Raw genomic sequence first — 53,893 nt, 5'->3', positions numbered from 1 at the left:
GCACAGGCAGCGGAGCCGGTGCTCCAGGTCCTGCAGGGTTTGCCGGCTGAGGCCCTGGGCGAGCCAGGGCTTGGGATCGACGGTCGCCTCGCGCCCGCAAGCGCAGCGGGCCCAGAGGCTGGAGCGCGCCGCGGTGGCCCAGCCCAGCCGGGCTTCGCCGAAGCTCCATTCGCGCGCGAATTGTCTGCTGCCGTCCGCCATGTCGAGACTCCCTGTAGCGAACAAAAGCAGAACTTTTCGGACGCGACTACATCATTCTGGATGTTTTTGAGTCGCCTCAACCCGCCTCGGTTGCGCCGGCGGGCTTATCCCCAGCCCATCGCTCCGCGAAGTCGTACAGGGGCATGAACGCGTCCAGGAGTTCCTCGCCTCGGACGGTCAAGCCATAGCCCTGGCCGGCCTCGTGGCCGACCAGCCCGGCCTCCCGCAATTCGGCAAGGCGCGCCTGCAGCACCGTGGGCGAGGCCTCGTCGCACGCCGTCCGCAGCGCGCGCGAGGTCAGCGGCCCGTTCCGCAGCTCCCAGCAGATGCGCAGGGTCCAGCGCCGCCCGAGCAGGTCGAGCAGCGCCATGATCGGCCGGCCCGATCGCGAGCCGCGGACGCGCCGCCCCGTCCCCTCAGCCATGGGACTTGACCGGCGCTACGGAAAATGTAGCGTCCATGCTATCGAAATCGTAGCAAGAGGTTGGAGCCATGCCAAGGATCGCGCCGCTGGAGCCGCCGTATGCCAGTGACATCCAGCAGGCCTTCGACGCCATCATGCGGGGCGCGTCGCCGCTGATGCTGTTCCGGACCCTGGCGAAGTCCGAGCGGGCGTGGCGCAAGTTCCGCGCGGGTTCGCTGCTTGACCCCGGGCCGTTGCCCCTGCGGGCGCGGGAGCTGGTCATCGACCGCACCTGCGCGCTGGCCGACAACGAGTACGAATGGGGCGTCCATGTCACCATTTTCGCCGCCGCGGCGGGTCTCACGCCAGATGAGGTCGCCGCGACCGCCGGCGAAGGATCCGCCGCACCGCTCTGGAGCGAGGCCGAGCGGGCGCTGCTGGCGGCGGCTGAGGCATTGCACGCCCGGTCGCGGCTGAGCGACCCCGAGTTCGCCGCGCTGCGGGCGCACTATGACGAAGCGCAGGTGTTGGAGGTGATCCTGCTCTGCGGCTTCTATCGCATGGTGTCCTATGTCGTCGGCGCCCTCGACCTGCCGCTGGAGCCCGGCGCGGCGCGGTTCGCCGCCTAGAGCTTCTCGCTGATCTTGATGGCGGCGCGGCAACCCGCGCCGATGACGGCGGAGAGCAGGCCGTAACCCGGCGCCTCGCGAGCGCCTTCCTCGACCGCGGCGTCGCGGTGGGCCAGTTCCTCGTCGCGGAACTTCGAGAGCTCGGCGGCAAGGTCGGGGTCGCGTTCGGCCAGCTCCGCGATCTGCTCGGCGTAGTGGCCTTCGATCACCGTCTCGACCGCCTCGGTGCAGGCGTGCGCCGCCTTCTCGCCCAGCAGGGCCGTGCCGGCGCCGAGCGCGAACCCGGCCAGCCGCCAGACGGGCGTCAGCGCCGTGGGGCGCACCCGCCGCTCGGTCAGCAGCCGGTCGAAGCGGGCCAGGTGCTCGGCCTCCTGGGCCTCCAGCTCGGCGAAGTGACCGGCCAGCTTGGCCTTGCCGGACGCGGCGCTCATCACGGCGCGCTGGCCGCGATAGATCTGCACGGCGGCGAGTTCGCCCGCATGGTCGACGCGCAGGATCTCGGCGAGGCGGGCGGCCTGGGCCCCGTGGCCCGGGCGCGGCGGGACGGGTTTCACGGTCATCGCTTGCTCCGTTCCCGCAGCGCCGCCAGCGCGCTCAGCGCAGCCAGGCCCAGCGAGACCAGCGCGTTCCAGCCCGCCATGGACAGGCCGAGGAATACCCACGCGGCCTCGTCGCAGGCCGGCGGCTTGACCTTGGCGCCTTCGAGGAAGGCCGAGAGGTCGGCGGCGTTGACGCTGCCGCCGCCCGAGGCGCAGGCCTGCGGGCCCGGCCAGAACTTCCATTCCGCGCCCGCGTGGTAGACGGCGACCCCGCAGCCGACGAGGAACATCAGGCCGAGAATCCAGCAGGTGGCCTCGCGCCACCGGGGGCCGCCGGGCATCCTGATCAGGACCATGAAGGCGGCGCCGACGCCCAGGATCGCCCAATAGACCTCGCGCTGGCGAAGGCAGAGCGTGCAGGGCGCATAGCCGCCGAAGGTTTCGAAGGCGTGGGCGGTGGCCAGCATGGCGGCGGCGACCAGCACCGCGCAGAGCCGCCAGCGGTCGAGGAAGGGTTTCAGCATCGGCGGGGATATGAGCCCAAAGCGGCGCCTATAAAAAGACCTTCAGCGCCACGAAGCCGCCGACGAGAAGGATCAGCAGCAGCACGGAGTAGAGGTTCAAGCGCCGTTCGAACTCGTGGAGCATGGCCGGGCCGGCGTACTTCAGGATCGCCGCCACCGCGAAGAACCGGAAGCCGCGAGTCAGGACCGAGGCCCAGACGAAGGTGACGAGGTCGAAGCGCGCGAGGCCCGCGGTGATGGTCACCAGCTTGTAGGGGATGGGCGTGGCGCCCTTGATCAGGATCACCCAAAGACCCCACTGGTCGAACCACTTCTGGAACTCGGCTTGGCCCTCGGGGTGGCCGAAGATTCGCAGGATGGTCTGGCCCAGCGGCTCGAGCCACACGCCGATCGCATAGCCGAGCAGCCCACCGAACACCGAAGCGATCGTGCAGATGCCGGCATAGACGAAGGCCTTCTCCCGCCGCGCCAGCACCATGGGCGCCAGCATCACGTCGGGCGGGATCGGGAAGAACGAGCTCTCTGCGAACGAGATCGCGGCCAGGGACGCAGGCGCGTGACGCGAACCCGCGAGCCGCATCACCCACTCGTACATTTTTCGGAACATGCAGGCCCTTGGCGCGGTGTCTGGGAGCCTGCCTAGCAGGCGTCGCGGAGAATGTCGCGGCCGGCGCGGGGCCGATTTCCGTCCCGCCGCGTTTCCAGTCCCGAAGCGCGTTGCAGCAATTTAGTTTCATGTGATACCAACTGCCGCCGACAGGAGGCCCTTCATGAACATCCAGACCCCAGAGAAGACCCGCGACCTCTTCGAGAACCCGCTGGGCACTGATGGCTTCGAGTTCGTCGAGTTCACCTCGCCGGAGCCCGAGCGTCTGAAGGACCTGTTCGAGAAGATGGGCTTCACGGCGGTCAGCAAGCACCGTTCCAAGAACGTGCTGCGGTTCCGCCAGGGCGACATCAATCTGATCCTCAACATGGAACCCCAGGGCCAGGCCGCCGACTTCCGGGAGGCGCACGGTCCCTCGGCCAACGCCATGGCCTTCCGCGTGCGCGACGCCGCCAAGGCCTTCAAGCTGGCGGTCGAGCGGGGCGCCAAGCCCGTCCAGGGCCCGGTCGGTCCGATGGAATTGAACATCCCGGCGATCGAGGGGATCGGCGGCTCGAACCTCTACCTCGTCGACCGCTACGGCGCGCAGGAGATCTACGACGTCGACTTCCTGCCGATCGAAGGCGCGGCCGAGCAGGTCGAGAAGAACAGCGTGGGCCTGACCTATCTCGATCACCTGACGCACAACGTCCACCGCGGCCAGATGGGCAAGTGGGCCGAATTCTACGAGCGCATCTTCAACTTCCGCGAGATCCGCTACTTCGACATCGAGGGCAAGCAGACGGCCCTGGTGTCCAAGGCCATGACCAGCCCGGACGGCAAGATCCGCATCCCCCTCAACGAAAGCCAGGACGAGCACTCGCAGATCGAGGAATTCCTCAAGGACTACAAGGGCGAGGGCATCCAGCACATCGCGCTGGGGACCGGCGACATCTACCACTCGGTCGAGACGATGCGGGACCGAGGCGTGAAGTTCCAGGACACCATCGACAGCTACTTCGACGGCATCGACGCGCGGTTGCCGGGCCACGGCGAGAACGTGAACCGCCTGCGCGCCGACCGCATCCTGATCGACGGCGCCCCCAGCGAGGGCCAGGGCCTGCTGCTGCAGATCTTCACCGAGAACATGATCGGCCCGATCTTCTTCGAGATGATCCAGCGCAAGGGCAACGAGGGCTTCGGCGAGGGCAACTTCAAGGCCTTGTTCGAGTCCATCGAGCTTGATCAGATCCGTCGGGGCGTGCTGCCCGCGAAGGACTGATCCATGCCCGATCAAACGCGACCGCGCTGGGCCCTGGTGGCGCACGGCGGCGCGGGCGCGATCTCGCGCGAGCAACTGACGCCCGAACAGGAAACCGCCTATCGCGATGCGATGGGCGGGGCCGCCGAGGCGGGCGCGGCGGTGCTGCGCGCGGGCGGCTCAGCGATGGATGCGGTGGAGGCCGCCATCCACATCCTAGAGGACGACCCGCTCTTCAACGCGGGACGCGGGGCCGCCTTCACCGCCGAGGGCCGCAACGAACTGGACGCCTCAATCATGGACGGCCGCACCCTCGGCGCCGGCGCGGTGGCCGGCGTGACCACCACGCGCCACCCGATCTCGGCGGCTCGGGCGGTGATCGACGGCTCGGCGCATGTGATGCTGGCCGGGGAGGGCGCCGACGCCTTCGCCCGCAGCCAGGGCCTGGAGCAGGTCGACCCGATCTACTTCTTCACCGAACGGCGGTGGCGTGCGCTCGAGAAGGGCCTGTCGAAGCTGGGCCTGCCGGTCCCGCCGCGACCCGTCGGCGCGCCGGAGGACACCTCGGGCAAGGCGGCCCTCGTCCATGAGGAAGGCAAGCACGGCACGGTCGGCGTCGTGGCGCTCGACGCGCAAGGCGATGTGGCGGCCGGCACCTCGACGGGCGGCAGTTCGGCCAAACGCTGGGGCCGCATCGGCGACAGCCCCATCATCGGCGCGGGGACCTACGCCTCGAACCGCGGGTGCGCCGTCTCCTGCACCGGCGCCGGCGAGTACTTCATCCGCCTGGGCGTGGCGCACGAGATCAACGCCCTGGTCCAGCACAAGGGCCTTTCGCTCCAGGCCGCCGCCGACCAGGTGATCCAGGGCGAGCTTTCCACGCTGGGCGGCGATGGCGGGATCATCGCCGTCGCCCCCGACGGCCAGATGGCCTGGAGCTTCAACACCTCGGGCATGTACCGGGCCCGCATCGCCGACGGCCAGCCGCTGGTCGTCGGCGTCTATAAGGACGATGCATGATGGCGAAGGGTGACTGGCTTCCGATCCGCGCGGCGCAAGGCGCGCATTCGCGTCAGGCGCATGCCGACCTGCCCGAGGGCGCCTTCGAGCGCGAGATGTCGAAGGAGGGCTTCTTCGGTCCCGCGGCCTTTCTCTATCACCCGCGGCCACCGACGGGCTGGACGTCGTTCGAGGGGCCGCTGCGGCCCCGCGCCTTCGACCTCACGCGCCTGAACGCGGCCGAGCCGTCGCCCTGGGCGGCCGGCGTGGTCCTGCACAACGCCGCCACCGAGCTGCGGTTCTGGAAACTGGCGCAGGCCATGCCCGCCCTGGCGCGCAACGCCGACGGCGATCAGCTCCTCTTCATCCACCAGGGCGAAGGCGACCTGTTCAGCGATTTCGGGCGCATCGCCTACCGCGCCGGCGACTACCTGTACCTGCCCCGCGGGACGATGTGGCGGCTGGCGCCGGCGCAACCCACCGCGGTCCTGATGATCCAGGCCACCAACACGCACTACAAGCTGCCGGACCGCGGTCTGATGGGCCCGCACGCGCAGTTCGATCCCGCGATGCTGGACACCCCCGTGATGGACGAAGTGTTCCGCGCGCATCAGGACCAGCCCGGCGACTACCGTGTCGAGGTCAAGAAGCGAGGTCAGGTCTCGACCGTGACCTATCCCTACAACCCGCTGGACGCGGTGGGCTGGCAGGGCGACCTGGCGCCGGTGCGGCTGAACGTGGCCGACATCCGCCCGGTGGTCAGCCACCGCTACCACCTGCCGCCCAGCGTGCACTCGACATTCGTCTCGGACCGGTTCGTGGTCTGCACGTTCGCCCCGCGTCCGTTCGAGACCGATCCGGGGGCGCTGAAGATTCCGTTCTTCCACAACAACGACGACTACGACGAGGTGCTGTTCTACCACGCGGGCGATTTCTTCAGCCGCGACCACATCGAGGCGGGCATGCTAACCTTCCACCCGAGCGGGTTCACCCACGGGCCGCACCCGAAGGCGCTGAAGAACATGCTGACCCAGCCCAAGCCGGCGACCGACGAATACGCCGTGATGATCGACACTCGCGATCCGCTCGACGTGGGCGAGGCGGCGGCTGCGGTCGAGAACCCCGCCTACGTCGACAGCTGGAAGGGCGCGTGAGCGACGCCGTCGACATCGCCGCGAAATTCGCGGGCTTCACCGAGCACTGGCGGCCGAAGGTGGCCGCGCGGCTCAACGGCCAGGACGTCCGACTGGTGAAGACCCAGGGGCTGTTTCCGTGGCACACCCACGTCGACGCGGAGGAGATGTTCCTGGTCTTCAAGGGGCGCTTCCGGGTCGAGTTCCGCGACCGGGTGGTCGAGCTGGAGCCGGGCCAGATGATCGTCGTCCCCCGCGGGGTCGAGCATCGCACGGGCTCGGACGAGGAGGCCGAGGTGATGATCTTCGAGCCGTCGGAAGTCGTGAACACCGGCGATGCGCCGGTCTCGGAGTTCACCGCCCCCGTCGGCGTCGGCGTCTGAACATGGGCTTCCAGGACGACCTGACCGCCGCGGCGAACGACGAACTGGACCGCGCCATGACCCTGGGCTGGCGCCAGCTCGCGAAGCACACCCCCTGGGGCGACACCTTCGAAGGCTTCACGCCGGAGGGCCGCGAGGTCTGTTTCGAACGGGCCTACATGTGGGAGCATGACGCCGGCGGCGACATCCGGGTGGAGGTCAGCGTCTACGAGCCGCGATCCTTCGAGGACGGCGTGCGGCTGACGCGAACGATTGCAAAGGATGGGAGTGACGGATGAAGCTGGCGTCGTTGAAGGGGGGGCGGGATGGCCGCCTGGTGGTCGTTTCCAACGACCTCGCCTGGTACTCGCCGGCCGACCGCATCGCCCTGACCCTGCAGGCGGCGCTGGACGACTGGGACCGTTGCGAGCCCGAGCTGCGCGGCCTGGCCGAGAGCCTTGAGCACGGATCGGTGCCCAAGGCGCGCTTCCACGAGCATGACGCCATGAGCCCGTTGCCGCGCGCCTACCAGTGGGCCGACGGCTCGGCCTATGTGAACCACGTAGCCCTGGTGCGCCAGGCCCGCGCCGCCGACATGCCGGAGAGCTTCTGGACCGACCCGCTGATGTACCAGGGGGGCTCGGACGGCTTCCTGGGCCCGCGCGACGACATCCCGCTGAAGGACGAAGCCTGGGGCTGCGACCTGGAAGGCGAGATCGCCGTCGTCACCGGCGACGTGCCGCTGGGCGCCACGCGCGAACAGGGCCTGGCCGCGATCCGGCTGGTGATGCTGTGCAACGACGTGAGCCTGCGGAACCTGATCCCGGCCGAGCTCGCCAAGAACTTCGGGTTCTTCCAATCCAAGCCGGCGTCGGCTTTCTCGCCCGTCGCCGTCACGCCCGATGCGCTGACGAACTTCAAGGACGGCAAGCTGCACGGGAAGCTGGAGGTCGAGCTGAACGGCCAGCCGCTGGGTGAGGCCGACGCCGGCGTCGACATGACCTTCGATTTCGGGACCCTGATCGCGCATGCGGCCAAGACCCGCGCGCTATCGGCCGGCACGATCATCGGCTCGGGCACCGTGTCGAACCGCGACGCCGACGGCGGGCCGGGCAAGCCGATCAGCCAGGGCGGTCTGGGCTACTCCTGCCTGGCCGAGGTGCGGACCGTGGAGACCATCCTGAACGGCAAGCCCTCGACGCCCTTCCTGAAGGCCGGCGACACGGTGCGGATCCAGATGATGGATGAGCGGCGCCATTCGATCTTCGGCGCCATCGAGCAGGCGGTCGCCGGGGGATGACCCTCCTCCGCCAAGGCTCAGGAGGGCGGGACGCCCAGGCCGATACCAGCCTGAGGCTCGACAGCTACCTGCCCTATCGGCTGTCGGTGGCGTCGAACGCCGTGTCCGGCCTGATCGCCCGCGCCTACGAGGATCGCTTCGGCCTGACGGTGCCTCAGTGGCGGGTTCTGTGCGCGCTCGCCGAGGACGGCAGGCTCAGCCAGGTGCAGATCGTCGCCCGTACGGTCATGGACAAGGTGACGGTCAGCCGCGCCGCCCAAGGCCTCGTCAAGCGCCGGCTCGTGGGCCGGGCGCAGAACAAGGCCGATGGGCGAAGCCACATGCTGGCGCTGACGGCCGAGGGCCGAAGCCTGTTCGCCGAGATCGCCCCGCTGGCGTTGGCCTACGAGGCCGCGCTCATCGCGGGGCTGGCGCCCGAGGAGGTGACGCTGTTGAAGCGCCTGCTCACGCGCCTGCAATCCGCGGCCGGGCAACTGGCCGGCGAGGGCCCTTCGGCGCCTCGGCTGGACTGACCTCTAGGCCGCGACCGCGTGCTCGGGAAGGACGCCCCAGCGGTGCGAACCCTCGCCGAACGGCAGGTGGAAGCCGTAGGCCGCTCGCTTGCGCTCGTCGCGCCAGGTCTGCTCGAATGAGACGATGACCTGGAGCTGAAGCTCCTCGGGGATCTGTCGGACGTCGTGACCCAGGTTGCGGGCCACGTGCTCAATCACCATCGATCGGTGCGCTTCGCCGCCGAGCGATAGGAGGGCCTTTCGGACGTGCTTGCACAGGGTCTGCTTGACCCGGATGGGCTTTTTCCCGGCGGGAACGTCCAAGGCGATTTCCTGCGTGTTCTGCATGGCAGGCATAGATTTGCGCCAGCTCGTTTATCGAGCGGTTAAGGCGCACGGAAAAAGCGCAATTAACGCAACTGGCGGCTGAAAGCCCTCCGCGTGGCCTCAGCCGGCGCCGAGCGCGACGGCCGTATGGTAGACTACGAACGAGGCCACGTAGGCCAGGGTGACCATGTAGCCGAACATCACGCCGGTCCACGCCCACGAGTTCGTCTCGCGCCGCACGACGCCTAGGGTGGCGACGCACTGCGGGGCGAAGATGTACCAGGTCAGGAACGACAGGCCCGTCGCCAGGCTCCAGGCTTCCGCGAGGCGCGTGCCGAGCGCCGCCGCGTTGTTCTCGGCATCGCCGACCGCATAGACCGTGCCCAGGGCAGCCACCGCCACTTCCCGCGCCGCGAAGCCGGGGATCAGGGCCACCACCATCTGCCAGTTGAAGCCTATCGGGGCGAACAGGGGCTGGATCGCGTGCCCGATCATGCCGGCGAAGCTGTAGTCGATGGCCGGCTGGGTCGCGCCGGGCGGCGGCCCCGGGAAGGTGGACAGCACCCACACCACCACCATCAGCGGCAGGATGATCCGCCCCGCGCGGCTTAGGAATATCTGGGCCCGCAGCAACAGGTTGCGGAAGACGCTTTCGAAGCTGGGAACCTTGTAGGTCGGGAGTTCCATGAGGAATGGTTCGACCGCGCCGCGCCAGAAGATCTTGCGGATGACGAACGAGACGATCAGCGCGCTGACGACCCCGGCCGCGAACAGGCCGAACATCACCAGTCCTTGCAGGCTCAGGCCCGGCCCCACCGTCTTGGCTGGGATGAAGGCGCCGATGATCAGGGTGTAGACCGGAATGCGCGCCGAACAGGTCATCAAGGGCGCCACGAGGATCGTGGTCATCCGGTCGCGCTTCTGGTCGATCACCCGGGCCGACATGATCCCTGGGATCGCGCAGGCGAAGGACGAGAAGAGCGGGATGAAGGCCCGGCCGTGCAGCCCCGCGACGCCCATGATGCGGTCCATCAGGAACGCGGCGCGGGCCATGTAACCGAAATCCTCCAGCAGGATGATGAAGAAGAACAGGGCCAGGATCTGCGGCAGGAAGACCAGGACCGAGCCGACGCCGGCGAACAGGCCGTCGACGATCAGGCTCTTGAGCAGGCCATCGGGGAGCAGGGTCCCGACCTGTGCGCCGAGCCAGGTGACCGCCGCCTCGATGGCGTCCTGCGGTGGCCCCGCCCAGGTGAACACCGTCTGGAAGACCAGGAACATGACCCCGCCCAGGATCAGGAGGCCCGCGACGGGATGCAGGAGCACGGCGTCAACCTTCGCCGTGAAGGTGTCGGGCCGCTCGGGCGGGCGTACGTTGGCCTTCAGGATGCGCTGCGCCTCGCGATGGGCGCTGCGGATCTCGGCCGCCGACGGCTCGCGCCAGACGTTCTCGGTGGAGAGGGCGCCCGAGGCGATCAGCTCGTCGACCTTGGCGGTGAGGTCCTGGATACCCCGCTTGCGCGTGGCCACGGTGGTCACGATCGGGCAGCCCAGCTCGCGCTGCAGGCCCTCGAGATCGATCCGCAGACCCTGCCGCTGGGCGATGTCGTACATGTTGAGCGCCAGCACCATCGGCCGGCCGACCGCCTTCAGCTCGAGGATCAGCCGCAACACCAGGCGCAGGTTCGTGGCGTCGGCCACGGCCACCACGACGTCGGGCTTGGCCTCGCCCTCAAGGCGGCCAAGGACGGCGTCGCGGGTCACCGCCTCGTCGGGGCTGCGCGCCCGCAGGGAATAGGTGCCCGGCAGATCCAGTACGGACAGAGTCCGCCCGCCCGGCGTGGTGAGGAAGCCTTCCTTGCGCTCCACCGTGACGCCGGCGTAGTTGGCCACCTTCTGGCGGCTGCCGGTCAGGGCGTTGAAGAGCGCGGTCTTGCCGGTGTTGGGATTGCCGACCAACGCGACGCGCGCCGGGCGGAGGGCCGCCTCGCTCATTTCGACTCCAGCCGCACCCAGACGTCCTCGGCGTCGCGCCGGCGCAGCGCGACCCGCATGTCGTCGACCCGCACGGCGATCGGGTCGGCGCCGAACAGGCCCTGGTGCAGCAGTTCGAACGCGGCGCCCTCCACGAAGCCCGACTCCAGCAGGCGGCGCTCCAGTTCGTGGACGTCGACGCCGTGCCCGTTCGCATGGTCGGCCCGCACGTCGACGATCACGCCACGGTCGCCGGGCCTCGCTTGGCTGAGGCGCGTCAGCGTGGCGTCAACCGCCACCGCCTGGTCGGCGAGCATCTCGTGCATCCGCAAATTCATCCTGTCGTCCGCAGATATTGCGAACGATTATCAGGTACGACCTCGGCCGTTCGTGCGCAAGGCTCGTATCGCCGCAGGGCGACATGTTGCGCGGGCGGAGCGAGCCTCTATAACCGCACCCCGATGCGGGCGTGGTGAAACTGGTAGACGCGCCGGACTCAAAATCCGGTTCCGAAAGGAGTGTCGGTTCGACCCCGACCGCCCGCACCATCTGGGCTCCTTGCCCATCCCCCGACAGAGCTAGCGGATCGGCAGGGCGTTGCGTCGGACGATGCTGCGCAGGGCGATGGACGAGTTGAGCCGCGCCACGTGCGGCAAGCGTGTCAGCACCTTGGCGTGAAGCCGCTCCAGGTCGTCGATGTCGGACGCCACCAGCCTCACGATATAGTCGGCTTGCCCCGTCATCAGGTGGCACTCGACGATCTCAGGCGCTTCGGCGACCGCGGCCTCGAAGGTCGCCAGCACGTCCTGGGCCTGGCTCGAGAGGGTGATCGAGACGTAGACGGTCAGCCCCAGGCCGACCGCGGCCGGGTCCACCCGGGCGGCATAACCCGTGATGACGCCCGCCGCCTCCAGGGCTCTGACCCGCCGAAAGCAGGCGCTTTCCGAGAGGTTGGCCGCCTGGGCCAGCTCGGCGTTGGTGGCGCGGCCATCGACCTGCAGCTGGCGAAGCAGGACTTTGTCGTGGTTATCGATGATGTTCGAAGATTTTGCCATCGACCCTCCCAGTATGGGTGGAATTTTCCATATCACCACCTTTGCGGCCTGCAAAATTCAAGGATTCCCACCGGCGTTCCGACATACGCTGTTCGCTCAACACCACGGAGCGCGCCATGCGGATTGGGACCGTCACCGAGATCAAGAAGCTTGAGCAGCGGGTGGGCCTGACGCCCGCCGTGGTCGCAACCCTCGTGGCGCACGGCCATGAGCTGTTCGTCCAGTCTGGCGCAGGCGCGGGCGTGGGCCTGTCGGACGGCGACTACGCCGCGGCCGGTGCGAAAATCGTCCCCGACGCCGCGGCCGTCTTCGAAGCCGCCGAGTTGATCGTGAAGGTCAAGGAGCCGCAGGCGCCCGAGATCGCGCTGCTGAAGCCGCACCACGTCCTCTTCACCTACCTGCACCTGGCGCCCGATCCGGAACAGACCCGCGGCCTGATGGCCTCGGGCGCCACCTGCATCGCGTACGAGACCATCCTCGACGAGAAGGGCGGCCTGCCGTTGCTGACGCCGATGAGCCAGGTCGCGGGCCGTATGGCGGCGCAAGTCGGCGCCGCCTACCTGCTGGCTCCCGCCGGCGGCCGCGGCCTGCTGATGGGCGGCGTGCCCGGCGTGGCGCCGGCCAAGGTGATCGTGCTGGGCGGCGGCGTGTCGGGCTTCAACGCCGCCGAGATCGCCGTGGGAATGCGCGCCGACGTCACCATCATGGACATCTCGCCCAGCCGCCTCGCGCAGCTGGACGCGCACTTCGAAGGCCGCGCGCGCACGGTGCTGGCCTCGCGCGGCGCGCTGCTCGAACTGCTGCCCACGGCCGACCTGGTGATCGGCTGCGTGCTGATCACGGGCGCCGCGGCCCCCAAGCTGGTCCGCCGCGAGGACCTGAAATTGATGCGCAAGGGCTCGGTGCTGGTGGACGTCTCGATCGACCAGGGCGGCTGTTTCGAGACCTCGAAGGCGACCACCCATGCCGATCCGACCTATGAGGTGGACGGCGTCGTCCACTATTGCGTCGCCAACATGCCGGGCGCCGCGCCGCTCACCTCCACCTACGCGCTGGGCGCGGCCACCACGCCATATGTCCTGGCGCTGGCCGACAAGGGCTTCGAGCGTGCCTTCGCCGAGGATCCCGGCTTCGCCGCCGGCCTGAACGTGGCGGGCGGGCGCGTCGTCCATCCGGCGGTCGCCGCCTCGCTGGACCTGCCGCTCGCGGCCGCCTGATCGCTTTTCCGGTCGAGCGCCTATATCCGGTGGGGCGCGGCCCGTGCGGCCGCAGCGTTTCTCGGGATGGACGATGCGTTGGGATATGAGTCGCCGCCGGTTGCTGCGCGGGGCGACGGCAGCGGGCGCGGCCTCGGCGCTGCCGGCCTGGGCGCGTAGCGAAACAACGGGCGCGACCCGCCCCGAGGCGCTGACCGGCGAGGACATCCGACTGACCATCGGTCACGGCCACCACCTGGTGGATGGCCGCGGCAAGCACGTGGTGGCTATCAACGGCCAGGTGCCGGGACCGCTGATCCGGCTGAAGCAGGGGCAGAATGTCCGCCTACACGTGACCAACACCCTGGACGAGGACACCTCGATCCACTGGCACGGCCTCCTGGTGCCGTTCCAGATGGACGGCGTGCCGGGCGTCAGCTTCCCAGGCATTCCGCCCGGCCAGACGTTCGTCTACGAGTTCCCGGTCATCCAGAGCGGCACCTATTGGTACCACAGCCACTCCGGGCTGCAGGAACAGGAGGGCCACTACGCGCCCATCGTGATCGACCCGGCAGGGCCGGATCCTGTCGCCTACGACCGCGAGCATGTCATCGTACTCTCGGACTTCAGCTTCCTGCACGCCCATCGGATCTTCCAGAAGCTCAAGCAGCAGGGTGGGATCTTCAACTACCAGAAGCAGACCATCGCCGGCCTGCTGGCGGGCAAGGACCAGACGCTGAAGGAGCGGCTGGAATGGGCCCGTATGCTGATGGACCCCACGGACATTTCGGACGTCACCGGCGAGGTCTACCGGTTCCTGATCAACGGCCGGGGGCCGGCGGACAACTGGACGGGGCTGTTCCAGCCGGGCGAGCGGGTGCGGCTGCGGTTCGTCAATGCGGCGGCCCAGACCATATTCAACGTCCGCATCCCCGGCCTGAAGCTGACGGTGGTGGCGTCGGACGGACAGCCCGTGCGGCCGGTGGAAGTGGACGAGTTCCAGATCGGCAACGCCGAGACCTACGACATCATCGTCCACCCGACCGAGGATCGCGCCTACACCCTCGTCTCAGAGGCCGTGGACCGCTCGGGCATGGGCCGGGCCACCCTGGCTCCGCGCCCGGGCATGACCGCCGAGGTGCCGCCCCTGCGCGACCGGCCCCTGGGCACGATGCGCGACATGGGCATGGACATGTCCGCCATGGACCACGGCGCGATGGCCGGCATGGACCACGCCGCCATGGGTCACGCGGTGTCTGCTCCGGCCGGGCCCGGCATGGCGTCGCCCAGGGTGCGCGGTTCGGACGCCATGGGTCACGCCATGGACATGCGGGACGCCTCGAAGGCCCCGAACCTGCCGCTGGGACCCGGCGTCCAGTCCATCGCGGCCATGCCGCAGGACCGGACCGGCGAGCCGGGCCAGGGGCTGGAGAGCGTCGGCCACCGCGTGCTGGTCTACAAGGATCTGATCGCGCTCGAGCCCAATCCCGATACCCGAGCGCCGTCGCGGGCCATGGAGATCCGGCTGACCGGCAACATGGAGCGCTTCATGTGGGGGTTCGACGGCCGGAAGTTCAGCGAGAAGCCCCCGCCCTACACCCTGCGGGCCGGCGAGCGGGTGCGGGTGACCCTGGTCAACGACACCATGATGACCCACCCGATCCACCTGCACGGGCACTTCTTCGAGCTGGTGCACGGCCCGGTGGGGCACATGCCCCGCAAGCACACGGTCAATGTGCTGCCGGGGGGCAAGGTGACGTTCGACGTCACGGGCGAGGCCGGCGACTGGGCCTTCCACTGCCACATGCTCTACCACATGCACGCGGGCATGTTTCAGGTGTTCAAGGTGCGACCGGCCGAAGGGCGCGCGGCATGAACCGGGCTATTCTCGCCGGCGTCGCACTGGCCCTGATCGCGACCAGCACCGTGGCCCAGCCGGCCGACCCCCACGCCGGGCACGTCATGCCCGCGGCGCCGGATCCGCACGCCGGGCATGTGATGCCGGCGCCCGCGGCCGATCCTCATGCGGGCCACAAGATGCCGGCTTCGCCGGACCCGCACGCGGGTCACGTGATGGCGCCGGCGGCAAAGGTCGGCGCGGACCTTCCCGTGGGCGATGCGCCGCCGCCCAAGCCGCCCACCGACAATCTCGCCGACGCGGTCTACGGCGTGGACCCGATGGCCCGGAGCCGCGCGATCCTGGCGGCCGAGCACGGCGGTGGCCGGGTCTCCCGGGTGATGCTGGACCTGCTCGAGGCGCGGCTGGGGTCCGGCGGCGGATACGAATGGAACGGCGAGGCCTGGTACGGCAGCGACCACCATCGCCTGGTCCTGAAGTCCGAAGGCGAAGGCGGTTGGGACGAGGGCGTCGAGGAAGCCGAGGTCCAGGCGCTCTATTCGCGACCGGTGGGTGTCTATACCGATCTGCAGCTCGGCGTCCGTCACGACTTCGAGCCCGGGCCGCAGCGCACCTACGCCACGCTGGGCGTCGAGAGCCTGCTGCCCGGATGGTTCGAGGCGGAGGGCGCGCTATTCCTGTCGGACAGGGGCGAATTCCTGGCCCGCATGGAAGGCAGCTATGACTTTCGCCTCACCCAGCGGCTCGTGGTCCAGCCCCGCGCCGAACTGAACTTCGCGTCCGAGGACATTCCCTCGCGGGGTATCGGCTCGGGCCTCTCTGACGCGGAATTGGCCCTGCGCCTGCGCTACGAGATCAAGCGTGAGTTCGCGCCCTACGTGGGCGTGGTCTGGAGCCGCAAGGTCGGCGACACCGCAAAGTTCGCCCGCGCCGGGGGCGAGGACGTGGATGACACCCGGGTCGTGCTCGGCTTGCGGGGCTGGTTCTGAGCCTCAGAGCCTGACCGGCCGGCCGCTCTTCAGCGACTCGGCCGCCGCTTCCGCCAGCGCCAGGGCGGCGACGCCGTCGGCATAGCCGATCTCGGGCTGGGCCTTGCCGTCCAGCAGATCGGCGAAGTGGGCCATCTCGGCGCGATAGGCCTGGGCGTAGCGGTCGAGGAAGAAGTTCTGGAATCGGTCGGCCTGCGCGCCGGCCTCGGTCCAGACCTGGACCGTGCTCTCGGTGACGTTGTCGGCGCGAACCATGCCGTCCGAGCCATAGGCCTCGATGCGCTGGTCGTAGCCGAAGCCCGAGCGGCGGCTGTTGGCGATGACGCAGAGCTTGCCCGAGGCCGTCTTCAGCATCGTGCGCGCCGTGTCGACATCGCCGGCCTCGCCGATGGCGGGGTCTACCAGGCAACTGCCCCAGGCGAACACCTCGATCGGCTCCTCGCCCAGCAGCCAGCGGGCCATGTCGAAGTCGTGGATCGCCATGTCCTTGAAGAGGCCGCCCGAGACCTTCACGTAGCTGACCGGCGGCGGGGCAGGGTCGTTGGAGGTGATCTGCAGGCTCTCCAGCCGGCCCACGCGGCCCGCGTCCAGTCCCGCCTTCAGCGCCCGGAAGCTGGGATCGAACCGCCGGTTGAAGCCGAGGAACAGCCGCGCTCCCTCCAGGTCGCCGGCCGCCGCATGGGCTCGGGTGAGGTCCATGTCGATCGGCTTCTCGCAGAACACCGCCTTGCCGGCCGCGTGCGCCCGCAGGCAGTAGTCCAGGTGGGTGTCGGTGGAGCTGGCGACGATCACGCCCGCCACCGAAGGGTCATGCAAGGCGGTGTCGAGATCGCTCATCTCGCCGCCCGCTTCCCGCGCCACCACCGCGGCATTCTCCGCGACGGGATCCACGACGCGGCTCAGCGTCAGGCCGGGGTGAGCGGCGACGTTGGCGGCGTGGATGCGGCCGATCCGGCCGGCGCCGATCAGGGCGATCTTGTGCATGGGGTCTCCTCACCGCCGTTCTATGGAACAAATTTTCTGGCGCCAAGCGCGATGGAATTGTGACGCTTTGTCGGTTTGTGGATCGTTGGCGGAACGGATATTCTAGTTCGTGAAAATCCGCTTCGAGGCTCCATGACCGACGCGCCGTCCGCCCCGACCTCCGCCGAAGCGCTGCGCGCGGCGATCCTGGAACGCTATGACGGCCTCTCGAAACGGTTGCAGCAGATCGCGCGGTACGTGCTGGACGAACCCAACGAGCTGGCGCTCGAGACCCTGGCGGTGATCGCCGAGCGCAGTGGAGTCCAGCCCTCGGCCATCGTCCGGTTCGCCAAGAGCTTCGGCTTCGACGGCGCCAGCCAGATGCAGCGGTTGTTCCGCGACGGCCTGCTCTCGGGCAACGCCGCGCTGGGCTACGGCGAACGGGTGCGCAGCTTCAACCGCGCGGTCCACGGCCGCGGCGCCTCCGGCGGCGGCCACCTGCTGTCGGAGTTCGTCGAGGGCAACACCCTGGCGCTGCAGAGCCTGTCTCAGACGGTGAGCGACGCGGATCTCGCTGCGGCGGTGCGGCTGCTGGAGGCGGCGGATACGGTCTATGTCATCGGGTTTCGTCGCGCGTTCCCGATCTCGTCCTATCTCGCCTATTCGCTGCAGCAGACCGGCAAGCGGACGATCTTCGTCGACGGCGTCGCGGGCCTCGCCCGCCGACAGGTGCAGGCGCTGACACCCAAGGACCTGCTGATCGCGGTGAGCTACCAGCCCTATGCCGACGAAACGGTGCAGGCGGTCGAAGCCGCCGCCGCCTGCGGCGCGTCGGTCCTGGCGATCAGCGACAGCCTGGTGAGCCCGATCGCCAAGCCGGCGACCCTGACCCTTCAGGTGCGGGAGTCCGAAATCCGCGCCTTCCGCTCGCTATCGGCGTCCATGTGCCTGGCCCAGGCGCTGGTGATCGGCTTCGCGTTCGAGATCTCGCGCAAGGAGGACCGCCGCGCCAAGCGTCGCAACGCTTGAGACCATCGTTCCATTTGTGAAATGAACATTGCAATTATGGTGGTCGTGGAATACGTATTCCAAACGACGTCCCGGTGGGCGTCGAAGGAGGGCTCGGGGCCGCATGGCTGAGGACAAGGCGATCGACCTGCTCGCCATCGGCCGGTCCAGCGTCGACCTCTACGGCGAGCAGGTCGGCGGACGGCTTGAAGACATGGGCTCGTTCGCCAAATACGTCGGCGGAAGTCCCACCAACACCGCGATCGGCGGGGCCCGGCTCGGCTTGAAGACGGCGCTTCTGACGCGGGTCGGCGCCGACCACATGGGTCGTTTCATCCGCGAGCAGCTGGTCCGCGAGGGTGTGGACGTGAGCGGCGTCATATCCGATCCGGACCGGCTGACGGCGCTGGTGGTGCTGGGGATCCGCGACCGCGAGACCTTCCCGCTGATCTTCTACCGCGAGAATTGCGCCGACATGGCGATCTGTGCGGACGACGTCGACGAGGCCCAGGTCCGCGCCGCCCGCGCCGTACTGATCAACGGCACTCACCTGTCGCAGCCCGGCGTCTTCCAGGCGTCGATGACGGCCGCCAACCTGGCCAAGGCGTCGGGCGGCAAGGTCGTCTTCGACGTCGACTACCGGCCGGTCCTATGGGGCCTGGCGGCCAAGGACATGGGCGAAGACCGCTTCGTGGCGCATGCAGCCGTCACACAGATCCTCCAGCAGGTGCTGCCCGTCTGCGACCTGGTCGTGGGCACCGAGGAGGAGATGCATATCCTGGGCGGCTCGACCGACACGATCGCGGCGCTGAGGGCCGTCCGCGAACGCACCGGCGCGCTGCTGGTCTGCAAGCGCGGGCCCAAAGGGTGTTCGGCCTTTCCGGGCGCCATCCCGGACAGCCTGGACGCCGGCGTCGTGGGGCCGGGCTTCGAGGTCGAGGTGTTCAACGTGCTGGGCGCCGGCGACGCCTTCATGAGCGGCTTCCTGCGCGGCTGGCTGCGCGACCTGCCGTTGGAACGCTGTTGCGAGATCGCCAATGCGGCGGGCGCGCTCGTCGTATCGCGCCACGGCTGCGCGCCGGCCATGCCCACCTGGGTGGAGATGGAGGCCTTCCTCGCCGACCGGAACCGCCCGTTCCGCCTGCGTGAGGACGCCGAGCTGGAACACATCCACTGGGCCACGATCCGGACCGGCGTTTATCCCGAGCTGGCCGTTCTGGCTGTCGACCATCGGGTTCAGTTCGAGGAACTGGCCGCCGAGGTCGGCGCCGACGCGGCGCGCATCCCGGCGTTCAAGCGCCTGGCGCTGGAGGCCCTGCATCAGGTAGCCCAGGGCGACAGACGCTTCGGGATCCTGCTGGACGGCCGCTTCGGTTTCGAGGCCCTCGCCGCCGCCGCCGACCATCCGTACTGGATCGGCCGCTGCATCGAGATCCCGCGCTCCCGCCCCGTCGAGTTCGAGGCCTCGCCGGACGTGGCGGCCGAGCTGGCGTCCTGGCCGCTGAACCACGTCGTGAAGGCGCTGGTCTTCTACCATCCCGACGACGACGCCGAGCTGCGCGAGCGCCAGGAGCGCCAGGTGGTCCGGCTGTTCGACGCCTGCCGCAAGACCCGCCACGAGCTGCTGCTGGAGATCATCGCCCCGCCGGATGCTCCTGCCGATGCGCAGACCATCGCGCGCGCGGTCACGCGGTTCTACGATCTGGGCGTGAGGCCGGACTGGTGGAAGCTGGAGCCGATGGACGACCCGGCCGCGTGGCGCAGCATCGAAGCCGTGATCGCCGAGCGCGACCCGTTCTGCCGCGGCGTGGTGCTGCTGGGCCTGTCGCAGCCGACCGAGACCCTGCTGGCGGCCTTCGAGGCGACGGCGGATGCGCCCGTCGTGAAGGGCTTCGCGGTCGGCCGCACCATCTTCCACGAGCCGGCCCGCGCCTGGTTGTCGGGCGAGATCGACGACGCCACGGCAGTGGATCAACTCGCCGCGACGCTGAGCTATCTGGTCGAGGCCTGGCGTCGCGCGCGGGCGGGCGTGGGGCGGGCCGCATGAGCACGGTCCGCCTCACGGCCGCCCAGGCGACGGTCCGCTGGCTGTCGCGCCAGTTCGTCGAGGTCGACGGCGCCGAAGTCCCGTACTTCGCCGGCGTCTGGGCGATCTTCGGCCATGGGAATGTCGCCGGGCTCGGCGAGGCGCTGGCGGGCGCCCGCGACGACCTGCCGACATACCGCGCCCACAACGAACAGGGCATGGCGCACGCGGCCATCGCCTACGCCAAGCAGATTCGCCGCCGCCGCGCCATGGTCTGCACCACCTCCATCGGACCTGGGGCCACCAACATGGTGACGGCCGCCGCCGTGGCGCATGTGAACCGGCTGCCGGTGCTGTTCCTGCCCGGCGACGTCTATGCCAGCCGCCGGCCGGATCCCGTGCTGCAGCAGGTCGAGGACTTCCGGGATGGGACGGCCAGCGCGAACGATTGCTTCCGGCCGGTGTCGCGTTACTTCGACCGGATCGTTCGGCCCGAGCAGATCCTGGCCGCGCTGCCACGCGCCATGGCGGTGATGACCGATCCCGCCGACTGCGGCCCGGCGACGCTCGCCTTCTGCCAGGATGTCCAGGCCGAGGCGTTCGACTATCCGGAGGCTTTCTTCGACCGGCGCGTCTGGCGCATCCGCCGGCCCGCGCCGGACGCCCGCGAGCTGGACGATCTCGTCGCGGCGCTCCGGGCGTCGTCGCGGCCGCTGATCGTCGCCGGCGGCGGCGTGCTCTACGCCGGCGCCGAGGCGCGCCTCGGGGGATTGGCCCAGGCGCTGGGCGTGCCGGTGGCTGAGACCCAGGGCGGCAAGGGCGCGCTCGCCTGGGACCATCCGATGAACCTGGGCTCCATCGGGGTCACCGGCTCCAGCGCCGCCAATGGCGCGGCGGCGGAGGCGGACCTGGTGATCGGTGTGGGCACGCGGCTGCAGGACTTCACGACGGGTTCGCGCGCCCTGTTCGCCGCGCCGGGCCGCCGGCTGGTCCAGGTGAACGTCGGCGCATTCGACGCGCATAAGCATGGCGCCTCCACGGTCGTGGGCGATGCCGACATCGTGCTGGAGTCGCTGGAGCAGCGCCTGGCCGGCTGGCGCGCGCAGGAGGCGTGGAGCCGGCGGGGCCGCGAGGCGGTGGTGGCCTGGACCGCGGCCGCGGACGCCGCGATGGCGCCGCCCGCGGGCAACGTCCTGCCGTCCGACGCCCAGGTGATCGGCGCCGTTCAGCGCGCCGCCGGCCCGGATGCCGTGGTCGTCTGCGCCGCGGGCGGGCTGCCGGGCGAGCTGCACAAGCTGTGGCGCACCCGCCGGCCGGGCGGCTACCACGTGGAGTACGGCTATTCCTGCATGGGCTATGAGATCGCGGGCGGGCTGGGCGTGAAGCTGGCGGCGCCGGATCGCGACGTGCACGTGATGCTGGGCGACGGCAGCTATCTGATGCTGAACTCCGAGATCGCCACCTCGGTCATGCTGGGCCGAAAGCTGACCATCACCGTCCTCGACAACCGCGGCTTCGGCTGCATCAACCGGCTGCAGCAGAGCACCGGTGGGGCGCCCTTCAACAACCTGTTGGCCGACGCCCGCCACGAGACGCTGCCCGAGATCGACTTCGCCGCCCACGCCGCCAGCCTGGGCGCGCGGTCCGAGAAGGTGGCCGGCGTCGGCGAGCTTTCCGCGGCCCTCGAACGCGCCCGCGCCTCGGACCGCACCTATGTCATCGTCATCGACACCGACCCCATGACCTCCACCGAGGCCGGCGGCGCCTGGTGGGACGTGGCGGTGCCCGAGGTGTCCGAGCGGGCGGAGGTGCGCGCCGCCCGCGTCGCCTACGAAGCCGCCATCAAAGACCAGCGTACCGGAGACTGAGCATGACCATCCGCTTCGGCGTCAGCCCGATCGCCTGGGTCAACGACGACATGCCCGAGCTGGGCGGCGACACCCCGCTGGAGACGATCCTGGCCGACGCGCGCGACATCGGCTTCGCGGGCGTGGAGCTGGGCGGCAAGTTCCCGAAGGACCCCGCGACGCTGAAGCCGCTGCTGGGTGGTTACGGCCTCGACCTCGTCGGCGGCTGGTTCAGCGGCAATCTCCTGACCCACGGCGTCGACGCCGAGATCGCCGCGGCGCGCGAGCACCTGGACCTGCTGAAGGCGATGGGCTCGACCGTGTTCGTCCACGCCGAGACCAGCAACGCCATCCACGGCCGGAGGACGGTTCCCCTGAGCGGGAGGCCACGGCTGGACGAGGCGGGCTGGAAACTGTTCGGCGACCGGCTGACCAAGTTCGCGGATCACATCGCGGGTCACGGCCTGCGCTTCGCCTACCACCACCACCTGGGCACGGTCGTGGAGCGGCCCGAGGATCTCGGCGCCTTCATCAAGTCCACCGGCGAGGTCGTGGGGCTGACGCTCGATACCGGCCACGCGGCGCTCGGCGGCGTCGATCCCGTGGCGGCCATCCGCGCCCATCCGCGGCGCGTGAACCACGTCCACTGCAAGGACATCCGCGCGGAGGTCTTCGCCGGGGTCCAGGCCAAGGGGCAGAGCTTCCTCGACGGTGTGCTGGCCGGGATGTTCACGGTGCCCGGCGACGGGGGCCTGGACTACGCCCAGGTCATGCGGGCGCTGGCCGACATAGGTTATTCCGGCTGGATCGTCGTCGAGGCCGAGCAGGATCCCGCGATCGCCAACCCGCGAAAGTATGGCGAGCTGGGCCTGCGCACGCTGAAGCGCGAGGCCGCTGCGGCGGGCCTCACGGAGGCTGCCTATGCCTGACCTGCGCGTCCGTCCCCACGCCCCCGACGCCTCGGGCCAGGTTCTGTCGGTCACGCCGCAGAGTGCGGGTTGGGACCACGTCGGCTTCGCAGTCCACGAGCTGACGGATGGCCAGACCGCCGATGGCGGCCGGCCCGACCGCGAGGTGTGCCTCGTGGTGCTGGCCGGGATCGCCGACATCCGGGCCGGTGACGCGCGCTACGACGAGGTCGGCGGTCGCACCAGCGTGTTCGAGGACCGTCCCCCGGCCGCGGTCTACGTCCCCGCCGGCGCGCCCTGGTCGGTCACCGCGAGGGGGCGGGTGGAGCTGGCGGTCTGCTCGGCCCCCGGAACTGGGGCCGGCGCCCCGCGCCTGATCGATCCCGCGCGGATGAGCCGCGAGGTGCGCGGCGAGGGGACCAACACGCGCTACGTCCGCAACATCCTGCCCGAGACGGAAGCCGCCGAAAGCCTGCTGGTGGTGGAGGTGATCACGCCGGGCGGCCACTGGTCGAGCTATCCGCCCCACAAGCACGACACCGCGACCGCCGCGGAGGAAACCCAGCTCGAGGAGACCTACTACCACCGCCTGGCCCCGCCGCAGGGCTTCGCGATCCAGCGCGTCTACACCGACGATCGCAGCCTGGACGAAACGATCTCGGTCGAGGACGGCGACGTGGTGATGGTGCCGCGCGGCTACCATCCCGTCGGCGCGCCGCACGGCTACGACCTCTACTATCTGAACGTGATGGCCGGCCCGAAGCGGCAGTGGATCTTCCGCAACGATCCCGCCCACGACTGGATTGCGAAGAAGGCCTGATCTGCAGTCTGGAAGATTTCTTCCAGATGATGTGACAATGGAATATCGTGACCATGCCAAGGCGACGCCAGTTCGCCCGGCCAGGGGGAGTCAGGCCGACCATGAGTTCGCTCGCCAGACCGGAGACCGCGCTCCGGCCGCGCTTCCGCCTCGCGACGCCGGAGATTGGCGCGCTGGCCGGCGCGGTCCTGGTCTATGCCTTCTTCTTCGCCGTGGCGCCGCCGTTCCGCGACCTGTCGGCGGTCTCGACGGTGCTCTACGTCAGCTCGATCTACGGCATTCCCGCCCTGGCGGTCGCGTTGCTGATGATCGGCGGCGAGTTCGACCTGTCGGCCGGGGTGGCGGTGGTGAGCGCCGCGCTCATGGCCTCGATGACCGCCTATGAACTCACCGCCAACGTCTGGGTCGGCGTCGGCCTGTCTCTGGCGATGGCGCTGGGCGTCGGCGCGATCAACGGCTGGCTAGTCTGCCGTACCGGGATCCCCAGCTTCCTCGTCACCCTCGGCAGCTTCTTCATGCTGGGCGGGCTGAACCTGGCCGGCACGCGGCTGGTCACGGGCGCGGTCGCCACCCACAGCGTCGCCGACATGGACGGCTTCGCCCAGGCCCGCGCTGTCTTCGCCTCGACGATCCCCATCGGCGACGTGGGGGTGCGGATCACAGTGCTCTGGTGGCTGGTCTTCGTCCTGTTGGCGACCTGGGCCCTGCGCCGGGCGCCGTTCGGCAACTGGATCTATGCGGTGGGTGGCGCGCCGGCCAGCGCGCGCGCCGTCGGTGTGCCGGTGCGCCGGGTGAAGATCGCCCTCTTCATGGTGGTGGGCTTGGCCGCCTGGTTCGTCGGCATGCACCAGCTCTTCGCCTTCGACACGGTCCAGTCGGGCGAGGGCGTGGGCAAGGAGTTCTACTACATCATCGCCGCCGTGGTCGGCGGCTGCCTGCTCACCGGCGGCCAGGGCTCGGCGGTCGGCGCGGCGCTGGGCGCTTTGATCTTCGGCATGACCACGCAGGGCATCATCTACGCCGGCTGGAACCCCGACTGGTTCAAGTTCTTCGTGGGCGCCCTGCTGCTGGGCGTGATCCTGCTGAACGCCGGCGTCCGCCGCTGGCAGGCGGCCCGATCATGAGCGCGCCGATGCTGCGGCTGGCGGGGGTCGGCAAGTCGTATGGCGCGGTGTCGGCGCTCGGGGGCGTGGATCTGCAGGTGGCGCCGGGCGAGGTGGCCTGCGTGCTGGGCGACAACGGCGCCGGCAAGTCGACGCTGATCAAGATCATCGCCGGCCTGCACCAGGCGGACGAAGGCGCCATGGAGGTGGCTGGTGAACCCGTGCGCTTCGCCTCGCCGCGCGACGCTATCGAACGGGGGATCGCCACCGTCTATCAGGACCTGGCGACGGCCCCCCTGATGCCCACCTGGGCCAACTTCTTCCTGGGTCGCGAACTGCTGAAGGGGCGGGGCCCGTTCCGGCGCATGGACATCGGCCGGATGCGCGAGGTCTGCTCCGGCCAGCTCGCGGCCATGGGCGTCGACCTGGATGACGTGGACCGCCCGATCGGCGCCCTGTCCGGCGGCCAGCGGCAGTGCGTGGCGATCGCCCGCGCGATCCACTTCGGCGCTCGGGTCCTGGTGCTGGACGAGCCGACCGCGGCGCTGGGCGTCAAGCAGGCGGGCGCCGTGCTCCGTCACGTGGTCGAGGCCCGCAAGCGCGGCGTGGCGGTGATTCTGATCACGCACAATCCGCACCACGCCTATTCGGTCGGCGACCGCTTCCTGCTGCTCCAGCGTGGCCGCAGCCAGGGCTGCTTCGAGCGCGCCGAGATCGGGCTGGAGGAGCTGACCCATCGCATGGCGGGCGGCGCCGAGCTGGACCAGCTGGCCCACGAACTCTCGCGCAATACCGGGGAGGCGCGCTCATGATGCGGAAGGCCATGGTCCTGGCGGCGGCGATGCTCGCCCTGACGGCCTGCAGCTCGAAGGGCGGCAAGGCCGGCGCCGAGCGGGCCGCGACGGTCGAGGCGCCCGAGATGACGGTCGCCTTCATCACCCACGCCGCGCCGGGCGACACCTTCTGGGACATCGTGCGCCGCGGCGCCGAGACGGCGGCGGCCAAGGACAAGGTGACCCTGCGCTACGCCGGCGACCCCGACGGCGGCGCCCAGGCGACGCTCGTGCAGAACGCCATCGACAGCAAGGTCGACGCCATCGCCGTCACCCTGGCCAAGCCCGAGGCCCTGACCCCCGTGATCAAGGCGGCGCGGGCGGCGGGCATTCCGGTGGTGGTGCTGAACTCGGGCATGGACCGCTGGCAGGCCGTGGGCGCTCTCGGCTACTTCGGCGCCGACGATGGCCTGGCCGGCGAGGGGGCGGGTAGGCGCGCGAAGGCCGACGGGGCCCGGCACGTGCTCTGCGTTTCGCATGAGCAGGGACAGGTAGCCCAGGAGGCGCGCTGCGACGGCCTGGCCCGCGGCTTCGCGCCGGGTCGGACCGAGAAGGTCTATGTGCTGGGGTCCGACATGCCCTCGGTGCGCTCGACCATCGCCGCCAAGCTCCGGCAGGACCCGTCGGTCGATCTCGTGGTGACGCTCGGCGCGCCCTTCGGCCTGACCGCCATCGAGGCGGTGAAGGACGCGGGCAGCCGCGCCAAGGTCGCCACCTTCGACACCACACCGCAGGTCCCGGCGGCGATCCGCTCGGGCGCCCTGCAGTGGGCCATCGACCAGCAGCCGTACCTGCAGGGCTATCTCGCCGTGGACTCGCTGTGGCTGAACCGCGCCAACGGCAACATCATGGGCGGCGGCCAGGCGGTGATGACCGGGCCCTATTTCGTCGACAAGACCAACGTCGACGCCATCGAGGCCTTCGCCGCCAAGGGCACGCGCTAAGCCGTCAGCCGCGTCGCAGCGCCTCGCCCAGCCAGTCGACGAACAGCTGCGCCTGGGGCGACATTGGCTTCGTGCGATTGGGGATGGCCGCGAACCCGTCCTCGAAAGCGACGAGGCCGCCCACCTGGACCAGGCGGCCAGCGGTAAGGTCCGCCGCCGCCAGCCGCTGCTCGACGACGGCGATCCCCATCCTCGCCACCGCCGCGCCCAGGCACAGGTGGGTGTGTGGGAAGGACAAGGTCGTGGTGGTCGCGATCTCGACCTTCGCCAGCGCCGCCCAGCGATCCCAGGCGCTCGACGTATGGTCGTGCAGGATGCGGCACGGCGCGACGATCCGGCCTCGCGTCAACCTCGCCGGATAGCCTGGCGCGGCCACCAGGCCGAAGCGGCTGTCGGCCAGGCGGATCGCCCGGGCCTGGTCTTCGGCGGAGTAGGCGCTGCGGTCCCAAAGCACCGTGAGGTCGGCGTCCCGCTCCTCGCGCATCTCGCGGGCCGAGGTCATCGACAGGCGGATGCGCACGTCCGGGTGGGCGGCGGAGAACTCGGGGAGATGCGGCACCAGCCAGCCCATGGCGAAGGTGGCGCTGCAGGCCACGTGCACGGCGGGCGAGCGCGCCTGGCGCACAACCTCGTCGTAGCGCTTCGATAGAGTGTCCAGCGCCTCGGCCACCGCGGCCGCCAGCCGGCGGCCGTCGGCGTTGGCGCGCAGGCCCGTGCCCACCTTCTCGAACAGCGGCAGGCCGGCGTCCTCGTGCAGGGCCCGAAGCTGCTTGCTGACCGCGCCGTGCGTCCGGCCCAGCTCGTCCGCCGCGCGGCTCACCGAGCCCAGGCGGGCCACGGCCTCGAAGGCGCGGAGCGTCGAGAGTGGAGGTAGGCGCGGGCGCAGGTGCAGGTCTCTCTGTGAATATCACTCACAGATAGCACGATCCGAACTCGATTTTCCACGCCATGGGCCCTGCGTAGTTGATCCGTCGATCCGGAAGACTGTGAGAGGGACGATCCGATGAGGCTGGGCGGCGACGTGGACTATGACGCGACGGGGCAGGGGTACGCGAGCCAGCGACGACCCGACCCGCGCATCGGGGCGGCCATTGAGGCTGCGCTCGGCGACGCCCGGACCGTGGTCAATGTCGGCGCGGGCGCCGGCTCGTACGAGCCCACCGGGCGGCAGGTCCTGGCCGTCGAACCCTCGGCGGTGATGCGGGCCCAGCGGCCGCACGGCGCGGCCATCGCCATCCAGGGTTACGCGGAGGCGCTGCCGTTGGACGACGGGTCGGTCGACGCCGCCATGGCCGTCGCCACGATCCACCAGCGGGCCGACCGGGCGAAGGGATTGGCTGAGATGCGCCGCGTCGCGCGCGGACCAGTGGTGGTCTCGGCCTTCGACGGGCCGGCGCTCGCCAACTGGTGGCTCAACGACTACGCGCCCGAACTGATCGCCGCCGAGCAGAAGCGCTATCCCGATGTCGAGGTCAGCCTTGCCGCCCTGGGATCGCGGGTCGAGATGCGCATCGTGCCGATCCCCATCGACTGCACCGACGGCTTCACCGAGGCCTTCTACGCCCGGCCCGAGCGCCTGCTGGAACCGGCCGTGCGCGGCGCCCAGTCGTCGTGGGGCTTCGTGGACGCCGAGGTCGAACCTCGCTTCGTCGCCCACCTCTCCGCGGACCTCGAGTCCGGCCGCTGGGATGAACGCTACGGCCACTGGCGGACCCTGCCCGAATACGAGGGCTCGGTGCGGCTGCTGGTGGGCTGGCCCTAGCCGGCGAAGGTCACGAGGTACGCCGTCGTCGGCGGGTCCGCGTAGAGGACGAGCGCGGGCGACGCGGCGTCGAACACCATGGCGTCGTAGCGATCGAGGCCGTGGCCATCGGCGCGCATCGGTCCGCCGGCGACCAGCAAACGAGATCCCGGTGACGCCGGCAGCGGCTGCGGTCCCGCGACGCTCAGCCGTTGAAGCCGCGCCGACGCCTTGCCCCGACGGGTCATGATGCTGAGGTCCAGCACCGGTCCTTCCACCACTCTGCCGGTGGTCGACGCGTCCCCTGCGAACACGGCCGGCGCCGAGCCAGGCGCGACATCGAAGACGCCTTGGCCTTCGACCGAGAGCGCGAGCCGGCCCTCCAGCACCGCCAGGATGCGGTCCACGCCGGCGAAGACCGAGAATGGCCCATCGCCCCGCACCTCGGCCATGCTGACGCGCCAGTGGAAGTCGTCGAAGCCCGAGCCCGGGGGCGAGGCCGCCACCTCGCGCGTGACGCCGCCCCCGTTCTTCCACGGCGTGGCGATCCGATCCGCGGCGCGCAGGACCTGCATCAGCCCAGGATGCCCGGCAGGTCGAGCTTCTTCTCGCGCGCGACGTTCAGCGCGATCTCATAGCCGGCGTCCGCGTGGCGCATGACGCCGGTCGCGGGGTCGTTCCAAAGCACTCGCGCGATCCGCTTCGCCGCCGCCTCGCTGCCGTCGCAGACGATGACCATGCCGGCATGCTGCGAGAAGCCCATGCCGACCCCGCCGCCATGGTGCAGCGACACCCAGGTGGCGCCCGAGGCGGTGTTGAGCAGGGCGTTCAGCAGCGGCCAGTCCGACACCGCGTCGGTCCCGTCGCGCATCGCCTCGGTCTCGCGGTTGGGGGAGGCGACGGAACCCGAGTCCAGGTGGTCGCGGCCGATGACAACGGGGGCCTTCAGCTCACCCTTCGCCACCATCTCGTTGAAGGCCAGGCCCAGCCGGTGGCGGTCGCCCAGACCCACCCAGCAGATCCGCGCGGGCAGGCCCTGGAACCTGATCTTCTTGCCGGCCATGTCGAGCCAGTTGTGCAGGTGCGGGTTGTCGGGGATCAGCTCTTTGACCTTGGCGTCGGTCCTGGCGATGTCTTCGGGATCGCCCGACAACGCCGCCCAGCGGAACGGGCCGATGCCGCGGCAGAACAGCGGGCGGATGTAGGCCGGCACGAAGCCCGGGAAGTCGAAGGCGTTGGCGACGCCCGCCTCCTTGGCCATCTGGCGGATGTTGTTGCCGTAGTCGACGGTGGGCACACCGGCGGCCTGGAAGTCCAGCATGGCCTGCACGTGCTCGGCCATGGATGCCTTGGCGGACTCCTCCACCTGCTTGGGGTCCTGCGCCCGCATGGCGGCCCAGCGTTCCAGGCTCCAGCCTTTTGGCAGGTAGCCGTTGACCGGGTCGTGCGCCGAGGTCTGGTCGGTGAGCAGGTCGGGCCGCACGCCGCGGGCGAACAACTCGGGCAGCACCTCGGCGGCGTTGCCCAGCAGCGCGACCGACATCGGCGTGTTGTCGCGGCACGACTGCCCGATCAGCGCCAGCGCCTCGTCGACGTCCTTGGCCTGACGATCCACGTAGCCGGTGCGCAGCCGCATATCGATGCTGGACTGCTGGCACTCGATGGCGAGGCACGAGGCGCCGGCCATCACCGCCGCCAGCGGCTGGGCCCCGCCCATGCCGCCCAGGCCGGCGGTCAGCAGCCAGCGGCCCGAGAGGTCGCCGCCGTAGTGCTGGCGGCCCATCTCGACGAAGGTCTCATAGGTGCCCTGCACGATCCCTTGGGCGCCGATGTAGATCCACGATCCGGCGGTCATCTGGCCGTACATGGCCAGGCCCGCGCGATCTAGCTGGTTGAAGTGGTCCCAGGTGGCCCAGCGCGGCACGAGGTTGGAGTTGGCGATCAGCACGCGCGGCGCATCCGCATGGGTGCGGAACACGCCCACCGGCTTGCCCGACTGCACCAGCAGGGTTTCGTCGTCCCCCAGCCGGCGCAGGGTCTCGACGATCTTGTCGAAGCTCTCCCAGTCGCGGGCGGCGCGGCCGATGCCGCCATAGACCACCAGCTCCTCGGGCCGCTCGGCCACGTCGGGGTGGAGGTTGTTCATCAGCATCCGCAGCGGCGCCTCGGTCAGCCAGCTCTTGGCCGTGAGGGCGGTCCCCGTGGCGGGCTTGATCACGCGGGTCTTGTCGAGGCGGGTCATGACTTGGCGAAATCCAGGCAGGCGGTGAGAACTCGGGTCAGGGCGGCGCGCATCGGCGCGGCGCGGGCCTCGACGTAAGGCGTGGGCCAGATCAGCGAGGTCAGCAGACCGGGCGGCTCGTCCATGTAGCCGCGGCAGGCCAGCTCCATCTGGATGGCGTGGACGCCGTTCGCGGGCTGGCCATAGTGGCGCGTCGTCCAGCCGCCCTTGAAGCGGCCGTTGGTGACGCGGCTGAACTCGCTGTCGTCGCAGGCGGCCTCCACCGCCGCCGTCAAAGCGGGATCGCAGCTCGCGCCGGAATTGGTGCCGATGTTGAAGTTCGGCAGGAGGTCGTCGAACAGCCGCGGGATGGCTGACCGGATCGAGTGGGCCTCGTACAGCACCACCTTGCCGTGGATGGCCCGCAACCGGTCCAGTTCGGCCTGCAGCGCGGCATGGTACGGATCGAAATACTCGGCGCGCCGGCGGTCGATCTCGGCCTGGTCCGGCTCACCCGTGCGATAGAGCGGCTCGCCGTCGAAGGTGGTGGTGGGGCAGAGGCCGGTGGTGGCCTGGCCCGGATAGAGCGAGGCGCCGGACGGATCACGGTTCACGTCGATGACCGTGCGGCTCATGGCGGTGCGGACCGTGGTGGCGCCGAGCGACGGCGCGAAGTCGTAGAGCTGCTCGATCCACCAGTCGGCATCCTTGCGCGCCAGCCAGGGCGAGATCAGCCGCGCAGCGATCCCGGTCGGCAGATCGGTCCCGGTGTGCGGGAAGCTGACGATCAGGGGCGCGTCGCCCCGATGGACCTGCAGCCAGTCGCTCATGCCACACCGGGCAACGGCAGCGCGGCGGCCTTCACGACCGCCCCCGAGCGGACCAGCGCGTTCGCGGCCTCCATGTCCGGGTGGAAGTGGCGATCGTCGTCCAGGTGCGGGACCTGATCACGCAGCAGCTTGCGGACGCCTTCGAGCGCCGGGCTCGACGTCAGCGGCCGGTGGAGGTCGCAGCCCTGGGCGGCGGCCAGCAGCTCGATCCCGGCGACAGCCATCGCGTTCCGGGCCATCGGCAACAGGCGCGCGGCGCCATGCGCAGCCATCGACACGTGATCCTCCTGGTTGGCGGAGGTCGGGATGGAGTCGACGCTGGCTGGATAGGCGCGCTGCTTGTTCTCGGAGACGAGCGCTGCCGCCGTCACCTGCGGAATCATGAAGCCCGAGTTCAGGCCGGGCTTCGGCGTCAGGAAGGCCGGCAGGCCGCTGAGCGCCGGGTCCACCAGCATCGCCACCCGCCGCTCGGACAGGGAGCCGATCTCGCAGATCGTCAGCGCGATCATGTCGGCGGCGAAGGCCACCGGCTCGGCGTGGAAGTTGCCGCCCGACAGCGCCTCGTCGGTGTCGGCGAAGATCAGCGGATTGTCCGAAACCCCGTTGGCCTCGAAGCTCAAGGTGGTGGCCGCCTGGCGCAGCACGTCCAGCGCCGCGCCCATCACCTGCGGCTGGCAACGCAGGCAGTAGGGGTCCTGCACCCGCTCGTCGTCCTTCAGGTGCGAGGCGCGGATCGCCGAGCCCGCCATCAGGGCGCGCAGCGCATCGCCGGCCTCGATCTGGCCCGGCTGGCGTCGCAGCATGTGGATGCGGTGGTCGAAGGGCGTGTCCGACCCCTTGGCCGCCTCGGTCGACAGCGCGCCGGTGACCAGGGCCGTCTGGAACAGCCGTTCGGCCTCGAACAACCCGGCGAGCGCGTTGGCGGTCGAGAACTGGGTGCCGTTCAGCAGGGCGAGACCTTCCTTCGGCCCCAACGTGAGCGGTTCGAGGCCGGACGCCCGCAGCGCCATGTCGGCCGGCTGCCGCACCCCGCCCACCTCGATCTCGCCGACGCCGATCATGGCGGCCGCCATGTGCGACAGGGGCGCGAGGTCGCCCGAAGCGCCGACCGAGCCTTGGCTCGGCACGACGGGGGTCAAACCGGCCAGGAGCATCTTCTCCAGCAGCGCCACGGTCGCCGGGCGCACGCCCGAGGCCCCCTGCGCAAGGCTGGCCAGCTTCAGCGCCATCATCAGGCGCACGATCGCCGCCGGTGACGGATCTCCCGTTCCGGCCGCGTGGGAGAGCACGATGTTGCGCTGTAGCGTGGTCAGATCGGCGTCGTCGATGCGCACGCTGGCCAGCTTCCCGAAGCCCGTGTTGATCCCATAGACCGGCTCGCCCTTGGCCAGGATGCGCTCGATGGCCGCCGCGCTCTCGGCCACCGGCCCGGCCGCGGCGGCGTGCAGCCGCACCGATGCGCCGCGATAGACCTCGCGCCAGGCGGCGAGCGGGGTGTCGCCGGGGACCAGCAGGACGTCGTTCACAGGCCTCTCCAGATGCGGGCGTGCAGGGGGTTGAAGCCCATCCGGTAGACGAGCTCAGCGGGACGCTCGATGTCCCAGATGGCGAGATCGCAGGCCTTGCCGGCCTCCAGTGTCCCGACCTCGCCCAAGCGGCCCAGGGCGCGGGCGGCCTCGCGCGTGACGCCGGCCAGGCATTCGTCGACGGTCAGGCGGAACAGCGTCGCGCCCATGTTCATCGTCAGCAGCAGCGAGGTCAGCGGCGAGGTGCCGGGATTGCAATCGGTGGCCAGGGCCATCGGCACGCCGGCGGCGCGCAGGGCCTCGATTGGCGGCGCCTTGGTCTCGCGTACGAAGTAGTAGGCGCCGGGCAGCAGGGTCGCGACCGTGCCCGCTTTCGCCATGGCGGCGATCCCGGCCTCGTCGAGGTGTTCCAGATGGTCGGCCGACAGGGCGCCGAACCCGGCCGCCAGCGCCGCGCCGTTGAGGTTCGAGAGCTGTTCGGCGTGTAGCTTCACCGGCAGGCCGTGCGCCCTGGCCGCCTCGAACACGCGACGGGTCTGCTCGGCGGTGAAGCCGATCCCCTCGCAGAAGGCGTCGACAGCATCAGCCAGGCGCTCGGCCGCCACCGCCGGGATCATCTGGCGGCAGACGAGGTCGATATAGCCGTCCGGATCGTCCCTGAATTCCGGCGGCACTGCGTGAGCGCCCAGGAAGGTCGTGATCACCGTGACCGGCCGGACCTCGCCCAGCCGGCGCGCGGCGCGCAGGGACTTCAGCTCATGCTCGAGCGAAAGGCCGTAGCCGGACTTCACCTCGACCGTGGTCACGCCCTCAGCGATCAGGGCGTCGAGGCGCGGCAGGGCCTGGGCGACGAGGTCGTCCTCGGACGCGGCGCGCGTGGCGGCCATGGTCGAGACGATCCCGCCTCCGGCGCGGGCGATCTGCTCGTAGCTGGCCCCGGCCAGCCGCAGTTCGAACTCGCGAGCGCGGTCGCCGCCGTGGACCAGGTGGGTGTGGGGATCGACCAGGCCAGGCGTGATCCAGCGGCCCTGGCAGTCGATGGCTTCGGCGGCTTCGAACGCCGGCGCGTCGGCCTCGGCGCCGACCCAGGCGATGCGGCCGTCCCGCGCCGCCACGACGCCGCGCTCGACCTCGCCCAGGCCCGGCAGGCCGGCCGCCAGCGTGGCGAGGCGCGCGTTCCGCCAGACCCGATCGCAGCGCACGGAGTCCTCCGCTCAATCCCGGCCGGCAACCTAGCGCGAGGGCTCTTTATTGTATAGACATAAGTGCCGCTTGCGAGCCCGCGCGACGCGGCTGAGGAAAGGTCATGGCCGACCCCGCGCTCTGGTTCGAACACGCCCTGACGACCGATGGCTGGGCCGACCGCGTGCGCGTCGAAACGATCGATGGCGCGATCTCTTCCGTGTTCACGGGCGTCGACCCGCAGCCCGGCGACGACCGCGGCGGCATCGCGGCGCCCGGCCTGCCCAACCTGCACAGCCACGCCTTCCAGCGCGCCATGGCCGGCCTCACTGAGCTGCGGGGCCCGGAGGGCGATAGTTTCTGGACCTGGCGCGAACTGATGTACCGCTTCGTAGGCGACCTGACGCCCGACGACGTGGAGGCCATCGCCGCCCAGGCCTTCCTGGAGATGCTGGAGACCGGCTTCACCCGGGTCGGCGAGTTCCACTACCTGCACCACGGCCCGGACGGGACGCCCTACGCGAACCCGGCGGAGATGGCCGCCCGCATCGCGGCGGCGGCCGACGAGACGGGCATCGGCCTCACCCTGCTCCCGGTCTTTTATGCCCACTCCGGCTTCGGCGGCGCGGCGCCCACCGCGGGCCAGCGGCGGTTCGTCAACGACGTCGACGGCTACCAGCGCCTGCACGACGCCACCCGCGCGACCGTCCGCGGCCTCTCAGACGCCGTGGTCGGCGTCGCGCCGCACAGTCTGCGCGCCGTCACCGAGGACGAGCTGCGGGTCGTCAGCGCCCTGGCCCAGCCGATCCACATCCACATCGCCGAGCAGGTGAAGGAGGTGGACGATTGCCTGGCCTGGAGCGGCGCCCGCCCGGTCGAGTGGCTGCAGGACCGCTTCCCCGTCGACGACCGCTGGTGCCTGGTCCATGCCACCCACATCACCGACGTGGAGCGGCGGCGCATGGCGACCCGCGGCGCGGTCGCCGGGCTCTGCCCGATCACCGAGGCCAACCTGGGCGACGGCGTCTTCCCGGCCGCCCGCTATCTGGGGGAGGGCGGCGCGTTCGGCGTCGGCTCGGACTCCAACGTGCGTATCGATCCGGCCGAGGAACTGCGCCTGCTGGAGTACGGGCAGCGGCTGACCCGGCGCGCGCGCAATGTCCTGGCTTCCGGTGAGGGCGCGTCGACCGGAGCCTCGCTCTATTGCAAGGCGCTCGTCGGCGGGGGCCAGGCTCTGGGCGCGCCACGGGCCGCGGGGCTGGCGCTGGGCTCGCCGGCCGACATCGTGAGCTTCCCCGTCGATCATGAGGCCTACGTCGGCTGTTCCGGCGACGCCTGGCTGGACAGCCGCATCTTCGCCGCCGGGCCGGTTGAGCATGTGTGGCGCCGAGGGCGCCGCGTCGTGCAGGACGGCCGCCACCATGCTCGCGACCGGATCGCCGCGCGCTACCGCGCCGTACTGTCCCGGCTGGTGGCCCGATGAGCGACGGCGCGCTCCACAAGCGCATCCGGACCGAGATCTCCGAACGCATCCGCTCCGGCGCCTGGCCGCCGGGTCATCGCGTGCCGCCCGAGCACGAACTCATGGCGGAGTACGGCTGTTCGAGGATGACGGTGAACAAGGCCCTCGCCCCGCTCGCCGAACAGGGCCTGATCGTGCGGCGGCGCAAGGCCGGCTCGTTCGTCTCGCGCCCGCGCATCCATTCCGTGGTGCTGGACATCCCCGACATCGCCGCCGAGGTGACCGCGAGGGGTGAGGCGTACGGCTACGAACTGCTGGGCCGGGCGGCGCGGATCGCGACGACCGACGAGGCCGAGGCTCTGGGGCTCGATCGGCCTGCGCGGGTGCTCGCCTTGCGCTGCCTGCACCGGGCCGCCGGGCGGCCGTTCGGGCTGGAGGAGCGCCTGATCAACCTCGCCGCTGTGCCCGAGGCCGTCGAGGTCGACTTCGCGCAGCAGCCGCCGGGCGGCTGGCTCCTGAGCCATGTGCCCTGGACCGAGGCGGAGCACCGGATCAGCGCCGCCCATCCGCAAAAGGCCTCGGCCACCGTCCTGGGCATCCCACCGACCGCCGCCTGCCTGGTGCTGGAGCGTCGGACCTGGCGCGGCGACGAGCGCATCACCCATGTGCGGCTCACCTTCCCGGGCGAGGCCTACGACCTCGTGGCAAGGTTCTCGCCCCAGCCGGGCTAGCGCGCCGCGGCCGTACTGCCGCGCACCACCAGCCGGTGGGGCAGGGTGACCTGCTGGAACTCGCCGACGCCGCCTGCGAAGATCTCCAGCAGGATCCGAACCGCCTCCTGCCCCAGCAGGTCCATCGGCTGGGCGACGGTGGTCAGGGCCGGATTGAGGTGCTTGGCGAAGCGGATGTCGTCGAAGCCCACCAACGACACATCCTCGGGGCAGCGCAGCCCTCGCTGGCGCAGGGCGTCGAGCGCACCCATCGCCATCTCGTCGCTGAAACAGAACAGGGCGGTCAGGCCCGGCTCGCCGTCGAGGAGCGCCAGGGTTTCGCGCACGCCCGCTTCGATGGAGAAGTCGCCGGTCGCCACGCGCAGCGCCGCGTCCTGCCCCCGTGCGTCGGCGGCGGCATGCACGCCGGCCAGGCGGTCGCGGCTGATGGGGCTGGCCAGCGGGCCGGTGATCACCCCGATGCGGGTGTGGCCCAGGCCATAGAGGTGCTCCATCGCCTCGGCCGCGGCGCGCTCGTTGTCGATGTGCGCGCTCGAGACTGGGAGTTCGGGGCTGTACTCGCAACCGTTGACGATGGGCGCCCGGGGGCCCTGCGCCTGCACGATCTCGGCCAGCGAGTCGGGCAGCCGATGGCCCAGGAAGATCAGGCCGTCGGCCTCTTTGCGGCGCAGCATCTCGCCATAGCGCTCTTCGCGCTCGGCCTCATGGCGGGTGTCGCCCAGCAGCACGGAATACCCCGCCGCCTGGGCGGCCTGCTCGACGCCGCGGATCACCTGCGAGAAGAACGGGTTCGAGATGTCCGGCACCGTCACCAGGATCTTCTCGGTCCTGAGCGTCCGCAGCATCTTCGCCGCTTGGTTCGGCGCGTAGCCGAGCTCGGCGACGGCGGCCATCACCTTCCGGCGGGTCGGTTCGGCGACCAGTTCCGGCGCGCTCAAGACGCGCGACACCGTCGCGGTGGAGACCCCGGCGCTCCGGGCGACGTCCTGAATCGTGGCCATGGCCGACACTGGCGAGGCCGACCGGGCAATTCAAGGCCGCGTCTCCCCATTGCAGGGGGCGGCTGGGCAGTTGCCTGCCTCAGGCGCCTTTGCTATCCGTGAAATCGATTACATCGCGGACGGCGCCGACTCCAGAGATGCTCCGCCGCAGGCCTGTCGGGAGGGGCCAGGGTATGACGCAGCAGGCGCGGCTTTTCCTGATGATGGTGCTCCAGCTCGCCGTCTGGGGCGCGTGGGCGCCGAAGCTGTTCCCGTACATGGGCATGCTCGGCTTTGCGCCGTGGCAGCAATCGCTGGTCGGCAGCTCGTGGGGCGTGGCCGCCCTGGCGGGCATCTTCTTCTCCAACCAGTTCGCCGACCGCAGCTTCTCCGCCGAGCGGTTCATGGCGGCCAGCCACCTGATCGGCGGCCTGGCCCTGCTGGGCTGCGCCTTCACCACCAGCTTCTGGCCGTTCTTCGCCTGCTACCTCGGCTTCAGCCTGGTCTATGTGCCGACGCTGTCGGTCTCCAACTCCATCGCCTTCGCCAACTTGGCCGATCCGGCCAAGGACTTCGGCGCGGTCCGCATGGGCGGCACGGTGGGGTGGATGCTGGTCTCCTGGCCGTTCGTTTTCCTGCTGGGCGCGCATTCCGGCCCCGAGCAGATCCGCTGGATCTTCATCGTCGCCGCCATCGTCTCGTTCGCGCTCGCCGCCTACAGCCTGACGCTGCCGCACACGCCGCCGAAGAAGGACGCCGCCGGCGCCGACCCGCTGGCCTGGCGCGAGGCGATCAAGCTGCTGCGCGTCCCGTTCGTGGCGGTGCTGTTCCTGGTCACCTTCATCGATAGCGTGATCCACAACGGCTACTTCGTGATGGCCGACGCCTTCCTCACAGATCGCGTGGGCATCGCCGGCAACCTGTCGATGGTGGTGCTGAGCCTGGGCCAACTGGCCGAGATCGTGACCATGTTCATCCTGGGCGGCGTCCTGATCCGGCTGGGCTGGAAGGCCACCATGATCATCGGCGTGCTGGGACACGCGGCGCGCTTCGCGGTCTTCGCCTTCGCTGCCGACAGCGTGCCGACCATCATCGCCGTCCAGCTCCTGCACGGCATCTGCTACGCCTTCTTCTTCGCGACCGTGTACATCTTCGTCGACGCCGCCTTCCCGAAGGACGTCCGCTCCAGCGCCCAGGGCCTGTTCAACCTGCTGATCCTGGGGATCGGAAATGTGGTGGCCAGCTTCCTCTTCCCGTCGCTGATGGGCCGCCTGAGGGACCCCGCCACCGGCGCGGTCGACTACCAGAGCCTGTTCCTGGTCCCCACCGGCATGGCGCTGGTCGCCGTGCTGCTGCTGGCCCTGGCCTTCCGCCCACCGACCCGCGCGCCCGAGAGCGTGGCGGTGGCATGACCCAAGACTTCCGAGGAGACGCGCCATGCGCAACAGCCTGCAAGCCCTCGACCGCCGCGCGTTCCTCGCGGCCGGGATCGCCGCGATGACCGCCGGCGGCGCCAGCGCGGCGGCCCAGCCGTTCTTCAAGCGCCACGGCCTGCAGGTCGGCATCCAGCTCTACACCCTGGCGCCCGAGGCGGCGAAGGACCTGGACGGCACGCTCAAGGCGATCGCCGGCATCGGCTACAAGAGCGTCGAACTGCACAGCCTGTTCGGCAAGACCGGCGCCCAGATGCGCGCGTCGCTGGACGCCGCGGGCCTCTCCTGCACCAGCATCCACGTCCAGGGCCGCGGCCAACTGGACGGCGATCTCGGCAAGCTGGCCGAGAACCTCACCGCCATCGGCGTGAAGAACGCCGTCATGCCCAGCCCCTACATCCCCGACCGGCTGCAGGGAAAAGGGCTGCGGGAGGTGCTGACCCAGCTCACCGCCGACGACTGGAAGATGAACGCCGACTTCCTGAGCGAGAAAGCGGCCGTCCTGGCGAAGTCGGGGATCAAGGTCGGCTACCACAACCACAACTTCGAGTTCCTGCCGCTGGGCGACACGACGGGGCTGGAGATCATGATCCAGCGCACCGATCCGAAGCTGATCACCTTCGAACTGGACGTGGGTTGGGTGGCCGCCGCCGGCGTCGACCCTGCCGCCTTCTTCGCCAAGCACAAGGGCCGCTTCAGCCTGATGCACGTGAAGGACATCAAGGCCGACACCCAGCCCAACTTCGAACTGAAGATGGACCCGACCGAGGTTGGTTCGGGCAAGCTGCCTTGGAAGACCCTACTGCCGGCCGCCTACGCCGCCGGGGTGCGCGGCTTCTACGTCGAGCAGGAGCCGCCGTTCGCGCGGCCCCGCATCGAGGCGGCCAAGATCAGCCACGACTACCTGGCGAGCCTCGTGGCGTGACGACGGCGGCGCCTATCCGGTTGGCCATGGTGGGCGGCGGCCCGGGCTCGTTCATCGGGCCCGTGCACCGCATGGCGGCTGAACTGGATGGCCGCATCCGGCTGGTCGCGGGCGCCTTCAGCCGCGACGCCGGCAAGAACGCGGCGCAGGCGCAGGCCTGGGGCGTGGCGGCGGAGCGGGCCTACGACGACTACCACGCCATGATGACCGCCGAGGCCGCCCGCCCCGACGGCGCGCAGATGGTGGCGGTGGTGACCCCCAACCACCTGCATTTCGACGTGGCTTCGGCGGCGCTCAAGGCCGGGCTGCATGTGATGAGCGACAAGCCGGCGACGCTGGACCTAGCCGAGGCGAAGGCCCTGGCCAAGGTGGTGGCCGGCTCAGGCCGGCTCTATGGACTCACGCACGTCTATACGGGCTATCCCATGGTGCGCGAGGCGCGCGACATCGTGCGCCGCGGCGACCTGGGCGCGGTTCGCAAGATCGTGGTTCAGTATTCCCAGGGCTGGCTGTCGCGCGCCATCGAGCGCGAGGGCAGCAAGCAGGCTGAATGGCGCTCGGACCCCAGGCGCTCGGGCGCTGGCGGCTGCATCGGCGACATCGGCACCCACGCCTTCAACCTGGCGGAGTTCGTCGGCGGCGCGCCGGTCGAGCGACTGTGCGCCGATGTGGCGACCGTCGTGGCCGGCCGGGCGCTCGACGACGACGCCAACCTGCTGCTGCGCTTCGCCGGCGGCGCGCGTGGCGTGCTGGTGGCCTCGCAGATCTCGGCCGGCGCCCGCAACAACCTCAACATCCAGGTCTATGGCGAGAAGGGCGGGCTCACCTGGAGCCACGAGCGCCACACCGAGCTGACCATCGACTGGCTGGAAGGTCCCAGCCAGACGCTGCATGCGGGTTCGGGCTACCTCGGCGCGGCGGCGCAGGCCGCCACCCGTATTCCCACCGGACACCCCGAAGGCTTCGTCGAGGCCTTCGCCAACCTCTACCGCGACTTCGCCGATGCGATCGCCCAGGGCCGCGCCGACACGGGCCTGGTCCCCGGCATCGCCGACGGCGTGCGCGGCATGGCCTTTGTCGAAACCGCCGTGGCCGCCAGCCGCGCGGGCGACGGTTGGGTCGACTTGCAAGGAGCCTGACGTGAAGACCCTCAAAGGCCCCGGCATCTTCCTCGCCCAGTTCATCGGGACCGAAGCGCCGTTCAACAAGCTCGAGACCATGGCCGAATGGGTCGCCGGCCTAGGCTATGTCGGCGTGCAGATGCCGACGGGCGGCGCGGACTCCTTCTTCGACCTGGAGCGTGCGGCCGAGAGCCAGGCCTATTGCGACGACATCGCGGGTGTCCTGGCCCAGCACGGCCTGCAGATCACCGAGCTCTCCACCCACCTGCAGGGTCAGCTCGTGGCCGTGCACCCGGCCTACGACGAACTGTTCGACGGCTTCGCGCCGCCGGAACTGCGCGGCAAGCCGCAGGCGCGGCAGGAGTGGGCTGTGCGCCAGGTGAAGGCGGCGGCCAAGGCCAGCCAGCGCCTGGGCCTCACGGCGCACGCCACGTTCTCCGGCGCCCTGGCCTGGCCCTACGTCTACCCCTGGCCGCAGCGGCCGGCGGGCCTGGTCGAGGAAGCCTTCGCCGAGCTCGGCCGGCGCTGGAAGCCGATCCTCGACGTGTTCGACGAGTGCGGCGTCGACGCCTGCTACGAGATCCATCCGGGCGAGGACCTGCACGACGGAGCGACCTACGAGCGGTTCCTGGACGAGGTGGGCGGGCACCCGCGCGCCTGCCTGCTGTTCGACCCCAGCCACTTCGTGCTGCAGCAGCTCGACTACCTGGACTACATCGACCGCTACCATGAGCGGATCCGCGCCTTCCACGTGAAGGACGCCGAGTTCCGGCCGAACGGCCGCTCGGGCGTCTATGGCGGCTACCAGGGCTGGGTCGACCGCCCCGGCCGCTTCCGTTCGCTGGGCGACGGCCAGGTGGATTTCGGCGCGATCTTCTCGAAGCTGGCGGCCTACGATTATCCGGGCTGGGCGGTGCTGGAGTGGGAGTGCGCGCTGAAGCACCCCGAGGACGGCGCCCGCGAAGGCGCGCCCTTCATCCGCGACCACATCATCCGCGTCACCCCCCACGCCTTCGACGACTTCGCCGCCTCGGGCGTCGACGCCGCGGCCAACCGCCGGCTGCTGGGCTTGTAGGGCGCGGACCGTCCTTTCCCGCTCCCCGGGAGAGGAAGAATCTGGATGGCTCCCGTCAGCTCGGGCGCGCCTCGAGGGCGGTCGACTGGCCCGCGGCGGCGGGGCTGACGATGTCGAGGATGTCGTCCACGTAGGCCTCGGCGTTCTCGCGGGCCTGGGCGGCGCCGTGCACCGCATGGCGCTGCAGGACATCGAAGCCGCCGCCGAGCTGGAAGAGGGCGCGGAACGCCTCCTTCTCCAGCAGCGGCGTCGGCAGGATCTGGACGCCGGCGTTGCGCAGTTCGGAGACGATGCTGCGCAGCAGCCGGGGTTTGATGGCGGTCGGCACGCGGTTGAGGACTGCTCGGTGCGGGATCTGCCGGCCGGCGCGGCCGGCGAAGGACCGGATGATCTCGGCCGCCTTGATCGCCTCGGCCAGTTCCAGGTGCGAGCCGGCCAGGGGCGTCAGCGCCAGGTCGAAGCGCAGGGCGGCCAGCACCGCCGTGCCGCGCTCGGTGCCTTCGGTGTCAAGGATGACCCAGTCGGGATCGCGCCGCTGGGCCTCGCGCGCGGCGTCGCGGATATCGGGGACGGTGGGCGCGGGATGGATGCTGATCGCGTCGCAGCGATTGGGCAGGTTGGCCCAGCGCACCAGGGGCTTGTTCGGGTCGGAGTCGATCATCGCCACGCGCTGACCGCGCGCGGCCAGCGCTACGGCCAGGGTCACGGCGGCGGTGGTCTTGCCCGCGCCGCCCTTGGGGCTGATGAACACGACATTCGGCATGCGTACGCGGCCTCCCGCCCTGACGAACGGGGGAGGAAGCGCGCCGAGGTGGGCGGTTTGGTGTCGAAGCTGGAGCTTGAAGCCGCCGGCTACTTCAGCTCCTGCACCTCGATGTCCTTGAACGCGATCGGATGGCCCTCGCTCTGGAGGGCGATGTAGCCCTCCGTCACCGGCAGCACGCCGCCGCGCTCGGCGATCAGGCGCTTGGCGTCGGCCGCCGCCATCGGGTCGTTCGGATCGAGCGCCACGTCGGCGTAGCGGTGGACCACCACGCCATTGATCTTCTCGGTGATCCGTCCATTCGGCAGGACCTCCAGTTCCAGCTTCGTCCAGGTCCCGTTGGGGATCGTCGGGCCGGTCGAGGTCGTGCAATGCTCGGCCTGGCGCTTGCCCTCGCCCTTCGCGTCCAGCAGCGTGATGCTGACGCCGGGCGTGCAGACCGATCCGGTCGGGCGCGGCCCGTCCCCGTCTTTGCCCAGGATCTGGAACTCCACCGAGACCGGGAAGGGCTGGTTCAGCCCCATGCTCTCGGCGCTCTGGCTGTGGAACATCACCCCGCTGTTGCCGCGCGCCCAGGCCGGGGTGTCGGGCAGCGGCGGCTCCAGCACCTTGTACTGCAGGCGCAGGCGATAGGCCTTGAACGGCGTCTTGTAGAACAGGTGGCCGAACTGCAGGGCGAACTTGTCGTAGCCGGCGTAGGAGACCTGGATCGCGCCGTCCTTGGCGATGAAGGTGTCGCGCCAGTTTTCGCCGACCGGGTGGCGCGCGATCTTGGCGGTCCAGCCGTCCAGCGTCTTGCCGTTGAAGATCGGCTTCCAGGGACCGGCCTTCTGCGCAGAGGCCTGAGCCGGCGCCGCCAGCGTCGCCATGGCGGCCATCAGAACCCACAAAATGCGCCGCATCGAAAACCTCCCCAGTGTCTATCGTTGGCGTCTTGCAGTGTAATCGATTTCATGGAACCTAGAAGCCAACGAATGATAGCCCGCCGGAGCGCCGTGCCGGGCTGCGGAAGGGGCGGGATATGGCCAATCTCAACACCCGGGCGAAAGCCGAGAACACCTATGACGCCATCGTCGTGGGCAGCGGCATCTCGGGCGGCTGGGCCGCCAAGGAGCTGACCGAGAAGGGGCTGAAGACCCTGGTGCTGGAACGCGGCCGTATGCTGCGCCACATCGAGGACTACACCACCGCCCAGACCAATCCGTGGGAGACGAAATACCCGCGCGGCAAGTTGCCCAAGGCCGAGCTGGATTCCCGCTACAAGGTCCAGCAGCGCACCGGCTACACGATCACCGAATACACCGAAAATCTGTTCATTCGCGACGACGAGAACCCCTACACCGAGACCAAGTCGTTCGACTGGATCCGCAGCCACCACGTGGGCGGCCGCTCGATCACCTGGGGCCGGCAGAGCTATCGCCACAGCCCGATCGACTTCGAGGCCAACGCCCGCGAGGGGATCGCGGTGGACTGGCCCATCCGCTACGAGGACCTCGCGCCCTGGTACGACCATGTCGAGCGCTACATCGGCGTAAGCGGCCAGAACGAAGGCCTGGCGCAGCTTCCGGACGGCCAATTCCAGCCGCCGATGGAGATGAATTGCGTCGAGAAGGCCTTCAAGGCCAGCGTCGAGCAGCGCCTCAACCGCCGCATCACCATCGGCCGCGCCGCCCACCTGACCGCGCCCACCGAGGAGCAGATCGCGCTGGGGCGTGGCAAGTGCCAGAACCGCAACCTCTGCATCCGCGGCTGCCCCTTCGGCGCCTACTTCAGCTCGAACGCCGCGACCCTGGTGTCGGCCGAGCGGACCGGAAACCTGAAGATCCGGCCGAACTCGATCGTCACCGAACTGATCTTCGACCCGAAGAAGAACAAGGCCACCGGCGTCCGCGTCACCGACGAGCAGACCGGGGAGCAGACCGAATTCTACGCCGAGGTGATCTTCCTCTGCGCCTCGGCGCTGAGCACCGCCTGGATCATGCTGAACTCGACGAGCAGTCGCTTCCCCAACGGCTTCGGCAACGGCAGCGACCAACTGGGCCGCAACGTCATGGACCACCACCTGGGCGTCGGCGCCGTGGCCGAGGTCCCAGGCTATGAGGACATGTACTACTCGGGGCGGCGGCCGAACGGCATCTATGTGCCGCGCTTCCGCAACCTGGGCGACGCCGCCAGCGCGCGGAAGGACTTCCTGCGCGGCTACGGCTACCAGGGCGGCGCGGGCCGCCAGGGCTGGGATCGCCCGGTCGCAGGCGTCGGGGCCGACCGCAAGGCGGCGCTGAGCCAGCCGGGCCCGTGGATGTTCCGTCTGGGCGGCTTCGGCGAGATCCTGCCCTATTCCGACAACCGCGTGACCCTGAACAAGGCCAAGACCGACAAGTACGGCTTGCCGACGCTCACCTTCGACGTCTCCATCCGCGAGAACGAGAAGGCGATGCGCAAGGACATGGCCTCCGCCGCGGCCGAGATGCTGGAAGCGGCGGGCTTCAAGAAGGTGATCGCCGGCGACCAGGGCTATTCGCCAGGGCTCGGCATCCACGAGATGGGCACCGCGCGCATGGGCCGCGATCCCAAGACCTCGGTGCTGAATGCGCACAACCAGGTGCACGAGTGCAAGAACGTCTACGTCACCGACGGGGCGGCCATGACCTCGGCCTCCTGCGTGAACCCGTCGCTGACCTATATGGCGCTGACGGCGCGGGCGGCGGCGCACGCCGTCGAGGCCAAGAAGCGGGGAGAGCTCTAGGATGCTGAACCGTCGTCAAGCCGCGCTGTCGTTCGGCGCGCTCTGGACCGCCCTGGTCCTGCCGGCCAGCGCCCTGGCCCAGGCCACGCCCACACTCACCTGGACGCCGAAGGCCGTCACGCCCGACCAGGCGCGGACGCTGGACGCGGTCTGCGAGTCGATCATTCCGGCCACCGACACGCCCGGCGCCCGCGCCGCGGGCGTGCCCCAGTTCGTCGACCGCGCCCTGGCGACCTATTCCACGGCGGACGACGCGACGGCGATCAAGGCCGGTCTCGATCAGATCGACCGCGATGCGAAGTCGGCGCACGGCGCCGCCTTCGCCGCCTTGACCCCGGCCCAGCAGCAGGCGCTGCTGGCGGGCTACGACAGCGGGGGCAAGGCCTTCTTCCGGGGGCTGAAGGAGCTGGTCACGGTGGGCTACTTCACATCCGAACCCGGCGCCACGATTGCCCTGCGCTACGACCCCGTGCCGGGCGACTACCGCGGCTGCGTGCCGCTGAAGGAAATCGGGCGCGGCTGGGCGACCTAGAGCGCGCTGGGCGAAGGCGGATGCCGGTTCGCCCCCAAAACGCGCTCCAAATCAGAGAGATCAAGCCTGGCTATTGGGTTCAGATGAGTCCATCTGAACCCGACAGGCTCTAACAGCCGCCGTCAGGGCAGCCGCCGGATCTTCAGGTTCTTGAAGGCCACCGCGTCGCCGTGGTTTTGCAGCGCGATGTGGCCCGTGGGCGACGCGCCGAACATCGGCCACTGCGCGAACTTGCTGGCCGCCACCCGCGCCTTGAAGTCGGCCGAGTTCATGTCGTAGCTGGCCACCTTCACGCCGTTCAACCAGTGCTCGACCTTGCCATGGTCGACCACGAGCCGGGAGTGGTTGAACTCGCCCACCGGCTTCGGCTTGGCGCCCTGCGGCGCATAGAGCGCGAAGAGGCCGCCGGCCTGCTCGGGCGGCGGCTCGCCGCGGGCGTTGTCCAGCACCTGGTACTCCGGCCCGCTCCAGTAGGTCTCCTCGCCCGCCTCGGTGACGTGGAACATGACGCCGGAATTGCCCTTGGGGCTGATCTTCCAGTCGAACGACAGGTCGAAGTCGCCGAAGCTCTCCTTGGTCATGATGTCCTTGGAGGTCTTCGGATCGGGGCTGAGCTCGCCCTTGGCGGTCCAGCCGGCGTCGGGCGCGGGGGCCTTGAACCCGCGCCAGCCCGCCGTCGACTTGCCGTCGAACAGCAACGTCCACCCGGCCTTCTTCTCGGCCGGCGTGAGGACGTTGTCCGCCGCCAGCGCGGCGGTGGCCACGGCCCCGATCGCGAGGCCGAGCATGATCGCTTTCATCGCAAGCCCTCCTACAGGCCGAGTTTCTTGAGTTGGACTTCCAGCGCCGCCTTCACCGCCTCCGACGGGCCCTCGTCGACTTCACGGGCGATGTTGCCGATGTAGCCGATGTCCTTGAAGCCTTCCTCGGTCGTGTAATAGGCGCCGATGGTCAGCGCCCGGAACCGGCGGAAGAATTCCCCGCCGCCTTGCGCCAGTTCGGTCATCGCCGCCTGGCGGGCGGCCGCGTCGGCCTTGGCGACCTTCTTGCTCAGGGCCTTCAGCCCGTCGCGGATCACCGGGCGGTCCTTCACTTGGTCGGGGTAGGGCGCGCTGACCCACTCGTCGACGAAGTCTGGCACGCCGATGGCGCTGGCCGCCGGCGCGGCGCCGCTGGCCGGCAGGATGAAGTCGGAAAGGATCGCGGCGGCCTGCAGCTCCTCGTCGGACAGCAGGCGCGGCCACGGCGCCTTCTCGGGCTTGGCCAGCTTCGGGTCGGTCCCGTAGCCCTTGGCCTCGGCCTTGCCGCCGACCTTCGGACCATAGACCACCACGCCCGTGCCAACGGCGGCGGCCGCGCCGACCACGCCGATCCAGGTGAGGGCCGTCCGCCGGTCGATCTTGCGGACGTAAGGTTGCGGAGCGTCGTCGCTCATAGGGCCCCCTGCTTGGCGAGGGTTGCGAGGTGGTCGCTGGAGCGCCAGGCCAGGGCCAGGATCGACAGCGTGGGGTTCTTGTCGGGGCTCGAGACCAGGACCGCGCCGTCGGTCACGAACAGGTTGGGCACGGCCCAGGCCTGGCCGTACTGGTTCACCACCGAGTCGGCGTCGGACGCGCCCATGCGCACCGTGCCCACCTCGTGGATCATCTCGCCGCCCTTGGAGATGGCCTTGCGTCCGTCGGTCTCCACCTTCCCCAGGGTCTTGCCGCCCAGGCGGTCGATGACCTCGGTGAAGGTCTTGACCATGTGGGCCGCCTGCCGGGTCTCGTGCTCGCCCCACTTCCAGTGGAAGCGCAGCACCGGGATGCCCCACTTGTCCTTGGTCGTGGGATCCAGCTCGCAGTAGCAGTCGTCGTTCGGGATCATCTCGCCCCGGCCGTCGAAGCCGATGACGCTGCCGAACCGCTGGCGCAGCTTGCCGCGCAGGTCGTCGCCGACGCTCAGCTCGTCCTCGGGCAACAGGCCGGCCAGGCCCATGGACGGCATCCGCCGGCCGCCGTTAATCTCGATGTGATAGCCGCGCGGGAAGCCCAGCGCCTCATGCTGGTCGTAGCCCCACCACGGCACATAGAGGTGCTGGGTGCCCTGGCCGTCGTCGTTGGTGGGCGGCAGGCCTTCCAGCGCCGGGAACTGGCCGTTCACGGTCAGGCCGACGCTATCCATCAGGTAGCGGCCGACCATGCCGTGCGTGTTGCACAGGCCGTCCGGGAACTTCGAGCTCTTCGAATTCAGCAGGATCCGCGCCGTCTCGCCCGACCCTGCCGCCAGCACCACGGCCTTGGCGGTCACCGAGTGGTGCTCGCCGGTCACCCGGTCGACGTAGCTGACGCCCTTGGCCTTGCCGCTCGTGTCCAGGTCCACCTGGTAGACCAGGGCGTTGGTGGCGATGGTCAGGTTCTTCGTCGCCATCGCCGGCGGGATCAGCACCGTCGTCGACTGGAAGTTCGCGCCGATCGAGCAGCCGCGGCCGCAGGCGGTGGCGAAGAGGCAGGTGTTGCGGCCCTCCATCTTCTGGGTGACCACCGCGCCGTGCATCGGCACGACCGGGATATCCATCGCCTTGAACGCCCGCTCGTAGAACAGCTCGAACGCGCGCGGCGGAGCCGTCTCCATCAGGCACCCGGGCGGGGAGTCGGGCGTGTTGGTCAGGTTGCGGGGCGGGGCTGCGCCGCTGACGCCGATCAGCTTCTCGGTCTTGTCGTACCAGGGCGCGAGGTCGTCGTAGGTGATCGGCCAGTCGGCCCCCAGGCCGTCGCGGCTGCGCGGCTTGAAGTCGAGCGGCCCGAAGCGCAGCGAGATACGGCCCCAGTGGTTGGTCCGGCCGCCCAGCATCCGCGGCCGCCACCAGGTGAAGGGCTCCGAGCCCTCGGCCACGCTGTAGGGCTCGTTCGGCACTTCCCAGCCGCCATCGACGGTGGCGTCGTAGAACCCGAACGGCTTGTCCGGCGTGCCCACCCCGCGAAGGGGCGCCTCGGCCGGGATGTTGAACATCGGGGTCTCGGTGGCCGGATCGTAGTTCCGCCCGGCCTCCAGCATCAGCACCTTCAGCCCCGACTTGGTCAGGTGGTAGGCGCTCATCCCGCCGCCGGCTCCGGAGCCGACGATGATCACGTCATAGGGTTCAGCCGCAGGCATGGCCGCCCCGAATCTGCGCCTTCATGGTGCGCTTCCTCCCCGATGTAATCGTTTACTTCGGCAAATTGGCGCAGACTCGCGGCCTCGCCAAGCCGATTTCGGCGCCGGTCGATGCGAGGTCACTTCCCATCCAGTCGGGCGATCACGGCGTCCAGCATGGCGGGGAGGTCGGGAGACAGCGCGGCGCGGTGACCGGCGGCCCAGTCCTGGCGCTGGGCGATCGCATGGCTCATGGGCGCGGGGACCCCAGCCTCCTCGACCGTCCGGGCCGCCTCGCGCATCTCCTCGGCGCGCCGCGCGCCATGCTCCAGGCTGCGCGAGATCATGTACTGGGCGGTCCCGTTCCAGTCGGGGAGCGGCAGCAGGTCGGACAACGAGCCTAGCACCACCTGCTCGACGCCGTAATGGCGAGCGGCCAGCAGAGACTCGGTCAGTAGCGCCTCCACGCCCTTGATCATCACCGAACGACACAGCTTGGTGGCCGCGGCCTTGCCGACGACCTCGGAGTAGGCGGTCGCGCCCGTGAAGCCGAGCCCAAGCCCGAGCGACAGGAAGTCCCTCGCGTGCGGCCCGCCCAGCAGCATCGCCGAGGCGATGCGCTTCGGTCCGATGGGGCTCATCACCGCGGCCTCGACATAGCGCCCGCCGGCGGCCTCGATGGCTTGCGCCGAGGCGACCTTCTGGGCCGGCGAGCACGAATTGAGATCCAGGAAAAAGGCGCCGCTCAGGGGTCCCACCGACCGGGCGGCGGGAAGGTCCTGATCCGCGGTCACGGCGCTGACGATCAGGGCCGCGTCGCGCACGGCGTCCGGCGCGCTCGCCGCGGCGCGAACGGAATGTCCGGGCAGGGCGCGGCTCGGGGAACTGAGGGGATCGGCGAACGCCACGTCCCAGGCCCAGATTTCGGCCTTGCCCGTCAGGTCTGCCGCCAGGGTCTGGCCCACCTCGCCGAAGCCGATCAGCGCCACCCGCATCATAGCCCGCTCCTCCGACGCCCCGACGATCTAGCCCGGCCGCGGGCAAGCCGAAACCCGCCCCTGCGACAACTTGTCCACAGGCTAGACGATCTCATTGAACGTGTTCGATCAAACCGCCTCGGCGGCGGTTGCGGCCTCGCCGCGTCGCGCACCTTCCCAATGGTTGTGGGACAACCTGTGGATGAATGGCGAGACTAGATCTGTTGTGCGACAATCGCTAATCGGCGACCTGCGTCACCCCGACGCATTCCTATTCTAATAGATAACTTGGGAATTTGAATTTTAAACTGAGAAAATCCTGTCCAAACTCATAACAGTCTTAGTTCGAATATCGGCGTTTACTGACATATCTGGTGGGCGCGACGGCGATTAACCGCACAACAAGACCATCTCCCTAGTCTACCGGCGTCGGGGGCGACCTGTAATTGCATAGTTGTCGCCCGCGATCGGGGACGAACTTTGGCCGATACTCTGGATGAGAGCGCTGGCGAACGCGTGATCGCGTTCGATGGGCCGGCCACGATCCCGCATGTCACGCAGGCCTGGACCCGCCTCTCCACCGAGGTGGCGGCGGGCGGCGACCTGGTCGTCGACGTGTCCGAGGTCACGGCCGCCGACCTTTCCTTCGTGCAGCTCGTGGAGTCCGCGCGCGCCTCTTGCGCTCGGCAGGGCGCGGCCTTGCGCCTGGCCGGTCCGGCCGCCGGCGCCTTGCGCGACGTGCTGGACCGCGGCGGCTTCCTCGATCCGGCCGACGCCGAACGACTGCAATTCTGGACCCACGCTGGAGTGGCTTAGATGACGGCTTCCATCCTCACGGTCGACGACTCGGCCAGCATCCGCCAGGCGATCAAGATCGCGCTCACCTCGGCCGGCTACTCGGTGTCGGAAGCGACCAACGGTTCGGAGGGCCTGGAGAAGGCCGAGGCCGGGGCCTTCGACCTGATCATCACCGACCTGAACATGCCGATCATGGACGGCCTGACCATGATCCAGCAGCTGCGCGCCCGGGGTAAGGTGGTCGGCACGCCGATCGTGTTCCTTTCGACCGAGAGCGACGGCGACGTGAAGGCCCAGGCCAAGGCCGCCGGCGCCACCGGCTGGATGACCAAGCCCTTCGATCCCGAACAACTGGTCCGGATCGCCAACAAGGTCCTCACCAAGTGAGCATGCAGGACCCCGCCGAGATCTTCCGGCTGGAGGCGCGCGAACTGCTCGAGGCGATCGAGCAGGGCCTGCTCGATCTCGCCGACCGCCAGGACGACCGCGATCTTGTCGACGCCGTCTTCCGCAGCCTGCATACCCTCAAGGGATCCGGCGCGATGTTCGGCATGGAGGCGCTGGCCGCCTTCACGCACCACTGCGAGACCGCCTTCGACCGGGTTCGCAAGGGATTGGCCCCGGCGACGCCGGAACTGATCACCTGCGTCCTCAACGCCCGCGACCACATGCGCGCACTGGTGGAAGGCGATCCCGATCCGGCGGTGGGCGACGCCCTCCTCGCCGAACTGCACCGCGTGCTGGAAGCCGATGACGCGGCGCCCGCGTCGCCCAAGGCCGCGCCGGCGGCGAAGACCTGGCGCGTACGCTTCTCCCTGCCGGCCGACGCCATGGCCAACGGCACCAATCCGCTGGGCCTGCTGGCCGAGCTGCGTGACCTGGGCGAGTGCCGCATCGTGGCCTCGACCGAAGCCGTGCCGGCGATCGAAGACCTGAACCCCACCGAATGCCATCTGGCCTGGGACGTGACCCTGTCCGGCCCGAAGGTGAGCCGTTCGGCCATTGAGGACGTCTTCCTCTTCGTCATGGACGACATGGTCCTGGCGATCGAGGAGGAGGGCGCCGACGAAGCGCCGGCCGAGGCGGCCACCCCTGCCGTCGAGAACGCCGCGCCCGTCGAGCCGACCGCCGCCGCGAGCGCCGCTCCCCCCCAGAGCGCTCCGGCGGCGGCGGATGCCCGCAAGGCCGACGAGCCCAGAAAGAACGACTCCACCCTGCGTGTCCCCGCCGAGCGGCTGGACGAGCTGATGGACCGGGTCGGTGAGCTGGTCATCGCCCAGTCGCGCCTGAAGCAGATCGCCACCCACTCCACCGACATGGCCCTGCGCTCGGTGTCGGAGGAGGTGGAGCGCCTCGCCTCGGAACTGCGCGACACCATGATGGTCGTCCGCATGGTGCCGATCTCGACCCTGTTCGGCCGCTTCCGCCGCCTCGTCCACGATCTGCAGCGCGACACCGGCAAGACCATCGAGCTCACCACCGAAGGCGAGACCACCGAACTCGACAAGACCATCATCGAACGCCTGGCCGACCCGCTGATCCATGTGATCCGCAACGCCGCCGACCATGGCCTGGAGACCCCGGAACAGCGCGTCGCCGCGGGCAAGCCCGCCGCGGGCAAGCTGACCCTGGCCGCCCGCCACTCGGGCGCCGAGGTGGTGATCACCGTGTCCGACGACGGCCGCGGCATCGACCGCGAGCGCGTCCGCGCCAAGGCCGAGCAGAACGGCCTGGTCCAGCCGGGCGCCACCCTCAGCGACGCCGAGCTGTTGCAGCTGATCTTCGCGCCCGGCTTCTCCACCGCCGCGGCGGTGACGAACCTGTCCGGCCGCGGCGTGGGCATGGACGTGGTCAAGCGCACCATCGAGAGCCTGCGCGGCGCCATCGATATTACCTCGATCCCCGGACAGGGCTCGCAGGTCTCGCTGCGCATCCCGCTGACCCTGGCGATCATCGACGGCCTGCTCGTCCGCGTCGGAAATGGCCGCTACGTCGTGCCGCTGGCCGCCGTCGAGGAGTGCGTCGAACTCAGCCATGAACAGGACGTCCGCTCGGCCGGGCGCAGCCTGATCTCGCTGCGCGACGAGTTCGTGCCGTTCCTGCGCCTGCGCGAGCTGTTCCGCACCACGACCGAGCCCGGCCAGCACCAGAAGGTCGTCGTCGTCTCGACCGGCGAGGCTCGGGTGGGCCTGGTCGTCGACCAGATCATCGGCGACCACCAGACCGTCATCAAGTCGCTCTCCAAGCTGCACGCCGACGTCGAGACCTTCTCGGGCGCGACGATCCTCGGCGACGGCGGCGTCGCCCTGATCCTCGACGTGCCCCACCTCGTCGAGGCGGGCCAACGCCTCGAGAAGCAATTCCGAGCCGCGAGCTGATCGCCATGACCGACACTCAAATCGCCGCCGCCAACGACGACGGCCTGCAGGTCCTGACCTTCGACGTCCGTGGCGAGACCTTCGCCCTGGAGGCCGGCCTGGTCCGCGAAATCCTGGACCTCCAGGCCGAGACGGAAGTGCCCGGCGCCGCCCCGTTCGTGGACGCGGTGATGAACTTCCGCGGCAAGGTGATCCCGGTCGCGGACCTGCGCCTGGCGTTCGGCCTGGGGCGCGCCGACACTACCCAGGACAGCCGCGTCGTCGTGATCGAACTCGAGATCGATGGCGATCCCACCCTGGTGGGCCTCCGCGCCGACAAGGTGCACGAGGTCGCCAGCCTGCCGCTGCGGACCGTCGAGCCGCCGCCGCCCATCGGGATGCGCTGGCGCCAGGACTTCGTCAGCCGCATCGCCCGCCGCGCCGGCGAGCCAATCATCCTGCCCGACCTGGGCCGCATCTTCGCTGAGCGCGGCCAGCCCGTCGCCGCCGCGTCCTCCCTGCAACCCGTCTCCTGAGCCCGGACCCGCCCATGCGCTTCACCATCAAACTCAAGCTGATCGTCGCGTTCAGCCTCCTGCTCGCCCTCATGCTGGGCGTCGCGGGCTTCGGTATCGTCCAGGTCAACCGGATGGGCCAGCAGCACGACAAGATGCTCGAAGGGCCCGCCGCCCAGCTCGACCGCGCGCGCGCCGTCAACATTGCGCTCCTCCAGATCCTGCGCTCGGAGAAGAACCTCGTCCTCACCGACGACCTGGCGCAAAGCCGCGCCGAGGTGGACAAGATCGAGAGTCATAAGCGGGCGTTCAGCGCGACGCTCAACACGGCGCTCGAACGCGCCGCGCCCCAGGCGCGTCCCAAGTGGGAAGAACTCGAAGAGGCCTGGGGCCGCTTCGTGCCCATGGACGCCGAGATCCAACGCCTCGGTAGCGAGAACCGCAACGCCGAGGCGACCGCGCTGATGCTGGGTCCCCAGCGCGCCGTGAACGAAGCGATCTTCAAGGCTTCCGACGGTCTGGTTGCCACCAACGAGCGTATGCTGAAGGACGCCGGGGCGGAGTACGACGCCGCGGCGCAGACCA

The 53,893-nt window shown here is 69.8% G+C and carries 56 protein-coding genes and 1 tRNA gene (2 of these 57 only partly in view); 34 read left to right on the top strand and 23 right to left on the bottom strand.

Features of this window, described 5'->3' with window-relative positions; translation table 11 throughout:
* A protein-coding gene (locus ACODSY_RS21990; RefSeq protein WP_488954027.1) for a hypothetical protein crosses the window boundary here: on the bottom strand, positions 1 to 201 show its 5' portion. Its footprint begins 84 nt before the window's first position; the window shows 201 of its 285 coding nt (coding positions 1–201); its start codon is at positions 199 to 201; its stop codon lies off the left edge, out of view.
* A gap of 76 nt (positions 202 to 277) precedes the next feature.
* Entirely contained in the window at positions 278 to 625 is a 348-nt protein-coding gene (locus ACODSY_RS21985; protein WP_488954026.1) for a winged helix-turn-helix transcriptional regulator, read from the bottom strand.
* 68 nt (positions 626 to 693) lie between these two features.
* Between ACODSY_RS21985 and ACODSY_RS21980 the strand changes: the two genes are divergently transcribed.
* On the top strand, positions 694 to 1,233 hold the full coding sequence (locus tag ACODSY_RS21980) for a carboxymuconolactone decarboxylase family protein (protein WP_488954025.1): 540 nt from the start codon (positions 694 to 696) through the stop codon (positions 1,231 to 1,233).
* On the opposite strand, the gene ACODSY_RS21975 is transcribed toward ACODSY_RS21980, so the two are convergent.
* From ACODSY_RS21975 to ACODSY_RS21965, 3 genes are read right to left on the bottom strand one after another with little or no spacing between them, the layout of a single operon-like run.
* Positions 1,230 to 1,793, bottom strand: coding sequence for a demethoxyubiquinone hydroxylase family protein (locus tag ACODSY_RS21975; RefSeq protein ID WP_488954024.1), 564 nt, complete (start codon positions 1,791 to 1,793; stop codon positions 1,230 to 1,232). The two genes, ACODSY_RS21980 and ACODSY_RS21975, sit on opposite strands and share 4 nt — an antisense overlap.
* Positions 1,790 to 2,296, bottom strand: coding sequence for a disulfide bond formation protein B (locus ACODSY_RS21970; RefSeq protein ID WP_488954023.1), 507 nt, complete (start codon positions 2,294 to 2,296; stop codon positions 1,790 to 1,792). Before ACODSY_RS21970 ends, ACODSY_RS21975 begins: the two co-directional genes overlap by 4 nt.
* 28 nt (positions 2,297 to 2,324) lie before the next feature.
* Complete coding sequence (locus ACODSY_RS21965) at positions 2,325 to 2,903, bottom strand: YqaA family protein (protein WP_488954022.1); 579 nt, start codon at positions 2,901 to 2,903, stop codon at positions 2,325 to 2,327.
* Between the two features lie 163 nt (positions 2,904 to 3,066).
* On the opposite strand from ACODSY_RS21965, the gene hppD reads away from it, so the two are divergent.
* The 7 genes from hppD to ACODSY_RS21930 are packed head-to-tail and all read left to right on the top strand — an operon-like array spanning position 3,067 to position 8,449.
* Positions 3,067 to 4,164: a 4-hydroxyphenylpyruvate dioxygenase gene (gene hppD, locus ACODSY_RS21960; protein ID WP_488954021.1), complete on the top strand. Its 1,098-nt coding sequence runs from the start codon at positions 3,067 to 3,069 to the stop codon at positions 4,162 to 4,164.
* Positions 4,165 to 4,167: 3 nt separating this feature from the next.
* Positions 4,168 to 5,163 carry an isoaspartyl peptidase/L-asparaginase family protein gene (locus tag ACODSY_RS21955; protein WP_488954020.1) on the top strand — a complete coding sequence of 332 codons (996 nt, stop codon included), beginning with the start codon at positions 4,168 to 4,170 and terminating at the stop codon, positions 5,161 to 5,163.
* Positions 5,160 to 6,296: a homogentisate 1,2-dioxygenase gene (locus ACODSY_RS21950; RefSeq protein WP_488954019.1), complete on the top strand. Its 1,137-nt coding sequence runs from the start codon at positions 5,160 to 5,162 to the stop codon at positions 6,294 to 6,296. Before ACODSY_RS21955 ends, ACODSY_RS21950 begins: the two co-directional genes overlap by 4 nt.
* Positions 6,293 to 6,658: a cupin domain-containing protein gene (locus ACODSY_RS21945; RefSeq protein ID WP_488954018.1), complete on the top strand. Its 366-nt coding sequence runs from the start codon at positions 6,293 to 6,295 to the stop codon at positions 6,656 to 6,658. The genes ACODSY_RS21950 and ACODSY_RS21945 overlap by 4 nt, the downstream gene beginning before the upstream one ends.
* A 2-nt stretch (positions 6,659 to 6,660) precedes the next feature.
* A complete protein-coding gene (locus tag ACODSY_RS21940) occupies positions 6,661 to 6,936 on the top strand; it encodes a hypothetical protein (RefSeq protein ID WP_488954017.1) in 276 nt (91 codons plus the stop codon).
* Positions 6,933 to 7,937 (top strand): fumarylacetoacetate hydrolase family protein, encoded by a 1,005-nt coding sequence (locus ACODSY_RS21935; RefSeq protein WP_488954016.1) that lies wholly within the window; start codon positions 6,933 to 6,935, stop codon positions 7,935 to 7,937. Before ACODSY_RS21940 ends, ACODSY_RS21935 begins: the two co-directional genes overlap by 4 nt.
* On the top strand, positions 7,934 to 8,449 hold the full coding sequence (locus tag ACODSY_RS21930) for a MarR family winged helix-turn-helix transcriptional regulator (RefSeq protein WP_488954015.1): 516 nt from the start codon (positions 7,934 to 7,936) through the stop codon (positions 8,447 to 8,449). Before ACODSY_RS21935 ends, ACODSY_RS21930 begins: the two co-directional genes overlap by 4 nt.
* Before the next feature lie 3 nt (positions 8,450 to 8,452).
* Here the strand turns inward: ACODSY_RS21930 and ACODSY_RS21925 are convergent, their stop codons facing one another.
* From ACODSY_RS21925 to ACODSY_RS21915, 3 genes are all read right to left on the bottom strand, one after another.
* Positions 8,453 to 8,776: a hypothetical protein gene (locus ACODSY_RS21925; RefSeq protein WP_488954014.1), complete on the bottom strand. Its 324-nt coding sequence runs from the start codon at positions 8,774 to 8,776 to the stop codon at positions 8,453 to 8,455.
* Positions 8,777 to 8,875: 99 nt separating this feature from the next.
* Positions 8,876 to 10,750, bottom strand: coding sequence for a ferrous iron transporter B (feoB, locus tag ACODSY_RS21920; protein ID WP_488954013.1), 1,875 nt, complete (start codon positions 10,748 to 10,750; stop codon positions 8,876 to 8,878).
* Entirely contained in the window at positions 10,747 to 11,055 is a 309-nt protein-coding gene (locus tag ACODSY_RS21915; RefSeq protein ID WP_488954012.1) for a FeoA family protein, read from the bottom strand. Before ACODSY_RS21915 ends, feoB begins: the two co-directional genes overlap by 4 nt.
* A 137-nt stretch (positions 11,056 to 11,192) precedes the next feature.
* Between ACODSY_RS21915 and ACODSY_RS21910 the strand changes: the two genes are divergently transcribed.
* Positions 11,193 to 11,277: transfer RNA gene (locus ACODSY_RS21910), tRNA-Leu, on the top strand.
* A 30-nt stretch (positions 11,278 to 11,307) separates the two neighbouring features.
* Here the strand turns inward: ACODSY_RS21910 and ACODSY_RS21905 are convergent.
* Complete coding sequence (locus tag ACODSY_RS21905; RefSeq protein WP_488954011.1) at positions 11,308 to 11,784, bottom strand: Lrp/AsnC family transcriptional regulator; 477 nt, start codon at positions 11,782 to 11,784, stop codon at positions 11,308 to 11,310.
* Between the two features lie 116 nt (positions 11,785 to 11,900).
* On the opposite strand from ACODSY_RS21905, the gene ald reads away from it, so the two are divergent.
* The 3 genes from ald (at position 11,901) to ACODSY_RS21890 (ending at position 15,827) form a co-directional block, all read left to right on the top strand.
* Complete coding sequence (gene ald / locus ACODSY_RS21900; RefSeq protein WP_488954010.1) at positions 11,901 to 13,001, top strand: alanine dehydrogenase; 1,101 nt, start codon at positions 11,901 to 11,903, stop codon at positions 12,999 to 13,001.
* Between the two features lie 73 nt (positions 13,002 to 13,074).
* Positions 13,075 to 14,856, top strand: coding sequence for a copper resistance system multicopper oxidase (locus ACODSY_RS21895; RefSeq protein WP_488954009.1), 1,782 nt, complete (start codon positions 13,075 to 13,077; stop codon positions 14,854 to 14,856).
* Positions 14,853 to 15,827 carry a copper resistance protein B gene (locus tag ACODSY_RS21890; protein ID WP_488954008.1) on the top strand — a complete coding sequence of 325 codons (975 nt, stop codon included), beginning with the start codon at positions 14,853 to 14,855 and terminating at the stop codon, positions 15,825 to 15,827. Before ACODSY_RS21895 ends, ACODSY_RS21890 begins: the two co-directional genes overlap by 4 nt.
* A 3-nt stretch (positions 15,828 to 15,830) precedes the next feature.
* On the opposite strand, the gene iolG is transcribed toward ACODSY_RS21890, so the two are convergent.
* The gene (gene iolG / locus ACODSY_RS21885) at positions 15,831 to 16,811 is read right to left on the bottom strand and encodes an inositol 2-dehydrogenase (protein ID WP_488954007.1); all 981 of its coding nucleotides are present in this window, start codon (positions 16,809 to 16,811) and stop codon (positions 15,831 to 15,833) included.
* Positions 16,812 to 16,943: 132 nt separating this feature from the next.
* Between iolG and ACODSY_RS21880 the strand changes: the two genes are divergently transcribed.
* From ACODSY_RS21880 to ACODSY_RS21845, 8 genes are all read left to right on the top strand, one after another.
* Positions 16,944 to 17,819, top strand: coding sequence for a MurR/RpiR family transcriptional regulator (locus ACODSY_RS21880; RefSeq protein WP_488954006.1), 876 nt, complete (start codon positions 16,944 to 16,946; stop codon positions 17,817 to 17,819).
* A gap of 103 nt (positions 17,820 to 17,922) precedes the next feature.
* The gene (locus tag ACODSY_RS21875; protein WP_488954005.1) at positions 17,923 to 19,845 is read left to right on the top strand and encodes a bifunctional 5-dehydro-2-deoxygluconokinase/5-dehydro-2-deoxyphosphogluconate aldolase; all 1,923 of its coding nucleotides are present in this window, start codon (positions 17,923 to 17,925) and stop codon (positions 19,843 to 19,845) included.
* Positions 19,842 to 21,692 (top strand): 3D-(3,5/4)-trihydroxycyclohexane-1,2-dione acylhydrolase (decyclizing), encoded by a 1,851-nt coding sequence (iolD, locus tag ACODSY_RS21870; RefSeq protein WP_488954004.1) that lies wholly within the window; start codon positions 19,842 to 19,844, stop codon positions 21,690 to 21,692. The genes ACODSY_RS21875 and iolD overlap by 4 nt, the downstream gene beginning before the upstream one ends.
* Positions 21,693 to 21,694: 2 nt before the next feature.
* The gene (gene iolE, locus ACODSY_RS21865; protein WP_488954003.1) at positions 21,695 to 22,600 is read left to right on the top strand and encodes a myo-inosose-2 dehydratase; all 906 of its coding nucleotides are present in this window, start codon (positions 21,695 to 21,697) and stop codon (positions 22,598 to 22,600) included.
* Entirely contained in the window at positions 22,593 to 23,399 is an 807-nt protein-coding gene (iolB, locus tag ACODSY_RS21860; protein WP_488954002.1) for a 5-deoxy-glucuronate isomerase, read from the top strand. Before iolE ends, iolB begins: the two co-directional genes overlap by 8 nt.
* Before the next feature lie 101 nt (positions 23,400 to 23,500).
* Positions 23,501 to 24,523 (top strand): ABC transporter permease, encoded by a 1,023-nt coding sequence (locus tag ACODSY_RS21855; RefSeq protein WP_488954001.1) that lies wholly within the window; start codon positions 23,501 to 23,503, stop codon positions 24,521 to 24,523.
* Positions 24,520 to 25,314, top strand: coding sequence for an ATP-binding cassette domain-containing protein (locus ACODSY_RS21850; protein WP_488954000.1), 795 nt, complete (start codon positions 24,520 to 24,522; stop codon positions 25,312 to 25,314). The genes ACODSY_RS21855 and ACODSY_RS21850 overlap by 4 nt, the downstream gene beginning before the upstream one ends.
* Positions 25,311 to 26,279: a substrate-binding domain-containing protein gene (locus ACODSY_RS21845; RefSeq protein WP_488953999.1), complete on the top strand. Its 969-nt coding sequence runs from the start codon at positions 25,311 to 25,313 to the stop codon at positions 26,277 to 26,279. Before ACODSY_RS21850 ends, ACODSY_RS21845 begins: the two co-directional genes overlap by 4 nt.
* Before the next feature lie 4 nt (positions 26,280 to 26,283).
* Here ACODSY_RS21845 and ACODSY_RS21840 read toward each other — a convergent pair whose 3' ends face one another.
* A complete protein-coding gene (locus ACODSY_RS21840) occupies positions 26,284 to 27,165 on the bottom strand; it encodes a LysR substrate-binding domain-containing protein (protein ID WP_488954076.1) in 882 nt (293 codons plus the stop codon).
* A 117-nt stretch (positions 27,166 to 27,282) separates the two neighbouring features.
* Here ACODSY_RS21840 and ACODSY_RS21835 point away from each other — a divergent pair, with 117 nt between their 5' ends.
* Positions 27,283 to 28,041 carry a class I SAM-dependent methyltransferase gene (locus tag ACODSY_RS21835; RefSeq protein WP_488953998.1) on the top strand — a complete coding sequence of 253 codons (759 nt, stop codon included), beginning with the start codon at positions 27,283 to 27,285 and terminating at the stop codon, positions 28,039 to 28,041.
* On the opposite strand, the gene ACODSY_RS21830 is transcribed toward ACODSY_RS21835, so the two are convergent.
* The 5 genes from ACODSY_RS21830 to hutI are packed head-to-tail and all read right to left on the bottom strand — an operon-like array spanning position 28,038 to position 33,799.
* Positions 28,038 to 28,595 (bottom strand): HutD/Ves family protein, encoded by a 558-nt coding sequence (locus tag ACODSY_RS21830; protein WP_488953997.1) that lies wholly within the window; start codon positions 28,593 to 28,595, stop codon positions 28,038 to 28,040. The two genes, ACODSY_RS21835 and ACODSY_RS21830, sit on opposite strands and share 4 nt — an antisense overlap.
* A complete protein-coding gene (hutU, locus tag ACODSY_RS21825; protein ID WP_488953996.1) occupies positions 28,595 to 30,262 on the bottom strand; it encodes a urocanate hydratase in 1,668 nt (555 codons plus the stop codon). The genes ACODSY_RS21830 and hutU overlap by 1 nt, the downstream gene beginning before the upstream one ends.
* On the bottom strand, positions 30,259 to 31,071 hold the full coding sequence (gene hutG / locus ACODSY_RS21820; RefSeq protein WP_488953995.1) for an N-formylglutamate deformylase: 813 nt from the start codon (positions 31,069 to 31,071) through the stop codon (positions 30,259 to 30,261). The genes hutU and hutG overlap by 4 nt, the downstream gene beginning before the upstream one ends.
* Positions 31,068 to 32,609: a histidine ammonia-lyase gene (hutH, locus tag ACODSY_RS21815; RefSeq protein WP_488954075.1), complete on the bottom strand. Its 1,542-nt coding sequence runs from the start codon at positions 32,607 to 32,609 to the stop codon at positions 31,068 to 31,070. The genes hutG and hutH overlap by 4 nt, the downstream gene beginning before the upstream one ends.
* Positions 32,594 to 33,799: an imidazolonepropionase gene (gene hutI / locus ACODSY_RS21810; RefSeq protein ID WP_488953994.1), complete on the bottom strand. Its 1,206-nt coding sequence runs from the start codon at positions 33,797 to 33,799 to the stop codon at positions 32,594 to 32,596. The genes hutH and hutI overlap by 16 nt, the downstream gene beginning before the upstream one ends.
* A 104-nt stretch (positions 33,800 to 33,903) precedes the next feature.
* Here hutI and ACODSY_RS21805 point away from each other — a divergent pair, with 104 nt between their 5' ends.
* Positions 33,904 to 35,262 carry a formimidoylglutamate deiminase gene (locus ACODSY_RS21805; RefSeq protein WP_488953993.1) on the top strand — a complete coding sequence of 453 codons (1,359 nt, stop codon included), beginning with the start codon at positions 33,904 to 33,906 and terminating at the stop codon, positions 35,260 to 35,262.
* On the top strand, positions 35,259 to 35,972 hold the full coding sequence (gene hutC / locus ACODSY_RS21800; protein ID WP_488953992.1) for a histidine utilization transcriptional repressor HutC: 714 nt from the start codon (positions 35,259 to 35,261) through the stop codon (positions 35,970 to 35,972). The genes ACODSY_RS21805 and hutC overlap by 4 nt, the downstream gene beginning before the upstream one ends.
* Here hutC and ACODSY_RS21795 read toward each other — a convergent pair.
* The gene (locus ACODSY_RS21795) at positions 35,969 to 36,973 is read right to left on the bottom strand and encodes a LacI family DNA-binding transcriptional regulator (RefSeq protein WP_488953991.1); all 1,005 of its coding nucleotides are present in this window, start codon (positions 36,971 to 36,973) and stop codon (positions 35,969 to 35,971) included. The two genes, hutC and ACODSY_RS21795, sit on opposite strands and share 4 nt — an antisense overlap.
* Positions 36,974 to 37,146: 173 nt before the next feature.
* Between ACODSY_RS21795 and ACODSY_RS21790 the strand changes: the two genes are divergently transcribed.
* The 4 genes from ACODSY_RS21790 to ACODSY_RS21775 are packed head-to-tail and all read left to right on the top strand — an operon-like array spanning position 37,147 to position 41,506.
* Positions 37,147 to 38,364 carry an MFS transporter gene (locus ACODSY_RS21790; protein ID WP_488953990.1) on the top strand — a complete coding sequence of 406 codons (1,218 nt, stop codon included), beginning with the start codon at positions 37,147 to 37,149 and terminating at the stop codon, positions 38,362 to 38,364.
* Positions 38,365 to 38,389: 25 nt separating this feature from the next.
* Positions 38,390 to 39,310 (top strand): sugar phosphate isomerase/epimerase family protein, encoded by a 921-nt coding sequence (locus tag ACODSY_RS21785; protein ID WP_488953989.1) that lies wholly within the window; start codon positions 38,390 to 38,392, stop codon positions 39,308 to 39,310.
* A 26-nt stretch (positions 39,311 to 39,336) separates the two neighbouring features.
* The gene (locus ACODSY_RS21780; RefSeq protein WP_488954074.1) at positions 39,337 to 40,449 is read left to right on the top strand and encodes a Gfo/Idh/MocA family protein; all 1,113 of its coding nucleotides are present in this window, start codon (positions 39,337 to 39,339) and stop codon (positions 40,447 to 40,449) included.
* Position 40,450: 1 nt separating this feature from the next.
* Positions 40,451 to 41,506 (top strand): sugar phosphate isomerase/epimerase family protein, encoded by a 1,056-nt coding sequence (locus tag ACODSY_RS21775; protein ID WP_488953988.1) that lies wholly within the window; start codon positions 40,451 to 40,453, stop codon positions 41,504 to 41,506.
* A gap of 55 nt (positions 41,507 to 41,561) precedes the next feature.
* Here the strand turns inward: ACODSY_RS21775 and ACODSY_RS21770 are convergent, their stop codons facing one another.
* Positions 41,562 to 42,269: a nucleotide-binding protein gene (locus tag ACODSY_RS21770; RefSeq protein ID WP_488953987.1), complete on the bottom strand. Its 708-nt coding sequence runs from the start codon at positions 42,267 to 42,269 to the stop codon at positions 41,562 to 41,564.
* Positions 42,270 to 42,358: 89 nt separating this feature from the next.
* Positions 42,359 to 43,171, bottom strand: a complete 813-nt coding sequence (locus ACODSY_RS21765; protein WP_488953986.1) for a 3-keto-disaccharide hydrolase — start codon at positions 43,169 to 43,171, stop codon at positions 42,359 to 42,361.
* A gap of 119 nt (positions 43,172 to 43,290) precedes the next feature.
* Between ACODSY_RS21765 and ACODSY_RS21760 the strand changes: the two genes are divergently transcribed.
* Entirely contained in the window at positions 43,291 to 45,015 is a 1,725-nt protein-coding gene (locus ACODSY_RS21760) for a GMC oxidoreductase (RefSeq protein ID WP_488953985.1), read from the top strand.
* A gap of 1 nt (position 45,016) precedes the next feature.
* Positions 45,017 to 45,547: a gluconate 2-dehydrogenase subunit 3 family protein gene (locus ACODSY_RS21755; RefSeq protein ID WP_488953984.1), complete on the top strand. Its 531-nt coding sequence runs from the start codon at positions 45,017 to 45,019 to the stop codon at positions 45,545 to 45,547.
* Positions 45,548 to 45,669: 122 nt separating this feature from the next.
* Here ACODSY_RS21755 and ACODSY_RS21750 read toward each other — a convergent pair whose 3' ends face one another.
* The 4 genes from ACODSY_RS21750 to ACODSY_RS21735 all read right to left on the bottom strand — a co-directional run bounded on the left by ACODSY_RS21750 (position 45,670) and on the right by ACODSY_RS21735 (position 49,659).
* Positions 45,670 to 46,347 carry a 3-keto-disaccharide hydrolase gene (locus ACODSY_RS21750; RefSeq protein WP_488953983.1) on the bottom strand — a complete coding sequence of 226 codons (678 nt, stop codon included), beginning with the start codon at positions 46,345 to 46,347 and terminating at the stop codon, positions 45,670 to 45,672.
* A gap of 11 nt (positions 46,348 to 46,358) precedes the next feature.
* On the bottom strand, positions 46,359 to 46,982 hold the full coding sequence (locus ACODSY_RS21745; protein ID WP_488953982.1) for a gluconate 2-dehydrogenase subunit 3 family protein: 624 nt from the start codon (positions 46,980 to 46,982) through the stop codon (positions 46,359 to 46,361).
* Entirely contained in the window at positions 46,979 to 48,682 is a 1,704-nt protein-coding gene (locus ACODSY_RS21740; RefSeq protein WP_488953981.1) for a GMC family oxidoreductase, read from the bottom strand. The genes ACODSY_RS21745 and ACODSY_RS21740 overlap by 4 nt, the downstream gene beginning before the upstream one ends.
* Positions 48,683 to 48,801: 119 nt before the next feature.
* Positions 48,802 to 49,659 (bottom strand): NAD(P)-dependent oxidoreductase, encoded by an 858-nt coding sequence (locus ACODSY_RS21735; RefSeq protein ID WP_488953980.1) that lies wholly within the window; start codon positions 49,657 to 49,659, stop codon positions 48,802 to 48,804.
* 459 nt (positions 49,660 to 50,118) lie between these two features.
* Here ACODSY_RS21735 and ACODSY_RS21730 point away from each other — a divergent pair, with 459 nt between their 5' ends.
* The 5 genes in view from ACODSY_RS21730 to ACODSY_RS21710 are tightly spaced (at most 14 nt apart) and all read left to right on the top strand, a layout consistent with a single transcriptional unit that may run on beyond the window.
* Positions 50,119 to 50,454 carry an STAS domain-containing protein gene (locus ACODSY_RS21730; RefSeq protein ID WP_488953979.1) on the top strand — a complete coding sequence of 112 codons (336 nt, stop codon included), beginning with the start codon at positions 50,119 to 50,121 and terminating at the stop codon, positions 50,452 to 50,454.
* On the top strand, positions 50,455 to 50,823 hold the full coding sequence (locus ACODSY_RS21725; protein ID WP_488953978.1) for a response regulator: 369 nt from the start codon (positions 50,455 to 50,457) through the stop codon (positions 50,821 to 50,823).
* 2 nt (positions 50,824 to 50,825) lie between these two features.
* Positions 50,826 to 52,814: a chemotaxis protein CheA gene (locus ACODSY_RS21720; protein ID WP_488954073.1), complete on the top strand. Its 1,989-nt coding sequence runs from the start codon at positions 50,826 to 50,828 to the stop codon at positions 52,812 to 52,814.
* Positions 52,815 to 52,819: 5 nt separating this feature from the next.
* A complete protein-coding gene (locus ACODSY_RS21715) occupies positions 52,820 to 53,329 on the top strand; it encodes a chemotaxis protein CheW (RefSeq protein WP_488953977.1) in 510 nt (169 codons plus the stop codon).
* Positions 53,330 to 53,343: 14 nt separating this feature from the next.
* On the top strand, positions 53,344 to 53,893 hold the start of the coding sequence (locus ACODSY_RS21710) for a methyl-accepting chemotaxis protein (RefSeq protein WP_488953976.1). The gene runs 1,133 nt beyond the window's last position; the window shows 550 of its 1,683 coding nt (coding positions 1–550); the start codon lies at positions 53,344 to 53,346; its stop codon lies off the right edge, out of view.

It is taken from the genome of Phenylobacterium sp. FG114 (assembly GCF_057809855.1).
The sequence above is the reverse complement of the archived record's forward strand: the minus strand, read 5'-3'. Positions and strand labels throughout refer to the sequence as shown.

What these genes read in the sequence shown, in the direction of transcription:
- ACODSY_RS21985 (WP_488954026.1), bottom strand. Translation starts at nt 625, where the DNA reads ATGGCTGAGGGGACGGGGCGGCGCGTCCGCGGCTCGCGATCGGGCCGG.
- ACODSY_RS21980 (WP_488954025.1), top strand. Translation starts at nt 694, where the DNA reads ATGCCAAGGATCGCGCCGCTGGAGCCGCCGTATGCCAGTGACATCCAG.
- ACODSY_RS21975 (WP_488954024.1), bottom strand. Translation starts at nt 1,793, where the DNA reads ATGACCGTGAAACCCGTCCCGCCGCGCCCGGGCCACGGGGCCCAGGCC.
- ACODSY_RS21970 (WP_488954023.1), bottom strand. Translation starts at nt 2,296, where the DNA reads ATGCTGAAACCCTTCCTCGACCGCTGGCGGCTCTGCGCGGTGCTGGTC.
- ACODSY_RS21965 (WP_488954022.1), bottom strand. Translation starts at nt 2,903, where the DNA reads ATGTTCCGAAAAATGTACGAGTGGGTGATGCGGCTCGCGGGTTCGCGT.
- hppD (WP_488954021.1), top strand. Translation starts at nt 3,067, where the DNA reads ATGAACATCCAGACCCCAGAGAAGACCCGCGACCTCTTCGAGAACCCG.
- ACODSY_RS21955 (WP_488954020.1), top strand. Translation starts at nt 4,168, where the DNA reads ATGCCCGATCAAACGCGACCGCGCTGGGCCCTGGTGGCGCACGGCGGC.
- ACODSY_RS21950 (WP_488954019.1), top strand. Translation starts at nt 5,160, where the DNA reads ATGATGGCGAAGGGTGACTGGCTTCCGATCCGCGCGGCGCAAGGCGCG.
- ACODSY_RS21940 (WP_488954017.1), top strand. Translation starts at nt 6,661, where the DNA reads ATGGGCTTCCAGGACGACCTGACCGCCGCGGCGAACGACGAACTGGAC.
- ACODSY_RS21935 (WP_488954016.1), top strand. Translation starts at nt 6,933, where the DNA reads ATGAAGCTGGCGTCGTTGAAGGGGGGGCGGGATGGCCGCCTGGTGGTC.
- ACODSY_RS21930 (WP_488954015.1), top strand. Translation starts at nt 7,934, where the DNA reads ATGACCCTCCTCCGCCAAGGCTCAGGAGGGCGGGACGCCCAGGCCGAT.
- ACODSY_RS21925 (WP_488954014.1), bottom strand. Translation starts at nt 8,776, where the DNA reads ATGCAGAACACGCAGGAAATCGCCTTGGACGTTCCCGCCGGGAAAAAG.
- feoB (WP_488954013.1), bottom strand. Translation starts at nt 10,750, where the DNA reads ATGAGCGAGGCGGCCCTCCGCCCGGCGCGCGTCGCGTTGGTCGGCAAT.
- ACODSY_RS21915 (WP_488954012.1), bottom strand. Translation starts at nt 11,055, where the DNA reads ATGCACGAGATGCTCGCCGACCAGGCGGTGGCGGTTGACGCCACGCTG.
- ACODSY_RS21905 (WP_488954011.1), bottom strand. Translation starts at nt 11,784, where the DNA reads ATGGCAAAATCTTCGAACATCATCGATAACCACGACAAAGTCCTGCTT.
- ald (WP_488954010.1), top strand. Translation starts at nt 11,901, where the DNA reads ATGCGGATTGGGACCGTCACCGAGATCAAGAAGCTTGAGCAGCGGGTG.
- ACODSY_RS21895 (WP_488954009.1), top strand. Translation starts at nt 13,075, where the DNA reads ATGCGTTGGGATATGAGTCGCCGCCGGTTGCTGCGCGGGGCGACGGCA.
- ACODSY_RS21890 (WP_488954008.1), top strand. Translation starts at nt 14,853, where the DNA reads ATGAACCGGGCTATTCTCGCCGGCGTCGCACTGGCCCTGATCGCGACC.
- iolG (WP_488954007.1), bottom strand. Translation starts at nt 16,811, where the DNA reads ATGCACAAGATCGCCCTGATCGGCGCCGGCCGGATCGGCCGCATCCAC.
- ACODSY_RS21880 (WP_488954006.1), top strand. Translation starts at nt 16,944, where the DNA reads ATGACCGACGCGCCGTCCGCCCCGACCTCCGCCGAAGCGCTGCGCGCG.
- ACODSY_RS21875 (WP_488954005.1), top strand. Translation starts at nt 17,923, where the DNA reads ATGGCTGAGGACAAGGCGATCGACCTGCTCGCCATCGGCCGGTCCAGC.
- iolD (WP_488954004.1), top strand. Translation starts at nt 19,842, where the DNA reads ATGAGCACGGTCCGCCTCACGGCCGCCCAGGCGACGGTCCGCTGGCTG.
- iolE (WP_488954003.1), top strand. Translation starts at nt 21,695, where the DNA reads ATGACCATCCGCTTCGGCGTCAGCCCGATCGCCTGGGTCAACGACGAC.
- iolB (WP_488954002.1), top strand. Translation starts at nt 22,593, where the DNA reads ATGCCTGACCTGCGCGTCCGTCCCCACGCCCCCGACGCCTCGGGCCAG.
- ACODSY_RS21855 (WP_488954001.1), top strand. Translation starts at nt 23,501, where the DNA reads ATGAGTTCGCTCGCCAGACCGGAGACCGCGCTCCGGCCGCGCTTCCGC.
- ACODSY_RS21850 (WP_488954000.1), top strand. Translation starts at nt 24,520, where the DNA reads ATGAGCGCGCCGATGCTGCGGCTGGCGGGGGTCGGCAAGTCGTATGGC.
- ACODSY_RS21845 (WP_488953999.1), top strand. Translation starts at nt 25,311, where the DNA reads ATGATGCGGAAGGCCATGGTCCTGGCGGCGGCGATGCTCGCCCTGACG.
- ACODSY_RS21835 (WP_488953998.1), top strand. Translation starts at nt 27,283, where the DNA reads ATGAGGCTGGGCGGCGACGTGGACTATGACGCGACGGGGCAGGGGTAC.
- ACODSY_RS21830 (WP_488953997.1), bottom strand. Translation starts at nt 28,595, where the DNA reads ATGCAGGTCCTGCGCGCCGCGGATCGGATCGCCACGCCGTGGAAGAAC.
- hutU (WP_488953996.1), bottom strand. Translation starts at nt 30,262, where the DNA reads ATGACCCGCCTCGACAAGACCCGCGTGATCAAGCCCGCCACGGGGACC.
- hutG (WP_488953995.1), bottom strand. Translation starts at nt 31,071, where the DNA reads ATGAGCGACTGGCTGCAGGTCCATCGGGGCGACGCGCCCCTGATCGTC.
- ACODSY_RS21805 (WP_488953993.1), top strand. Translation starts at nt 33,904, where the DNA reads ATGGCCGACCCCGCGCTCTGGTTCGAACACGCCCTGACGACCGATGGC.
- hutC (WP_488953992.1), top strand. Translation starts at nt 35,259, where the DNA reads ATGAGCGACGGCGCGCTCCACAAGCGCATCCGGACCGAGATCTCCGAA.
- ACODSY_RS21795 (WP_488953991.1), bottom strand. Translation starts at nt 36,973, where the DNA reads ATGGCCACGATTCAGGACGTCGCCCGGAGCGCCGGGGTCTCCACCGCG.
- ACODSY_RS21790 (WP_488953990.1), top strand. Translation starts at nt 37,147, where the DNA reads ATGACGCAGCAGGCGCGGCTTTTCCTGATGATGGTGCTCCAGCTCGCC.
- ACODSY_RS21785 (WP_488953989.1), top strand. Translation starts at nt 38,390, where the DNA reads ATGCGCAACAGCCTGCAAGCCCTCGACCGCCGCGCGTTCCTCGCGGCC.
- ACODSY_RS21780 (WP_488954074.1), top strand. Translation starts at nt 39,337, where the DNA reads ATGGTGGGCGGCGGCCCGGGCTCGTTCATCGGGCCCGTGCACCGCATG.
- ACODSY_RS21770 (WP_488953987.1), bottom strand. Translation starts at nt 42,269, where the DNA reads ATGCCGAATGTCGTGTTCATCAGCCCCAAGGGCGGCGCGGGCAAGACC.
- ACODSY_RS21765 (WP_488953986.1), bottom strand. Translation starts at nt 43,171, where the DNA reads ATGCGGCGCATTTTGTGGGTTCTGATGGCCGCCATGGCGACGCTGGCG.
- ACODSY_RS21760 (WP_488953985.1), top strand. Translation starts at nt 43,291, where the DNA reads ATGGCCAATCTCAACACCCGGGCGAAAGCCGAGAACACCTATGACGCC.
- ACODSY_RS21755 (WP_488953984.1), top strand. Translation starts at nt 45,017, where the DNA reads ATGCTGAACCGTCGTCAAGCCGCGCTGTCGTTCGGCGCGCTCTGGACC.
- ACODSY_RS21750 (WP_488953983.1), bottom strand. Translation starts at nt 46,347, where the DNA reads ATGAAAGCGATCATGCTCGGCCTCGCGATCGGGGCCGTGGCCACCGCC.
- ACODSY_RS21745 (WP_488953982.1), bottom strand. Translation starts at nt 46,982, where the DNA reads ATGAGCGACGACGCTCCGCAACCTTACGTCCGCAAGATCGACCGGCGG.
- ACODSY_RS21740 (WP_488953981.1), bottom strand. Translation starts at nt 48,682, where the DNA reads ATGCCTGCGGCTGAACCCTATGACGTGATCATCGTCGGCTCCGGAGCC.
- ACODSY_RS21735 (WP_488953980.1), bottom strand. Translation starts at nt 49,659, where the DNA reads ATGATGCGGGTGGCGCTGATCGGCTTCGGCGAGGTGGGCCAGACCCTG.
- ACODSY_RS21725 (WP_488953978.1), top strand. Translation starts at nt 50,455, where the DNA reads ATGACGGCTTCCATCCTCACGGTCGACGACTCGGCCAGCATCCGCCAG.
- ACODSY_RS21720 (WP_488954073.1), top strand. Translation starts at nt 50,826, where the DNA reads ATGCAGGACCCCGCCGAGATCTTCCGGCTGGAGGCGCGCGAACTGCTC.
- ACODSY_RS21715 (WP_488953977.1), top strand. Translation starts at nt 52,820, where the DNA reads ATGACCGACACTCAAATCGCCGCCGCCAACGACGACGGCCTGCAGGTC.